40 protein-coding genes, 2 tRNA genes and 25 pseudogenes are annotated in these 51,449 nt (G+C 72.7%); 44 read left to right on the top strand and 23 right to left on the bottom strand.

Features of this window, described 5'->3' with window-relative positions; all coding sequences use genetic code 11:
• The 6 genes and pseudogenes from UG55_RS41120 to UG55_RS41100 form a co-directional block, all read left to right on the top strand.
• Positions 1-114 (top strand): annotated as a pseudogene (locus tag UG55_RS41120) (ACT domain-containing protein); the annotation flags it as partial.
• 1 nt (position 115) lies between these two features.
• On the top strand, positions 116-232 hold a 117-nt coding region (locus UG55_RS41115), incomplete at its 5' end, for a hypothetical protein (RefSeq protein WP_242424904.1).
• Positions 233-378: 146 nt separating this feature from the next.
• Entirely contained in the window at positions 379-1,254 is an 876-nt protein-coding gene (locus UG55_RS21500; protein ID WP_066072267.1) for a septum formation family protein, read from the top strand.
• Between the two features lie 243 nt (positions 1,255-1,497).
• A pseudogene (locus tag UG55_RS41110) lies at positions 1,498-1,735 on the top strand (2-isopropylmalate synthase); the annotation flags it as partial.
• Position 1,736: 1 nt separating this feature from the next.
• Positions 1,737-2,117: pseudogene (locus tag UG55_RS41105) on the top strand (2-isopropylmalate synthase); the annotation flags it as partial.
• Position 2,118: 1 nt separating this feature from the next.
• Positions 2,119-3,198: 2-isopropylmalate synthase (locus UG55_RS41100; RefSeq protein ID WP_242424901.1), on the top strand; the 1,080-nt coding region annotated here is incomplete at its 5' end.
• A gap of 117 nt (positions 3,199-3,315) precedes the next feature.
• On the opposite strand, the gene UG55_RS21490 is transcribed toward UG55_RS41100, so the two are convergent.
• From UG55_RS21490 to UG55_RS41085, 4 genes and pseudogenes are all read right to left on the bottom strand, one after another.
• On the bottom strand, positions 3,316-3,615 hold the full coding sequence (locus tag UG55_RS21490) for a DUF1059 domain-containing protein (protein WP_083987064.1): 300 nt from the start codon (positions 3,613-3,615) through the stop codon (positions 3,316-3,318).
• A pseudogene (locus UG55_RS41095) lies at positions 3,612-4,284 on the bottom strand (EAL domain-containing protein); the annotation flags it as partial. The gene UG55_RS21490 and the pseudogene UG55_RS41095, both read right to left, overlap by 4 nt.
• Before the next feature lies 1 nt (position 4,285).
• A pseudogene (locus UG55_RS41090) lies at positions 4,286-4,396 on the bottom strand (EAL domain-containing protein); the annotation flags it as partial.
• 1 nt (position 4,397) lies between these two features.
• A partial coding sequence (locus tag UG55_RS41085) for an EAL domain-containing protein (protein WP_242424900.1) occupies positions 4,398-4,946 on the bottom strand: 549 nt, incomplete at its 3' end.
• Between the two features lie 454 nt (positions 4,947-5,400).
• On the opposite strand from UG55_RS41085, the gene UG55_RS21480 reads away from it, so the two are divergent.
• The 13 genes and pseudogenes from UG55_RS21480 to UG55_RS21420 all read left to right on the top strand — a co-directional run bounded on the left by UG55_RS21480 (position 5,401) and on the right by UG55_RS21420 (position 19,153).
• Complete coding sequence (locus UG55_RS21480; protein WP_066072258.1) at positions 5,401-6,429, top strand: 3-isopropylmalate dehydrogenase; 1,029 nt, start codon at positions 5,401-5,403, stop codon at positions 6,427-6,429.
• A gap of 275 nt (positions 6,430-6,704) precedes the next feature.
• On the top strand, positions 6,705-7,628 hold the full coding sequence (gene ilvE / locus UG55_RS21475) for a branched-chain-amino-acid transaminase (protein ID WP_066072255.1): 924 nt from the start codon (positions 6,705-6,707) through the stop codon (positions 7,626-7,628).
• Positions 7,629-7,921: 293 nt separating this feature from the next.
• Positions 7,922-8,308: a cyclic nucleotide-binding/CBS domain-containing protein gene (locus tag UG55_RS21470; RefSeq protein ID WP_066072252.1), complete on the top strand. Its 387-nt coding sequence runs from the start codon at positions 7,922-7,924 to the stop codon at positions 8,306-8,308.
• Between the two features lie 107 nt (positions 8,309-8,415).
• On the top strand, positions 8,416-9,093 hold the full coding sequence (locus tag UG55_RS21465; protein WP_066072279.1) for a Crp/Fnr family transcriptional regulator: 678 nt from the start codon (positions 8,416-8,418) through the stop codon (positions 9,091-9,093).
• Positions 9,094-9,444: 351 nt separating this feature from the next.
• A pseudogene (locus UG55_RS41080) lies at positions 9,445-9,634 on the top strand (citramalate synthase); the annotation flags it as partial.
• 1 nt (position 9,635) lies between these two features.
• Positions 9,636-10,727 (top strand): annotated as a pseudogene (locus tag UG55_RS21460) (citramalate synthase); the annotation flags it as partial.
• A 1-nt stretch (position 10,728) separates the two neighbouring features.
• A pseudogene (locus UG55_RS41075) lies at positions 10,729-10,776 on the top strand (hypothetical protein); the annotation flags it as partial.
• Position 10,777: 1 nt separating this feature from the next.
• Positions 10,778-11,073 (top strand): alpha-isopropylmalate synthase regulatory domain-containing protein (locus UG55_RS41070; RefSeq protein ID WP_304440435.1); only part of this gene is annotated, 296 nt, incomplete at its 5' end.
• A 2,927-nt stretch (positions 11,074-14,000) separates the two neighbouring features.
• Positions 14,001-14,645 (top strand): hypothetical protein, encoded by a 645-nt coding sequence (locus UG55_RS21450; RefSeq protein WP_066072244.1) that lies wholly within the window; start codon positions 14,001-14,003, stop codon positions 14,643-14,645.
• Positions 14,646-15,281: 636 nt separating this feature from the next.
• Complete coding sequence (locus UG55_RS21440; protein WP_066072241.1) at positions 15,282-16,058, top strand: fumarylacetoacetate hydrolase family protein; 777 nt, start codon at positions 15,282-15,284, stop codon at positions 16,056-16,058.
• A 256-nt stretch (positions 16,059-16,314) separates the two neighbouring features.
• Positions 16,315-16,386 (top strand) — tRNA-Gln (locus tag UG55_RS21435).
• 45 nt (positions 16,387-16,431) lie between these two features.
• Positions 16,432-16,504: transfer RNA gene (locus tag UG55_RS21430), tRNA-Glu, on the top strand.
• A 918-nt stretch (positions 16,505-17,422) separates the two neighbouring features.
• The gene (locus tag UG55_RS21420; protein WP_066072233.1) at positions 17,423-19,153 is read left to right on the top strand and encodes a HAMP domain-containing sensor histidine kinase; all 1,731 of its coding nucleotides are present in this window, start codon (positions 17,423-17,425) and stop codon (positions 19,151-19,153) included.
• Positions 19,154-19,164: 11 nt separating this feature from the next.
• Here UG55_RS21420 and UG55_RS21415 read toward each other — a convergent pair.
• The 3 genes and pseudogenes from UG55_RS21415 to UG55_RS21410 form a co-directional block, all read right to left on the bottom strand.
• Positions 19,165-20,765: pseudogene (locus tag UG55_RS21415) on the bottom strand (PASTA domain-containing protein); the annotation flags it as partial.
• 1 nt (position 20,766) lies between these two features.
• Positions 20,767-21,288: serine/threonine-protein kinase (locus UG55_RS41060; RefSeq protein WP_242424899.1), on the bottom strand; the 522-nt coding region annotated here is incomplete at its 3' end.
• Between the two features lie 454 nt (positions 21,289-21,742).
• Entirely contained in the window at positions 21,743-22,516 is a 774-nt protein-coding gene (locus UG55_RS21410; RefSeq protein WP_066072227.1) for an IclR family transcriptional regulator, read from the bottom strand.
• A 139-nt stretch (positions 22,517-22,655) separates the two neighbouring features.
• On the opposite strand from UG55_RS21410, the gene leuC reads away from it, so the two are divergent.
• From leuC to UG55_RS21395, 3 genes are all read left to right on the top strand, one after another.
• Positions 22,656-24,053 (top strand): 3-isopropylmalate dehydratase large subunit, encoded by a 1,398-nt coding sequence (leuC, locus tag UG55_RS21405; RefSeq protein WP_066072224.1) that lies wholly within the window; start codon positions 22,656-22,658, stop codon positions 24,051-24,053.
• A gap of 143 nt (positions 24,054-24,196) precedes the next feature.
• Entirely contained in the window at positions 24,197-24,784 is a 588-nt protein-coding gene (gene leuD, locus UG55_RS21400) for a 3-isopropylmalate dehydratase small subunit (RefSeq protein ID WP_066072221.1), read from the top strand.
• Positions 24,785-25,393: 609 nt separating this feature from the next.
• A complete protein-coding gene (locus UG55_RS21395) occupies positions 25,394-25,678 on the top strand; it encodes an HU family DNA-binding protein (RefSeq protein WP_066072217.1) in 285 nt (94 codons plus the stop codon).
• Positions 25,679-25,855: 177 nt separating this feature from the next.
• Here the strand turns inward: UG55_RS21395 and UG55_RS41055 are convergent.
• The 5 pseudogenes from UG55_RS41055 to UG55_RS41035 all read right to left on the bottom strand — a co-directional run.
• Positions 25,856-25,987, bottom strand: a pseudogene (locus tag UG55_RS41055) (hypothetical protein); the annotation flags it as partial.
• Position 25,988: 1 nt separating this feature from the next.
• Positions 25,989-26,460, bottom strand: a pseudogene (locus UG55_RS41050) (RNA degradosome polyphosphate kinase); the annotation flags it as partial.
• A gap of 1 nt (position 26,461) precedes the next feature.
• Positions 26,462-26,743, bottom strand: a pseudogene (locus UG55_RS41045) (RNA degradosome polyphosphate kinase); the annotation flags it as partial.
• A gap of 1 nt (position 26,744) precedes the next feature.
• Positions 26,745-27,395 (bottom strand): annotated as a pseudogene (locus UG55_RS41040) (RNA degradosome polyphosphate kinase); the annotation flags it as partial.
• A 1-nt stretch (position 27,396) separates the two neighbouring features.
• Positions 27,397-28,069 (bottom strand): annotated as a pseudogene (locus UG55_RS41035) (RNA degradosome polyphosphate kinase); the annotation flags it as partial.
• Positions 28,070-28,249: 180 nt separating this feature from the next.
• On the opposite strand from UG55_RS41035, the pseudogene UG55_RS41030 reads away from it, so the two are divergent.
• From UG55_RS41030 to UG55_RS21380, 3 genes and pseudogenes are all read left to right on the top strand, one after another.
• Positions 28,250-28,429 (top strand): annotated as a pseudogene (locus UG55_RS41030) (transglutaminase family protein); the annotation flags it as partial.
• Between the two features lies 1 nt (position 28,430).
• A partial coding sequence (locus UG55_RS21385; protein WP_242424898.1) for a transglutaminase family protein occupies positions 28,431-29,239 on the top strand: 809 nt, incomplete at its 5' end.
• 399 nt (positions 29,240-29,638) lie between these two features.
• Complete coding sequence (locus UG55_RS21380) at positions 29,639-32,107, top strand: bifunctional diguanylate cyclase/phosphodiesterase (protein WP_066072271.1); 2,469 nt, start codon at positions 29,639-29,641, stop codon at positions 32,105-32,107.
• On the opposite strand, the gene UG55_RS21375 is transcribed toward UG55_RS21380, so the two are convergent.
• Both UG55_RS21375 and cofC read right to left on the bottom strand, forming a co-directional pair.
• Positions 32,083-32,871: a cyclase family protein gene (locus tag UG55_RS21375; RefSeq protein WP_066072208.1), complete on the bottom strand. Its 789-nt coding sequence runs from the start codon at positions 32,869-32,871 to the stop codon at positions 32,083-32,085. The genes UG55_RS21380 and UG55_RS21375 overlap by 25 nt on opposite strands.
• Positions 32,868-33,626 carry a 2-phospho-L-lactate guanylyltransferase gene (gene cofC, locus UG55_RS21370; protein ID WP_066072204.1) on the bottom strand — a complete coding sequence of 253 codons (759 nt, stop codon included), beginning with the start codon at positions 33,624-33,626 and terminating at the stop codon, positions 32,868-32,870. The genes UG55_RS21375 and cofC overlap by 4 nt, the downstream gene beginning before the upstream one ends.
• Positions 33,627-33,762: 136 nt before the next feature.
• Here cofC and UG55_RS21365 point away from each other — a divergent pair, with 136 nt between their 5' ends.
• A complete protein-coding gene (locus UG55_RS21365) occupies positions 33,763-34,644 on the top strand; it encodes a 1-acyl-sn-glycerol-3-phosphate acyltransferase (RefSeq protein WP_066072201.1) in 882 nt (293 codons plus the stop codon).
• Positions 34,641-35,648, top strand: coding sequence for an NAD(P)H-dependent glycerol-3-phosphate dehydrogenase (locus tag UG55_RS21360; RefSeq protein ID WP_066072198.1), 1,008 nt, complete (start codon positions 34,641-34,643; stop codon positions 35,646-35,648). The genes UG55_RS21365 and UG55_RS21360 overlap by 4 nt, the downstream gene beginning before the upstream one ends.
• 68 nt (positions 35,649-35,716) lie before the next feature.
• On the opposite strand, the gene murA is transcribed toward UG55_RS21360, so the two are convergent.
• The 4 genes and pseudogenes from murA to UG55_RS41015 form a co-directional block, all read right to left on the bottom strand.
• On the bottom strand, positions 35,717-37,075 hold the full coding sequence (gene murA / locus UG55_RS21355; RefSeq protein ID WP_066072195.1) for a UDP-N-acetylglucosamine 1-carboxyvinyltransferase: 1,359 nt from the start codon (positions 37,073-37,075) through the stop codon (positions 35,717-35,719).
• Positions 37,076-37,472: 397 nt separating this feature from the next.
• Positions 37,473-37,754 (bottom strand): annotated as a pseudogene (locus UG55_RS41025) (bifunctional hydroxymethylpyrimidine kinase/phosphomethylpyrimidine kinase); the annotation flags it as partial.
• Position 37,755: 1 nt separating this feature from the next.
• A pseudogene (locus tag UG55_RS41020) lies at positions 37,756-38,131 on the bottom strand (bifunctional hydroxymethylpyrimidine kinase/phosphomethylpyrimidine kinase); the annotation flags it as partial.
• Position 38,132: 1 nt separating this feature from the next.
• On the bottom strand, positions 38,133-38,273 hold a 141-nt coding region (locus tag UG55_RS41015; protein ID WP_242424902.1), incomplete at its 3' end, for a bifunctional hydroxymethylpyrimidine kinase/phosphomethylpyrimidine kinase.
• 210 nt (positions 38,274-38,483) lie between these two features.
• Here UG55_RS41015 and UG55_RS21345 point away from each other — a divergent pair.
• Together UG55_RS21345 and UG55_RS21340 are read left to right on the top strand one after the other, a co-directional pair.
• Positions 38,484-38,717 carry an Lrp/AsnC family transcriptional regulator gene (locus tag UG55_RS21345; protein ID WP_018640576.1) on the top strand — a complete coding sequence of 78 codons (234 nt, stop codon included), beginning with the start codon at positions 38,484-38,486 and terminating at the stop codon, positions 38,715-38,717.
• Positions 38,718-38,779: 62 nt separating this feature from the next.
• Positions 38,780-39,268: a DUF3515 family protein gene (locus tag UG55_RS21340; RefSeq protein WP_083987061.1), complete on the top strand. Its 489-nt coding sequence runs from the start codon at positions 38,780-38,782 to the stop codon at positions 39,266-39,268.
• Between the two features lie 44 nt (positions 39,269-39,312).
• Here UG55_RS21340 and UG55_RS41010 read toward each other — a convergent pair.
• The 4 genes and pseudogenes from UG55_RS41010 to UG55_RS41000 form a co-directional block, all read right to left on the bottom strand.
• Positions 39,313-39,468 (bottom strand): annotated as a pseudogene (locus UG55_RS41010) (D-alanine--D-alanine ligase A); the annotation flags it as partial.
• A gap of 1 nt (position 39,469) precedes the next feature.
• Positions 39,470-40,416: D-alanine--D-alanine ligase family protein (locus tag UG55_RS21335; protein WP_242424897.1), on the bottom strand; the 947-nt coding region annotated here is incomplete at its 3' end.
• Positions 40,417-40,523: 107 nt separating this feature from the next.
• A pseudogene (locus UG55_RS41005) lies at positions 40,524-40,624 on the bottom strand (bL28 family ribosomal protein); the annotation flags it as partial.
• Between the two features lies 1 nt (position 40,625).
• On the bottom strand, positions 40,626-40,712 hold an 87-nt coding region (locus UG55_RS41000; RefSeq protein ID WP_304440436.1), incomplete at its 3' end, for a L28 family ribosomal protein.
• A 353-nt stretch (positions 40,713-41,065) separates the two neighbouring features.
• On the opposite strand from UG55_RS41000, the pseudogene UG55_RS40995 reads away from it, so the two are divergent.
• The 14 genes and pseudogenes from UG55_RS40995 to UG55_RS21280 all read left to right on the top strand — a co-directional run.
• Positions 41,066-41,936: pseudogene (locus tag UG55_RS40995) on the top strand (OB-fold nucleic acid binding domain-containing protein); the annotation flags it as partial.
• A 1-nt stretch (position 41,937) separates the two neighbouring features.
• Positions 41,938-43,426 (top strand): ATP-dependent DNA helicase RecG (locus tag UG55_RS40990; protein WP_128423086.1); only part of this gene is annotated, 1,489 nt, incomplete at its 5' end.
• Positions 43,427-43,433: 7 nt separating this feature from the next.
• Positions 43,434-43,521 (top strand): annotated as a pseudogene (locus UG55_RS46035) (RsmD family RNA methyltransferase); the annotation flags it as partial.
• A gap of 1 nt (position 43,522) precedes the next feature.
• A partial coding sequence (locus tag UG55_RS21320; RefSeq protein ID WP_242424896.1) for an RsmD family RNA methyltransferase occupies positions 43,523-43,991 on the top strand: 469 nt, incomplete at its 5' end.
• A complete protein-coding gene (coaD, locus tag UG55_RS21315) occupies positions 43,988-44,476 on the top strand; it encodes a pantetheine-phosphate adenylyltransferase (RefSeq protein WP_066071286.1) in 489 nt (162 codons plus the stop codon). The genes UG55_RS21320 and coaD, both read left to right, overlap by 4 nt.
• Before the next feature lie 156 nt (positions 44,477-44,632).
• Positions 44,633-45,385, top strand: a complete 753-nt coding sequence (locus tag UG55_RS21310; protein WP_066071283.1) for a hypothetical protein — start codon at positions 44,633-44,635, stop codon at positions 45,383-45,385.
• A gap of 223 nt (positions 45,386-45,608) precedes the next feature.
• Positions 45,609-46,193, top strand: coding sequence for a DUF177 domain-containing protein (locus tag UG55_RS21305; protein WP_066071325.1), 585 nt, complete (start codon positions 45,609-45,611; stop codon positions 46,191-46,193).
• On the top strand, positions 46,193-46,363 hold the full coding sequence (gene rpmF / locus UG55_RS21300; RefSeq protein ID WP_066071280.1) for a 50S ribosomal protein L32: 171 nt from the start codon (positions 46,193-46,195) through the stop codon (positions 46,361-46,363). Before UG55_RS21305 ends, rpmF begins: the two co-directional genes overlap by 1 nt.
• Positions 46,364-46,370: 7 nt before the next feature.
• Positions 46,371-46,417 (top strand): annotated as a pseudogene (locus UG55_RS45610) (hypothetical protein); the annotation flags it as partial.
• A gap of 1 nt (position 46,418) precedes the next feature.
• Positions 46,419-47,204 (top strand): annotated as a pseudogene (locus UG55_RS21295) (phosphate acyltransferase); the annotation flags it as partial.
• Between the two features lie 152 nt (positions 47,205-47,356).
• Positions 47,357-47,720, top strand: a pseudogene (locus tag UG55_RS40975) (ribonuclease III family protein); the annotation flags it as partial.
• Position 47,721: 1 nt separating this feature from the next.
• Positions 47,722-48,100: pseudogene (locus tag UG55_RS40970) on the top strand (putative dsRNA-binding protein); the annotation flags it as partial.
• A gap of 119 nt (positions 48,101-48,219) precedes the next feature.
• Complete coding sequence (gene mutM, locus UG55_RS21285) at positions 48,220-49,146, top strand: bifunctional DNA-formamidopyrimidine glycosylase/DNA-(apurinic or apyrimidinic site) lyase (protein WP_066071268.1); 927 nt, start codon at positions 48,220-48,222, stop codon at positions 49,144-49,146.
• A 213-nt stretch (positions 49,147-49,359) separates the two neighbouring features.
• Positions 49,360-50,133, top strand: a complete 774-nt coding sequence (locus UG55_RS21280; protein ID WP_066071322.1) for a DUF2786 domain-containing protein — start codon at positions 49,360-49,362, stop codon at positions 50,131-50,133.
• 220 nt (positions 50,134-50,353) lie between these two features.
• On the opposite strand, the gene UG55_RS21275 is transcribed toward UG55_RS21280, so the two are convergent.
• Entirely contained in the window at positions 50,354-50,731 is a 378-nt protein-coding gene (locus tag UG55_RS21275; protein ID WP_066071319.1) for a hypothetical protein, read from the bottom strand.
• A gap of 33 nt (positions 50,732-50,764) precedes the next feature.
• On the opposite strand from UG55_RS21275, the gene UG55_RS21270 reads away from it, so the two are divergent.
• Positions 50,765-51,076: an acylphosphatase gene (locus UG55_RS21270; protein ID WP_066071265.1), complete on the top strand. Its 312-nt coding sequence runs from the start codon at positions 50,765-50,767 to the stop codon at positions 51,074-51,076.
• The last annotated feature ends 373 nt before the right edge of the window (positions 51,077-51,449 follow it).

The following is a 51,449-nucleotide window of genomic DNA, read 5'->3' as shown; positions in this document are numbered from 1 at the left end:
CCTGGCGTTCTTCCGCTACGAGGACCGTCCGGGCATTGTCGGGGCGGTGGGCGCGCTCCTCGGCGAGGCCCACATCAACATCGCCAACGCCCAGGTCAGCCGGCTGAGCGCCGGNGGCGACGCGCTCATGTCGCTCTCCCTGGACGACGCGGTGGCCCCCGACATCCTGACCGAGATCGCGAAGATCATCGGCGCGTCGTACGCGCGGGCGGTGAGCATCTCCGTCGGCTGATCCGCCGGACCCGGGCGAGGCCGTCCGCCGCGCCGAACCACCCCTTCTGGGGCGGGTCGGCGCGGGCCGGCGCGAGTCGGTCTGATGCGGGTGATCCTTGGGCGTATGCGGCGCCCGGCACGTCTGCCGGAGTTACCGTGACAGACATGGCGCCACGGCACCCGGATCCGTTCGAGGACGTGCGGCTCGACGAGCGTTTCGTGAGGTCAGCGCGGTTTCTGGAGCCCTCGGCCCGGGAGCGCACCGGCCAGCTCCCGGCGGCCCGCGGCGTGCGCTGCACCGTGGTGCCCGCGCCACGCGGCCTGCACGGGCTGGTCTACCGGCTCTTCGTAGCCCCGCCGCGCCCGGCGCCCCGTGCCCGGCGGCTGACCCGGGTGGTCGCGGTGTTGACGCTCGGCATCGGAATGATCAGCCTGACGTTCGTCGCCCTGCGGCACACCGCGCGCGGTGTGCCGGTGGCCGCGCAGCCACTCCCCGCGTCCGCGGTCAGCGCGCCGGGCGGCCCGGCCGGTTCGGTTACCTCGGCGAGTGCGGCGGGTGCGGCGCAGTCCGGCGGCTTCGCCCAGGCCACGGCGGGGCAGGCGGCCGGGTCGCCGTCGCTGGCGGTCGACCCCGCCGCGCGGGCTCCGCAGGGCGTCGACCTGTCACCGGGGCTGTTCGACGCGCTGCGTCCGGGGGACTGCCTGGCCTGGCCCGCCCAGCCCCCGACCCGGCTGGCTCCGGAGCCGGTGAACTGCGCGGAACGCCACCTCGACGAGGTCACCCAGATCGTCGATCTGGCCGCCAGGTTCGGCCTGTGGCCGGGGGCGGAGGTGCTCAGCACGGTCGCGGCCGAGGCCTGCGCCGACTCCCCGTGGGCCTATGCCCGGGTCCTCGACGTGGCTGGGCACGGCGTCGCCTCCGTCCGGCCGGATCGGGCCAGCTGGGAACGGGGTGTGCACGGCGTCGCCTGCACGGTGCGACCGACCGACCTGGTCCCGCGCGCGGGGCGGTTCGTGGTCCCGCCGGCCGTCCGGAGCTGACCGCCGACCCCCGCCCGACCCCCGCCTGACCCCGCCGCCCGACCTCGGCGGCCGCCAGACCGGATCGGGTAGGCTGTTGCTGCGATGCGTGCGCTTCTCCTTCTTAGGTGCCGCGGCGGGGCCTGATCCGGACTCACTGAGATCCGGAATGTGGCTGGCTTCCCCGCCGCGGAGTTCTCGTGCGTCAGCACCGGTACCCGCCCTGTGCGGGAGCGGCACGCTTATCCGAGGAAGCAGGAGCAAGTGATCACACCGCAGCAACCGTCTGGCATGCCCATCGAGAAGTACCGCCCCTTTCCGGCGGTCGCGCTGCCGGACCGTACCTGGCCGAACGCCACGATCACCCAGGCCCCGCGCTGGTGCAGCGTGGACCTGCGGGACGGCAACCAGGCGCTGATCGACCCGATGACCCCGTCCCGCAAGCTGCAGCTGTTCGAGCTGTTGGTCGCCATGGGGTACAAGGAGATCGAGGTCGGCTTCCNCGCGGCCAGCCAGACGGACTTCGACTTCGTCCGCCAGCTGATCGAGGGCGACCGGATCCCCGACGACGTGACGATCCAGGTGCTGGTCCAGGCGCGTGAGGAACTGATCGAGCGCACCGCCGCGTCACTGGTCGGGTCCGACCGTGCCCTGATCCACCTGTACAACTCGACCTCCACGCTGCAGCGGCGGGTCGTGTTCGGGCTCGACCGGGCCGGGATCACCGACATCGCGGTGCAGGGTGCGCGCTGGTGTGCGCAGTACGCCGAGAAGCTGCTGGACGGCACCGATGTCCGCTGGCAGTACAGCCCCGAGTCGTTCACCGGTACCGAGCTCGACTACGCGGTGGAGATCTGCGAGGCGGTGATGGACGTCTGGGAGCCNACGCCGCAGAATCCGGTCGTTCTGAACCTGCCCGCCACCGTCGAGATGTCGACGCCGAACGTCTACGCCGACCAGATCGAGTGGGTGAGCCGGAACCTGACCCGGCGCGACGCCGTCGTGCTGTCGCTGCACCCGCACAACGACCGGGGCTGTGCGGTCGCCGCGGCCGAGCTGGGCGTCATGGCCGGCGCCGACCGGGTGGAGGGCTGCCTGTTCGGCAACGGCGAGCGCACCGGAAACGTCTGCCTGGTGACCCTGGGAATGAACCTGTTCTCCCAGGGCATCGACCCGCAGATCGACTTCTCCGACATCGACGGCGTCCGCCGCACGGTCGAGTACTGCAACCAGCTGCCGGTCCACCCGCGGCACCCCTATGGCGGTGACCTCGTCTACACGGCCTTCTCCGGCTCCCACCAGGACGCCATCAAGAAGGGCTTCGAGGCGATGGAGCGCACCGGCCAGACGCTGTGGGAGGTGCCCTACCTGCCGATCGACCCGAAGGACGTCGGCCGCAGCTACGAGGCCGTCATCAGGGTCAACAGCCAGTCGGGGAAGGGGGGCGTGGCCTACCTGATGAAGTCGGAGTACGCCCTGGACCTGCCGCGACGGCTGCAGATCGAGTTCTCCGGCGTGGTGCAGCGGCACACCGACGAATCCGGCGGCGAGGTGACCGCCGAGCAGCTCTGGGAGATCTTCACCCGCGAGTACCGGCCGGAGGGCGGGGACCCGGCCGCACCGCTGGAGCTGCTCGGCTCGCGGACGACGGCGGCGAGCGGGGAGCGGGACGAGGTGACGGTCTCGGTTCGGCTGCGCGGCGAGGAGACGGTCATCACGGGCAGCGGCAACGGCCCGATCGACGCCTTCGTGGCGGCGCTGTCCGCACGCGGGATCCCGGTACGCGTGCTGGACTACAACGAGCATGCGCTGGGCTCGGGGGCGGACGCGCGGGCCGCGGCCTACCTCGAGGTCGCCGTCGGTGACCTGGTGCTCTGGGGGGTCGGCATCGATCCGAACATCGTCACCGCGTCGATGCGCGCGGTGGTCAGCGCGGTCAACCGGGCGGCGCTCCGCACCGGCTGACCCGCCCGCGCGGGGCGGGGCCCGCGGATCACCGTCCGCGGGCCCGGCGCGATCGCTCGGCTCGGGCCGGGCGCGATCGCTCGGCTCGGGCCCGGCGTGGTCGGGTCGGCGCGCGGCTCAGGCCTGGCGCGCGGCGGGCGTCACGTCGCGGATCCCGCGCCGGACCTGCTCGACCAGCTCGGCGGGAACCTCGGTGATCCCGTGTTCGACCAGGGCGTGTCTGGCGGCGGCGGCGAGCATCTCCTCCTCGCTGACCGCGACCAGCCGGGTCTCGCAGTCGTGGATGATCGCCCCGCAGTAGAACTCCTTCATGACCGGGGGGCGGGCCACGGCTATCTCATGGACCCGCGCCGCGGCCGCACTGTCGGGCCGCTGCCCGATGAGGGCCTGCGCGGTCCAGTACCGGTTCCGTCTCATACCGCCGAGAGCTCCGCGAGTCGCAGCATCAGCCGCTCCATCCGTACCAGACCGAGGGGTCGCCCCATTTCGGTCACGATTATCACCGGGTCGAACCGGCTTCCCTTGGGGCGGGTCATGGCTCGCCGGGCCACCTCGGTGACGGGCTCGTCCGGCAGCGCGAACAGCGAGGTGGGGATCCGGCGGGCGGCCTGCCCACCGGCCCCGTCGGCGAGCCGCAGCGCGACCGGCCGGCACCGGTTGCTGACGATGATGGTCATCCCGCCACCGGCGTCGTGGTCAGCGGTGGGTTCCGCTCCGCCGAGCTGAGGGCTGTCGGGGTCCCCGCCGCTCCGCGGCGCGCCGGACAGCGATGGCCCGCAGGGCGGGCAGGCGAGGTCGTGGGCGCAGCTGCGGTAGTCGCTGGTGGCGATGCTGGCGGGTTCCATGAGGCTCACGATGTGCGCGGACCGGATGGCGCGCGCGGAGATTAGCCGGATGCGCCGGGCCACCGCCGGGTCCAGGGACTGCCAGCGTGCCGACGGGCGTCCGAGCAGGTAGCCCTGCCCCAGCGGAACACCCAGTGTGACGAGCATGGTGAGTTCCTCGACGCGCTCGACACCCTCGGCGATGACCCATCCGTTGAGGCGGCTCGCGAACCCGCCGACCAGCTCGGTGAGTGCGATCTTCNCCTGGTCGTCATCGATGTTGGCGACCAGGGACCGGTCCAGTTTCACGAAATCAGGCCGGATGTGGGTGAGCTGACGCAGTCCCGCATAGCCCGAACCGACATCGTCCATCGNGACGAACGCGCCCCTGTTCCGGAGCTCCTGCGACATCGCCGTCAGGGTGGGGGAGTAGTCGAACGCGACTGCCTCGTTGAGTTCGAGAACAAGCCGGGAAAGATCGGCCCCGCGCCAGACGGCCGCCACCTCGGGGCTGGAAAGGAGATGCGGGAAGACGTTGACGGCGAGAAAGCAGCGGTCCGGCAGGTGGTCCCGGGCGGCGATCGCCAGGCGAAGCACCCGCGCCTCGATCTCGGCCGCCCGCCCGCGCCGGTCGGCCTCGGCGAAGACGAGGTCGGGGGCATTGCGCGGATCATCACCGAAGCGGGCCAGGGCCTCGTAGCCGGCCGTGACGCCGCGCCGGAGGTCGACAATCGGCTGGAAGACAAGGCTTGGCAGGTCGGGGTCGGCGAGGATGCCGTCGATGTCCGGGCCGGTGGCCGGCTGTGGTCTCGGCGTGGGTGGGCCGGCCGTCGTGGCCGGATCGGTGTCCCCTCGGCCGGCGGACCCGCGGGCCCCGGACGGGTCGGTGCCCATGGGACCACTGATCAGGCGCTGAGCAACCATGCGCCGTGCACCCCCTCATATCACCGCACGCCGCCTCAGCGATGTTGTGTTTTTCTACCACTTTGACGGTGGGGTGGGCATGCCGTCGCCGCGGAGTTGTGGTGGTGTGCGAGGGCGTGGTCCGAGCTTTGTCCACGGCGAATTTTCCGCGGCCGACGTGATTGTGTTCCGGTTGATGTCCTGTCGCTTTATGCGGTTCTTCTGGCCGGCCGCGGCGCCGAGCGCCGTGGATACCGGGCACTCATTTAAACGAAACGCACGCTTCGCGGCCGCTGCCACGCCAGTGGTCCGTGCGGTGGTCCGCGCCGGTGATCCGGGTATGTGACCCGGTGGCCCGCGGCCTGGGTCGACGGACGGACGCACCCGAAGACGTGTCCACTCGTGTCTTACAGAGGGTGACCATCGGGTCGGTCGCGCCGGGGCGGCGCACGGACGCCGGCTAAAGTCGGGCCTCATGAGGCTTGCGGTCATAGGTGGGGACGGGATCGGTCCGGAAGTGGTGGCCGAGGGGCTGCGCGTGCTGCGCGCGGTGTACCCCAAGGTCGAGACGACCGAGTACCAGCTGGGCGCCCGGCTCTGGCACTCCACCGGGGAGACGCTGCCGGACAGCGTCCTGGCGGAGCTGCGTGGCCAGGACGCCATCCTGCTCGGGGCGGTCGGGGATCCCGGGGTGCCCAGCGGCGTCCTCGAGCGCGGGTTGCTGCTGCGCCTGCGGTTCGAGCTCGACCACCACGTGAACCTGCGGCCGGTGCGGCTCTACCCGGGCGTGACCACACCGCTCGCCGGTACCCCCGACATCGACATGGTGGTGGTCCGGGAGGGGACGGAGGGGCCGTACGCGGGCGCCGGCGGCACGCTCCGCCGTGGCACGCCGCACGAGGTGGCGACCGAGGAGAGCCTGAACACGCGTTTCGGGGTCGAGCGGGTCGTCCGGGACGCCTTCGCTCGGGCCAGCCGTCGCCCCCGGGCGCATCTGACTCTGGTGCACAAGACCAACGTCCTCACCAAGGCCGGCGACCTCTGGGCCCGCACGGTGGCCGAGGTCGGCGCCGAGTTCCCCGGGATCACGGTCGACTACCAGCACGTCGACGCGGCGTCGATGTTCTTCGTGACCGATCCGGGGCGGTTCGACGTGGTGGTCACCGACAACATGTTCGGTGACATCCTGACCGACATCGGGGCGGCCATCACCGGCGGCATCGGGCTGGCCGCGAGCGGGAACCTCGACCCGTCGGGCGCGAACCCGAGCATGTTCGAGCCGGTGCACGGCAGCGCTCCGGACATCGCGGGCAAGGGGCTCGCGGACCCGACCGCGACGGTGGCCTCGGTCGCGATGCTGCTTGAGCACCTGGGGCACACCGCGGAGGCGGCCCGGGTGGAGGCGGCGGTCGCCGCGTCGCTGGCGGCGCGGGCCGCGGCCGGCGGTGAGCGGCGTTCCACCCGTGAGATCGGCGACGACCTGGCGGCGCGGGCCGCCGGCTGAGGGCGGGCGGCCGCCGGCCGGGCGAGGGCGGCGGTCGGCTCGGCGCCGGTCGCCGGTCCGCCCGGCGAGGTCACGGGCCGACCGCGGCCGTCCGATGGTCGTTTTCCGTTCGGTCGTCCGGGGGCTATTCTCGGATGCAGCCGTAGATCCGGTACGACGGCAGCCGACAGGGCCCGACCACGGCGACGATCGGCAGTTTCGTCATCTCTGACTGTTCGTCACAGTGTTCGTCCGCGCCCGTGTGCGCCCCGGCGTAAACCCGTACTGGAGTTGTCATGCCCATCACGCCCACCTCGAAGATCTGGATGAGCGGCGAGTTCGTCGACTGGGACGACGCCCGCATCCACGTGCTCAACCCGACGCTCCACTACGGCTGGGGTGTGTTCGAGGGAATCCGCGCCTACGCCACCTCGTCCGGCAGCGCGGTGTTCCGGCTCACCGATCACATCGCGCGTCTTTACCGGAGCGCGAAGATCTACCTGATGGAGCCGACCTTCTCGCAGGAAGAGATCATCCAGGCGACGAAGGACACCATCATCGCCAACGGTGTCGAGTCCTGCTACATCCGTCCGCTGGTGTACCTGGGCTACGGAGAGATGGGCCTGAACCCGCTGCCGTCGTCGGTCGAGGTGATGATCGCGGTCTGGCCCTGGGGTTCCTACCTGGGCGAGGACGCCGAGCGCAACGGTGCCCGCGCGACCATCTCGACCTGGCGCCGCAACGACGCGAACATCATTCCGCCGGCGGCGAAGGCGTCCGGGCAGTACCTCAACTCGTCACTGGCCAAGGTGGCCGCCATCAAGGCGGGCTACGACGAGGCGATCATGACCAGCCCGAACGGCCACATCGCGGACGGTTCGGGGGAGAACGTCTTCATCGTCTCCGGGCGGCGGGTCATCACTCCGCCGCTGAGTGACGGTCCGCTGGGCGGCATCACCCGGGCGTCGGTGATGCAGATCGCGGCTGATCAGGGGTACGAGGTGCTGGAGCAGCACATCGTGCGGACCGACCTCTACCTCGCGGACGAAGCGTTCTTCACCGGCACCGCGGCCGAGATCGTCCCGATCGCCGAGGTGGACGACCGCCGGGTGGGCGCCGGGCGCCCCGGCCCGGTGACCAAGGAGATCCTCGAGATCTTCCACCAGGCGACCCGCGGTGAGCTCGACCGTTACAAGGACTGGAACGAGTTCGTCGGCTGAGTGCCGCCCGAAAGGTCGGTGCACGGCCGGTGCCCATGGCGCCTGCCCGGGTGGGTCGTACCCGGGCAGGCGCCATGCGGCGTTCCAGGGGGCGTCCGCCATGGGGTTCGGCTGCGCCGCGTGGGCGTTATCCGCCGTTTCTGACGGGTCTGCTCTCTCCGGGGCCGCTGCCGGCGGGCGTCGTTCGTAGCTCAGGTGGCGTGTGCTCTGGCCAATTCGACCTTGGCCGCCTACCGTCTCCTGTAGTCGATTCACGATTGCACAAGCGTCAGGAGCCGGTTCAGGAGGACGTCATGCGGGTTTCGGACGGAATGAGCGCTCTGGTCCTCGTGATCGGGCCGAACCACACGCTGCGCCAGGCGGCCACGCTGATGGCGGCCCGCCATGTCGGCGCCGCGGTCGTGCTCGACAGCGAGGCCCAGGGCTTCGGAATCCTGACCGAGCGGGACGTCCTGCGCTCGGTCGCCGCCGGTCAGAACCCGGAGACCGAGCTCGTCGGGGATCACCTCACCCGGGACGTCGTGGTGGCCGGCCCCGACTGGTCGTTGGACGAGGCCGCCGCGACCATGCTGCGCGGCGGGTTCCGGCATCTGGTGGTGACCACGGGCACCGAGGTCGAGGGGGTGCTCTCGATGCGCGATGTGGTCCGCTGCTGGAGCACCCAGCGGGTCGCGGTCTGACGGGTGCATGTCACCGCAAGTGGTCGCCCTGTAACGGTGCGGCCATGATGATGCCGACTCGGGGATCTGTGACGCATCACCCGGCCCAGCAACGCTACGTTCACGGCATGCACGACACTGAGGCGGTCTCCCTGCTGCGGGCGACCACGCTGCTGAAGGAACTCGACGAGGAGGACCTGCTCCGGCTGGCCAGCCGGTCCGTGACCAGGCGGTTCCGCCGTGGTCAGGTGGTCTTCACCGAAGGCGAGCCCGCCGACACACTGCTGGTGGTCGCCTCCGGTCGGCTGAAGGTCCTCACCAAGGCGGACGACGGGCGTGACCACGTCCTGAACATCGCCGGCCCGAAGGAGACCCTGGGCGAGCTCAACATCGTCGAGGCCGGGACGAGGTCGGCGAGCGTCGAGGCCCTGGAGCCGAGCACGGCGCTGGTGCTGGAACGCAACGCCGTGTGGGAACTGGTGCGGGAGCGCCCGGCTGTCGCCGAGCAGCTCATCCGCGCGCTGGTCGCACATGTTCGCCGGCTCACCGGGGCGAACGCCGACCTGGTGTTCCTCGATCTGCCGCGCCGGGTCGCCAAACTGCTGCTGATGCGGATGCGCGAGGCCGGGCGGCCCGTCATCGAGCTGGGGCTGACCCAGACCGAGATCGCGTCCCTGCTGGGCGGGTCGCGCCAGTCCGTCAACCAGGCCCTGCGCGAGTTCGAGCGGCGGGCGTGGATCCTGTCCGAGGGGCAGACGATCACGATCCTGCAGGTCGACCGGCTGCGGCGTTTCGCCGGGGACTGAGCCCGGGCCGCGGACGCGCGGCTGCTGACCGCCGCTGGCTGCTGGCCGCCGGCAGCCTCCGTCGCGGGGGTGCGTAGCGTGGGTGGTGGGTACGGGTCGCGCCGGTGCGGCCGGGGCCGCGGGTCGGTCCTGGCCGGCCCGGGGGTCACCGAGTCGATGTGATCATGGTCGGGGCGTGCGGGAGCCCAGGTCAGCGAACTAATGGCGCTCGCCACACTTGCTATGTGTCCGGCATGTTGCGGCATAGGGTGGGTGGCTGGCGGCGAACCCGTCCCCGTCGCGCGTTCCGGTCACTGACCAGGGAGACCGGGCGCGTGGCGGCCAGACACGGTTCCAGCGAGAGGTCCAGCTGTGCCCCACGACACCCCCACCACGACGCCTCCGTTCGACCGCGAGTCGCTGCACATCTACGACACGACCCTGCGGGACGGCACCCAGCAGGAGGGGCTGTCGCTGTCGGTGGCCGACAAGCTGGTGGTCGCTCGGCACCTCGACGAGCTGGGCGTCGGCTTCATCGAGGGCGGCTGGCCCGGTTCGAACCNCAAGGACGCCGAGTTCTTCCACCGCGCGCGGACCGAGCTGGACCTGCGCGGCGCGATTCTCACCGCCTTCGGCTCCACCCGGCGGGCCAGCAAGGCCGTCGCCGACGATCCCCAGGTGGCCGCGCTGCGCGACGCGGGCACGGCGGTCGTCTGCCTGGTGGCGAAGTCGGACCGCAGGCATGTCGAGCGCGCCCTGCGGACGACGCCCGCGGAGAACCTGGCGATGATCCGCGACACCGTGCGGCACCTGACCGCCGAGGGCAAGCGGGTGTTCGTCGACGCCGAGCACTTCTTCGACGGCCATCGGGCCGACGCCGCCTACGCCCTGGAGATGGTGCGCACCGCGGCCGAGGCCGGGGCCGAGGTGGTCGTGCTCTGTGACACCAACGGGGGGATGCTCCCGACCAGGATCGGCGCGGTCGTCGCCGAGACCCTCGAGCGCACCGGCGCCCGGCTGGGGATCCACTGCCACGACGACGCCGCCTGTGCGGTCGCGAACAGCCTGGTGGCGATCGAGGCCGGCGCGACGCACGTCCAGGGCACCGCCAACGGTTACGGCGAACGCTGCGGCAACGCGAACCTGTTCAGCGTGATCGCCGGCCTGGAGACGAAGCTGGGCCGCCAGGTGCTGCCCAGCGGGCGGCTGCGCGAGCTGGTCCGGGTCTCGCACGCCATCGACGAGGTCACCAACTCGGCGCCGAACAGCAGCCGGCCCTACGTCGGTGCGAGCGCGTTCGCGCACAAGGCGGGTCTGCACGCCAGCGCGGTCAAGGTCGACCCGGACATGTACCAGCACATCGACCCGGCCGCCGTCGGCAACGACATGCGGATGCTGGTCTCCGAGCTCGCCGGGCGGGCGACCCTGGAGCTCAAGGGCCGGGAGATGGGCCTGGACCTCTCCGGGGAGCGGGAGGCGCTCGGCCGGGTGCTGGAGATGGTCAAGGACCGGGAGGCCGCCGGCTACTCCTACGAGGCCGCCGAGGCGTCCTTCGAACTTCTGCTGATCGACGAGGTGTCGGGCCGGGAGCGTTACTTCACCCTGGAGTCCTGGCGCGTCATCGTGGAGCAGCGTGCCGGCGGCGAGGTGGTCAGNGAGGCCACGGTGAAGCTCACCTCCCACGGTGAGCGGCACGTCTCGACCNCCGAGGGCAACGGCCCGGTGAACGCGCTGGACACCGCCCTGCGCCAGGCGCTGGAGAAGGCGTACCCGGGCCTGGCGGATCTCGACCTGGTCGACTACAAGGTCCGGATCCTCGACGGCCGGCAGGGCACCGGCGCGGTCACCCGGGTCCTGGTCGAGACCAGCGACGGCCGCGGTCGGTGGGACACCATCGGGGTGGACGAGAACATCATCGCGGCCTCCTGGGTGGCGTTGCAGGACGCGGTCACCTACGGCCTGCGCCGGCAGGGCGAGCGCCCCGACCCGGACGCCGTCTAGACCCGGGCGCCGTCTGGACCCGGGCGCCGTCTGGACTCGGGCGCCGTCTGGACCCGGGCCCGAACCGCGGGCATGCCCGAACAGGTGTGGTCCATCATCGGATGATCTACACCGTCAACGCCGCATATGCGGCTTCCGCCCGTCATGCCAAAGATTTCTCCGTTCGTGCCAACGCGACCCGGTCATCCTTCGGTGCCCGTTACGCTGACCGCGACGCCTGCCGGCCGCTCGCCGAATCCGTCCCCGGTCAGGGGTTCCGGAGGTCCGGGCCGGCGGCGAGGCGCGAGCTCGGTCCCGCGGACCGAGGAGAGGGGACGGCCGTGTCGCGGTGTCCGGCGATCGAACGCCAGACCAGGAGCGGCCGCCTGCCTGGGGGGCGGCGATGAGCCGCGTCTGCGCGCGTGGTCCCGGCGGGCACCGGGCCGGGTCGCACCGGTCGTCGCGGGCGGCGCGGGGTGGCCCCTGGGTCGACCGCCCGACCCGGCGCCGCCGGTCGGCGCCGGTGCGCCGGCGGCGGCGTGCCGCGGGCGGCGGTGCGGGGCGGAGCCCTTGGTCGGCAGCCAGGTTCGTGCTGGCGGTAGCCGTGTTGGCGCTCGGGGTGACGGCGGTGGCGGCTCCCGCTCCCGCCGCGGTGTCCTGGCAGCTCACCGGCCCGGTCAACGGCCGGATCGACCAGACGGAAGTGCTGCCCGACGGCGGCACGGTGTTCGGCGGCGCCACCGTGGAGGACCTGGCCGGTGTGGTCGGGGCCTCCGGCCAGGTGGGGCTGCCGGTCCGGCACGGGCTGGTGGTCGCCGCGGCCGCGGGATCCCAGCCGGGCGCGAAGCCGTCCACGGCCGCTGACCCGCCCGGAACGGGCGGCGGCGATCCGGCGAACGACGTCACGGTCCGCAACGAGCCGTTGGCCACACCGCCCGGGTCCAGCATCGAGGCGTCGACGATCCCCTCCCGCGCGCTGGCGGCGTACACCGACGCGGCTGACCGGGTGAACGCCGAGCACGCCGGATGCTTCCTGCACTGGTCGCTGCTCGCGGGCATCGGCGCGATCGAGTCGGGGCACNGGAAGGGCGCGGTGATCGGGGCCGNCGGCCGGGTGGCGCCCACCGTCGTCGGCCCGCGGCTGGACGGTTCGGCGGGCATGTTCCGCATCCGCGACACCGACGACGGCTGGCTCGACTCGGACCACGAACTGGACCGCGCGGTCGGCCCGCTGCAGTTCACCCCGGCGATGTGGCGGTGGGCCGGCCGGGACGCCGACGGCGACGGACGGGCCGACCCGAACGACTTCGACGATGCGGCGCTCGCCGCGGCCGACCTGCTGTGTGCCAGCGGCGACCTGCGGATCCCGAGCAATGTGCTCGCCGCCGTGCGCGCGTACAACCCGTCGGACGCCTACCTGCGCTCCGTCCTCGGCTGGGCGGTCTGGTACTCGGTGGGGCCGACGGTCGCCAGCGGACTGGGCCACGACCAGGCCCCCGATCAGCAGGACACGGACGCCGACGCGGTCGACCCGGCTTCCGAGGACCTGTCGACCGACCAGCCCTTCCAGGTCACGGCCCTGACGCCGCAGACCGGCGCGGCGGACAGCGGTTGCGTCACGCCGGTGGTCGACGAGACGTCCATCACCGCCACCGGGGTGGGCGGCGACGCGCTCACCGAGTCGGGCCACGAGTCGCTGGAGGTGCGCGGCCGGGTCAGCGGCGCCGCGGGCCGGACGGTGACCGTCGAACTCACCCTGCTCGACGCCGCGGGCCTGACGGTCGCGACGGGGACGAGCGCGCGGACCGTGTCCGAGGACGGCACCGGCTCGCTCGGGCGGGTCGACGGACTGGCGATCGGCCGGGCCGCGGGCCGTGGCCCCTTCGACGTGGTCGTGCGCGTGCTGCCCGGCGGCCAGGACTGCGCGGCGGCCGAGGGCCGGGCGCGGGCCGACGACGTCGATCCGGCCGGCTTCGCCGGCGCTCCGCCCACGCTCGCCAGCCTCCGGCGGCATCTGGAGATCTACCGGGACACCGGGCGGGTCACCAGGACGGCCGCGACGGACCTGTTGGCGAGCCTGCCGGCCGGCGATGGCGGCCTGCAGGCGCAGGTAGAACTCGTCCGTTTCCTCGACCGGCTCGCCGTCGCGATCCGGCTCGGCGAGATCGCCGCCGACGCGCGGACCGGGCTCGGCGAGGTTGCCAGGGCGCTGGGTACGCAGGCGGCCTCGGGTCCGACGGCCTCGTGGGGCTCCAGCACCGGGGCCTCCAGCGCCGGGGCCGGCGGCCCGGGGACCGAGGGCGGGGACGACCGGCTGCCGTTCGAGGTCGTTCCGCTGGCCTAGGCGGTGGCCAGCCCGGGGCCGCGGTGACAGACCTGTCTGATCGGACGGGGCACCCCGGGTGGCGACCCGGGTCGCGGGGCCCGACGAGCGACCGCCCGGGTACGGTGCCGGGGCACCACTGCCCCACCCCCTCCGACATCCACCGCCTCGCCGGCGGGCACCTCGGCCCGCGGCGACCCGGTGGAGGCGCGGCTGCCGGGCCGCTGCACCCGGCGGAACCCGCCGCAACGCCGTCACCAGGGCCTTCAGCGCGTCTACCGGCCCCGGAACACCCCTCACCCACCCCTGCCCCCGCCCGTCCGCGAGTGTTCGCCGACGGCGCATGGGGGGCTCGTTGTATCTCCGCTGTCAGCGGGGCTGCGCCCCTCCACCGCCGGGGTCGTCAACAGCCNTCCCGAGGAGACACGCAGAGGTCTTCAGTCGCCGCGTCGCCACTCCCGCGCCGGCACCCGAAACGCTGACCGTCACTGTCAGATCGCCGAAAGCGCCCGCCCGTGTTTGCCGCGGCCCCTCGGCTAGTTGAGCCCCGCGGCTGGTTGGCGTGTTCTCGAAGTAGCTCGCCGTTGTCGCGCGTCGTAGTCTCGCGGCTACGGGGGGAGGCGCGATGGTACTGCGGGCGATCCGGGGCCGGGTGCGAGATGAGTGCGCGCTACGCCGTGAGCTGGAGCGATGGGCGAGCGGCGGCGCGGACGGGCCTGGTCGGCTCGGCCTGCTCGCGGGAACGTCGCAGGACGGTGTGTTCGTCGGCCTGTTCGACCTGGGAGGCGACCTCGCTGGCGACGACGACCCGGCCGCCGCCAGTGGCGCGCGGGGGCGCCAGACCCGCTGGGACCGGGTGGTGGGCCTGCTGCACGGCCCCGCCGTCATCGATCATCCCCATGTGCAGATAGTCGGGGAGACCATCGCCGGGGAGGGCGGAGGGACGGGCCGGGCCGAGGCGCTCGCGCTGGGCCGGGCGCGCTTCGCGCGCATCACCTGGGGGCGTACCGCGGACCGGGACGCGCTGTGGGCGCTGCGCCGTCGCCTTGCGCGTTGGCTGCCCGAGGGCCGCCCGGACCTGCTGGGCCTGTTGTCGGCCGCCACGGCGAGCGGCTGGCTGGTCGAGGCGGCCTACCACGAGTCCGAGGAGCTGACGCTGGCGGCCGACCGCGGCGAGCAGGAACCGGAGGTGGCCGAGATCCTCCACGAGGCCAGCGGCCTGGTCACCGTCGCCGCGGCGGACGTCCTGCGCGACCTGTGGCTCGCCTGACGACAACTGGCCAAGCCTGGGCCGAAGCCCGAAGCCCGAAGCCCGAAGCCCGAAGCCGCCGGGGGCCGGGTGACGGGGGCGGCGGGTCGGCCCCCCGCCCCCGCCCCCGGCCACGCCGACCGCGTGATCAGTCCTCTTCCGGGATCTCCTCCCACCACTGGCACCACCAGTCGCCGCCGACGAGGATCCGCAGCTTCGGGTGCCAGCAGTAGGTGATGTCCTTGTCGGTGTCGAGGTAGTACAGACAGTTGTCGCAGCGCTCGTCGCCGTTGGGCTTGCCGCGCAGGATCGCGTCCTCCGCNAGGTGCCCGAGCTGAACGCTGAGCTCCTCGTCGATGGGCTTGGGCTCGGGTGCGCCGACGTCGTAGACGGGCGTCGTGTCGGTCTCGGTCATCGTGCTCCTTCCAGGTCGAGGCCGGGTAGCGGTGGGTCACGCCTGTCTCGACCGGGGCGCGAACCCGTACCGGGCAATCCTGCCTGATTCTCGGTGCCCCTTCGCGGTCCACGCGAACCGGATCAGCCACCGGTGAACGGCCGCGGGCTGCCCGGGGCGGGTCCCGCGGTGACTGCGCCGCGTCGGCACCCGGTGCCCCTCCCCGCCTGACCGACGCGCCGCGGGATCGGTACGGTCGGCCAGTGCGCATCGCGAGGTTCACTGATGGGTCGGAGCCGGCATTCGGGGTGGTGGAGGGATCTCCGGAGGAGGGGACCGCGGTTGTAGCGGGGATCACGCCGCATCCGTTCGCCCCGTTCACGTTCAACGGGGTGCGGCGGCCGCTGGCGGACGTCCGGCTGCTCGCACCGGTCCTGCCCAGCAAGATTCTGTGTATCGGGAAGAACTACGCGGACCACGCGCGGGAGATGGGCGGTGAGCCGCCGGCTGGTCCGGTGCTGTTCCTCAAGCCGTCGACGAGCGTGGCCGGCCCCGGCGACCCCGTCGTCCTGCCGGCTGACAGCCAGCGGGTGGACTACGAGGGCGAGCTCGCCGTCGTGATCGGGCGGCTGTGCCGGGACGTCCCGGTGGAGCGGGCGCTGTCGGTCGTGCTCGGCTTCACCTGTGCCAACGACGTGACCGCTCGGGACGAGCAGGCGGCCGACGGCCAGTGGACCAGGGCCAAGGGGCATGACACGTTCTGCCCACTCGGGCCCTGGATCGAGACCGATCTCGACCCGTCCGACCTGGCCCTGCGGACCACCCTGGACGGGGAGGTCCGGCAGGACTCCCGGACCAGGCTGCTGTTGCACGACGTGCCGGCCCTGGTCGCCTTCATGTCGCGGGCGATGACGCTGCTGCCGGGGGACGTGCTGCTGACCGGCACGCCGGCCGGCGTGGGGCCGATGCGGGCAGGGCAGACGGTCGCCGTCACGGTGGACGGGATCGGCACGCTGACGAACCCGGTGACCGGCAGATAGCCCGCCTGGGCGTGGGGTTGATGGATACGGCCCGGTACGGCCGTCATCCGGGGGGCCGTATCTGTCCGGCCGGTTACCCGCGCCCGCTTCCCTCTGTTCCCGTCCGGGTGGGCCGGGGCCGGTTCGGCCCGCCCCGGTCCGCCCGGCCTGCCCGCACCTTGAAGTGGCCCGGTGACCCCGCGGCGCAGCGCGGGTACCCCGCTCGCGGCACCGGGCCGAGGATGGGGTACAGTAGGCAACGCCCGCGAGGGCCCCTTGGGGTATGGGGTAATTGGCAGCCCAACGGATTCTGGCTCCGTTAGTCTAGGTTCGAGTCCTGGTACCCCAGCTGCACCAAATGCAAGAACATGCTGTATATTGCAGGAACGGTTCTGGCCCCGTCGTCTAGCGGCCCAGGACGCCGCCCTCTCAAGGCGGTAGCGCCGGTTCGAATCCGGTCGGGGCTACATCTGAATTATGGTTGTGATAGTAACGCCAGCCTTTCGGGGCTGGCGTTTTCTGTTTGTGCGGGGCGGGCCGTGCTCGGGTCGTATCCGCGGCCGGGCTCGGCGACTGGCCGGTTCGCCGGCCGGCGAACCGTGATGTGTGTCTCGGACCCGGACGCGTCGAGGGCCCCGAGCGACTGCTCGGGGCCCTCGACGCTCGCCCGACGGACGGCTGGCGTCCGATGAGCGCGATGTGTCGTCCGGGGCCGGCCTCGGCGTGGCCCGGGCGTGGCGTTGCTCTTGCGCGGCGTTGCTCTTGCGCGGATCGGTCTTGCGTGGCATCGGCGTGGCTCGCGCGGGCCTGGCGGTCGTCGGCGTCCACCGCCGCGGCCCTCCGAGGATCTCCGCGACGGGATGGCGGGCGACCTGCCGGATGGTGGGGGTGGCAGGACTAGTCCCGGCCCGGTTCTCAGTCGACGACGCGCAGCCGGGGCATCGACGCNGGGTGACGGGCCATGGCGCAGGGGCGGCAGCTGCACGTGCTCGGACCACCCCAGCCGTGGACGATCTCCTCAGGACCGACGGGCCGCTCGACCGCCTCCGAACCGACGAGGCGGAGAGCGGGCCGGGCCGCCAACGCGCCCGGCGCCCCGGGGTCCGCGTGGATTTCCGCAGGTTGGGGCGCTGTCTGAGCAATGAGGGCGGGTGCGGTCGCGGCTCTCAGGGCAACTGGGGGCACGTGTCCTCCTCCACAGGTGACCGTTCCGGGGCCACCTTGCGGACCACAGCCTCCCGGGAATGTCGGTATCCGCGCCATGCTCCTTTGAGCCCGTTACGAAGTGGTACGGATGGCCTAGTCAAAGCTGGGCATAGTCGTCATACGACACCACCCTTGACAGCCATGGCGCTCAGGGGCCGGAACGGTGGAAACTTGCTCGGATGTCCTCCGCCGGTCCCTCCATGCCCGCACGGGCGCGCCGCCGTCACGGCAGCGCCCATGTCGGGCGTGCCGCCCGGCGGCTTGAGAAGGCCCGGTCGTCGCGGAGCCACCCGGTCGAGTCCGGGCCGGCGGTCCCGGCTGCCGAAGCGCCGACCGGGGGGCCCGTCGCCTGGTTCCCGCGGGGCCGTGGGCTGCCGACGGAGGACTGGGCGGCCCGGCACGCCCTGATGTGCTGGGTGCTGGCCCTGCACCTACCGGTGATCGTCCTCTACGGCGTGCTGCGCGACCACGGCCTGCCGCACGGCCTGCTGGCCGCCAGCCCGCCGGCACTGCTGTTCGGCGCGGCGCTGGCGCCCGGCATCCGCCGGGTGCGGGCGCTGGCGGCGAGTCTGGGCCTGCTGTGCTGCTCGGTGGTCTTCGTGCACCTCTCCGACGGCCTGACCCCGACGTACTTCCACTTCTTCGTCGTGGTGGCCCTCATCGCGCTCTACGAGGACTGGACCGTCTACCTGCTGGCCATCGCGTTCGTGTTCCTCGCCAGCCTCGCGATGGGTGACATCGTCACCACCGAGGCGGCGGTGCTGACCGAGGACAGCCCACTGGTGCTGGCGGGCCTGCACGCGGGCTTCATCTGCGCCCTGGCGGGCGCCCAGATGGTCTTCTGGCACTACAGCGAGCAGTCCCGCCGCCGGGCGGAGGACTACCGCCAGCAGCTCTACGAGGGCCAGCAGAGCCTCATGGCGAGGCTGGAGGAGACCGACCGCATCCGCAGCGACCTGGTCGCGACGGTCTCGCACGAGTTCCGCACCCCACTGACGGGAATCCGCGGCACCCTCCTCACGATCAGGCGCCGCCGGGACCGGCTCTCCGACGCCCAGCTCGACGGCATGCTCGACTCGGCCGTCACCTACTCCGACCGGCTGTCCAGGCTGCTGGAGAACATGCTCACGGCGGCGACCGCCACCGGAACCGACGACAACACCGTCGCGGACCTTCCGGAGGTCGTCCGCGACGTCATCGGCGCGCTCACCTACGCCGGCAACAGCGTCACCGTGGACCTGCCGCAGCAGCTCCCGGTCCGGATGGCGCGCCAGGCTCTGCACCAGGTCGTCGCGAACCTGGTGGACAACGCCCTGGTGCACTCCTGGCCCGGCGCCCCGGTTCGGCTCATCGCCGGCCGGGTCGGCGACGAGGTGGTGCTGCGGGTGCGCAACCCCGGCCCCGACCTCGACCCGGCGACCATCCGGCAGCTGTTCGAGCCGTTCACCCAGCGGGACGGTACGGCCACCCGGCAGACCGACGGTGCCGGCATGGGGCTCTACGTGGTGCGCCGTCTGGTCGAGGTGCACGGCGGCCGGCTGCGGATGTCGTCCGAGAACGGCGAGATCATCGTCGAGGTGGACATGTGGGCTGCCTCGCAGGCCGCGGCCACGACCGCGGGTACGACCGAACCGGCGCCCATGCCGGTTCCCATGCCGCTGCCGCGCAGCCTGCGGGGCCGCGCGGAGTCCCTTGACCCACCGGCCCTGCCGGCCGGCTCCGGCGCGTTGCTGCGGCCGCGGGGCGGGCCCTCCGGGAACGGGGAGGGCTCGCGGGTGCCGACCCCGGCGCCGGCGAACTTCCCCAAACCGTCCGCGCTGCGCCTGCCGCCCATGCCGTCCGTCCCGGAGGCGACCGCGGAATGGGGCGCGACCTCCCCGTCATCCCTGCCGGCGGACTGGCTGCCCTGACCGGCCCCGGATCAGCCCTGGCGGGCGGCGGTGGTCGCCGGCGGAGCGGTGGTCGGCGCCGGGGCCGGCGATGCGGCGCAGCTCGGCTCCAGCCACACGTTCTCGCCCTTGCGCATCATCGTCCCGGCCGAGGGGTTCGTCCCGGCGGCGGTGGTGCCCTTGCCCCACTGGCAGCCGCCCGAGCCGTCCAGGACACCGAAGCCCGCGCTGACCAGCGCGCTGCGCGCCGCCGCGAGTGACTGGCCCGCCACGGAGGGCACCTCGGCGCAGTTTGTGGCCTGCACGGTGAGCGTCACCTTCGTGGAGACCGGCACGACGCTTCCCGGGTTGGGGCTCTGGTCGAGCACGATCCCGCCGCTCTTGCCCTTCTGGCAGGTCTCGCTGCTCGCCACGTTGGTGAAGCCCTTGCCGCTGAGCGTGCTCTTCGCGGCCGACTGGCTCTGGCCCTGCACGTCCGGGACGGTCTCGTCCTTCGCCGTCGGTGAGGGGGAGGCACTCGCGGACGTGGTGGCGGTCGCGGTGGCGGTGGCCTGCCCGGACGGCGCCGGACTGGCGCCGGGAGAACCGCTGGGGATGGGGCTGCCGGCCGCGTTCGTGCGCGGCGCGCCGTTGACGCCACCGTTCGAGCCCGCCGCCGCCGGGTCCATGTCCGGCGGCATCGGGATGCCCCCCGGCAGGGTCGCCGTCATCGACGGGTCGGTGATGACCTGCGCGGTCCCGTCCGAGGTCAGGGAGCTGTCGCCGTCGCCGGCGGCGGCCAGGGCCCAGCCGCCGGCCCCGGCGACCAGGGCCACGACCAGTCCGGCGCCGGCCGCGATGCGGCTGCGTCGCCGTCGGTCCGCTGCCGGGCGCCCCCCGGGCGCACCCGGGCCGGCGGCGCTGGCGGGTACGGGGTCCTTGCTCGCCGAGATCACCGTGTTGCGGTCGGAGGCGGAGCCCGCCGAGCGCGCGGGAACCCGGACGGCGGGCTGCGCCCCGGTGGCCGCGTCGGAGCTGTCCCACCCAGCTCGGGTCGGGGGGATGCCACCGACCTGGGTGTGCGCGGCGTCGTCCCAGTCGGGCCGGACCGGGGCCATACCGCCGGTCCGGGTCGGGGACATCGCGGCGGTCCGGGCCGGGGGAATGCCGGCGACCTGGGTGTGGGCCGCGTCGTCCCAGTCCGGGTGCGCGCCGGTGGTGTTCCGGCCCTTGGCGAGCACGCTGGTGGCGCCGACCGGGGCGATTCCGCCGACCTGGGTCAGGGCGGCGTCGAAGTCGGCGTCCCGGCTGCCGGCCGGATCGCCGCGGCGGTCGGAATCGTCGTCGAAGTCGCGGTCGCGGTCGTCCTCCTCCAGCGCGTCGAGGAGATCCTCGGCGGCGTCGGCGGCGGTCGCCGGGCGGTCCCGCGGCGCCTTCGCCAGCATCGAGGCCAGCACGTCCCACACCGCGGGCGGCACGCCCTGGATGGGCTGCGGCTCGTCCTCGCGGTGGGCCCGCACCATGTCGGCCGGGTGGGCCTCGTCGAACGGCGGGCTGCCCGCGATGAGCTCGTAGAGCACGATCCCGGCGGCGTAGATGTCGACCGAGGGCGTGGGCGGGATGCCGTCCGCGAGCTCGGGCGCCATGTAGAGCGNGGTGCCGATCGGGCCGGTGAGGGAGGCCCGGCCCGGGGTGTGGACCATCCGGGCCACCCCGAAGTCGGTGAGCCGAACGTGCGGGCGCCGCGGGTCCGAGGTGTCGATGAGGACGTTCTCGGGCTTGACGTCCCGGTGGATGATGCCGGCGGCGTGCACGGTGTCCAGCGCCCACAGCAGGCCGATCACGAGGCGGACGGCCTCGGTGACCGGGCGGGGTCCGCCCTGGTCGAGATGGGCCCGCAGGTCGATGCCCTCGACGAGGTCCATCACGATCGCCAGCGTGCCCGGTTCCCTGATCAGGTCTCGGACCCGTACCAGCTCGGGGCTGTCGAGCTGGACGAGCAGATCGCATTCACGCAGGAACCGGTCGACGACCTCGGGATCGTGCGCGAGTTCCGGCCGCAGCACCTTGATGGCGACGGGTTCCCCATCGGGGATATGGGCCCCGCGCCAGACCTGGCCGGCCGTTCCCTGCCCGAGCAGCTCGTGCAGGACGTACCGCGAACCCAGTTTGCGCACTGCGCCTTTCCCCCTCTGAGCGCGGAGGGAACTCCCACCGCGCGAGCCTGTGCCGCCGCCGCGGCGGGGGCTGCGGAAGCCCGGGAAATCCCCGCGGACGGGTGACGGCGGCCCGGCCGGCCCTGCCCCCCGGCAGGTGGTCGGACACACCGCGTGCCGTGCGACCGCTCCGGTGCCCGCCGCGCCGGCGCGAGGTTTCGGCCGGGCCGCGCCACATCATGTCCGTGCGTGGACAACTACTCGAATACGCCGGCCCGATCATGTTGACAGGACCGGTGTTGACAGAACCAAAGGCTACGACGCCATCTCATCCCGGGCGGCGTCGGGGTGCCGACGGCGGTCAGCGGTGCGGGCCCATTGTGTTTCAGCTCATCGGAAAGTGGTGCTCAACGGGGCGGCCGGTGAGATCTCCCGCCGGTATGGCGGGATCGGCAATGCCAGCTCCGATGATCCGTCATCCGTCGTGATCCGCGGCGTTGCCTTCTGCGGCTTCGCGCTGGTCGGGCGGGGCCTGCGCGGGCGACGGCGGGTCGGCGGGGGCCGACAGCCGGCGGGCCGCGGCGACGATGGCGGGCCCGTGCCGCCTCCCCGGGGACCGGGTCAGCCGCTCGACGGGCCCCGACAACGACACCGCCGCGACCAGCCCGGCCGGGCCGAACACCGGCGCCGAGACCGAGGCCAGCCCGGGCTCACGCTCGCCCACACTCTCCGCCCAGCCGCGCCGGCGCACCTTCTCCAGGACGTCCGGAGCGAAGGCCGCGGCGGTGAGCAGGCCCGGGTCGGCCGTGGCGGCGAACGCGAGCAGCACCTGGGCGCCGGAGCCGGCGGTCATCGGCAGGGTCGCGCCGACCGGGACGGTGTCGCGCAGGCCGGTGGCGCGCTCGGCGGCGGCGACGCACAGCCGGACGGGGCCACGCCGGACATAGAGCTGGGTGCTCTCGCCGGTGTCGTCCCGCAGCGCGGTGAGAACCCGGCCGGCGGCGTCGAGCAGCTCCCAGGGCAGCGCGGTGGGGCTGCCGGCCGCGAGGCGGGGCCCGGGGACGAACCTGCCGGCCGCGTCGCGGGCCAGCAGGCGGTGTGTCTCCAGCGCGCTGGCGAGCCGGTGGGCCGTGGCTCTGGTCAACCCGGTGCGGGTGACCAGGTCAGCGAGGCCGGCTGGGCCGTGCTCGACCGCGGTCAGCACCAGGGCGGCCTTGTCGAGGACGCCGACACCGCTACTATGTTCCATAGTCTGATACTGCCATCCCAAAGTATGGAACGCATCCAGGCTCTGCAACACCTCGCGAGCCCGTACGCCTCGTGAGCTCTGGAACGCACCGGTTGTCGACAGCGTGGGCCCGTCCCATGCGAGAGAGGGAGTGGGGCCGATGGGGCGCACACTCGCGGAGAAGGTCTGGGACGCACACGTCGTGCGCCGTGCTGACGGAGAGCCGGACCTGCTCTACATCGATCTGCACCTCGTCCACGAGGTCACCTCGCCGCAGGCCTTCGAGGCGCTGCGGCTGGCCGGGCGGCGGGTCCGCCGCCCCGACCTGACGCTGGCCACCGAGGACCACAACGTACCGACGACCGACACGCTGCTGCCGATCGCCGACCCGGTGTCGCGGGCGCAGGTCGAGGCGCTGCGCAAGAACTGTGCCGAGTTCGGCGTCCGGCTGTTCCCGATGAACGACCCCGGGCAGGGGATCGTCCACGTCGTCGGCCCGCAGCTCGGTCTGTCCGAGCCCGGCATGACCATCGTCTGCGGTGACAGTCACACCTCGACGCACGGGGCCTTCGGCGCGCTGGCGTTCGGCATCGGCACCAGCCAGGTCGAGCACGTGCTGGCCACCCAGACCCTGCCGCAGCGGCGGCCCAAGACGATGGCCGTCACCGTCGAGGGCGAGCTGCCGCCCGGCGTCACCGCCAAGGACCTGATCCTCGCGGTGATCGCCCGGATCGGCACCGGCGGCGGCGCCGGCTACGTCATCGAGTACCGCGGCGAGGCCGTCCGCGCGCTGTCGATGGAAGGCCGGATGACGGTCTGCAACATGTCCATCGAGGCCGGCGCGCGCGCCGGCATGATCGCCCCGGACGAGACCACGTTCGAGTACCTGAAGGGACGTCCGAACGCCCCGACCGGGGCCGACTGGGACGCCGCCGTCGCGTACTGGCGGACGCTGGCCACCGACGCCGACGCGACCTTCGACCACGAGGTGGTCATCGACGGGCCCAGCCTGAGCCCGTACGTCACGTGGGGGACCAACCCCGGCCAGGCCGCACCGCTGAACTCGGCCGTCCCCGACCCGGCTGACCAGGCCGACCCGGCGGTGCGCGGCTCGGTCGAGCGGGCGCTGGCCTACATGGGTCTCACCCCGGGCGCGCCGCTGAGCGACGTCGCCGTCGACACGGTCTTCATCGGCTCGTGCACCAACGGCCGGCTCTCCGACCTGCGGGCCGCCGCCGACGTGCTGCGTGGCCGCCAGGTGGCCGACGGCCTGCGGGTGCTGGTCGTGCCGGGCTCGATGGAGGTCAAGGCGCAGGCCGAGGCCGAGGGGCTCGACGAGGTGTTCCGCGCCGCGGGTGCCGACTGGCGCAGCGCGGGCTGCTCGATGTGCCTGGGCATGAACCCGGACACCCTGCGGCCCGGGGAGCGCAGCGCGTCGACGTCCAACCGCAACTTCGAGGGCCGTCAGGGTCCCGGCGGGCGCACCCACCTGGTGTCCCCGCAGGTCGCGGCCGCGACTGCCGTGACCGGCCGGCTGACCGCGCCCGCCGACCTGTAGGCGGGGGCCGCGCTCCCGGCGGCGTCCGGGCGCGGCCCGACATCCGAACGACGCGACCGAACGCGACCGTTCGAACGCGACCGTTCGAACCTCGAACGACGAACGACATCCGCAAACGACATCCGAAGGGGGACGTACCCGACATGGAGGCGTTCACCATCCACACCGGTCGGGCGGTGCCGCTGCGGCGCAGCGACGTCGACACCGACCAGATCATCCCGAGCGACTGGCTCAAGCGCATCGAGCGGACGGGCTTCGGCGCCGGCCTGTTCTCCGAATGGCGGGGAGACCCGGAGTTCGTGCTGAACAGCCCGGCCTACGCGGGGGCGTCGATTCTGCTCGCCGGGCCCGACTTCGGCACCGGCTCGTCGCGGGAGCACGCCGTGTGGGCGTTGCAGGACTACGGCTTCCGCGCCGTGATCTCGCCGCGCTTCGCCGACATCTTCCGCGGGAACGCGCTCGGCAACGGACTGCTGCCGGTGACGCTGCCGGCGGACGAGGTCGAGGCGCTCATGGCCGCGGTCGAGGCCGACCCGGCGACGGAGATCACCGTCGACCTGGCAGCCCGGGAGGTCCGCGGCGCGGGCCGCTCGGTGGGGTTCGAGCTCGACGACTTCACCCGCTGGCGGCTCATGGAGGGCCTCGACGACGTAGGGCTGACGCTGCGCCACGAGGAGCGGATCACTGCCTTCGAGGCCGAGCGGCCGGCCTGGCTGCCCACGACGGCCTGAGCCGGCCGGCGGCCGGCAGAGCCGCCGCGAACCCCGTCCGGGACACCGGATCCGGGACACCGGGGCCGCAACCGCGCCCGCGGACGGCCGGGAAACCGGCCCCGGTGCCGGCGCGACCCGGCTCGGCGCAGGGACTTTCCAGGCCCTGGGGCGGCTCGGCGGGGCCCCCGCACGGATGTTGCATTGATCACATCGATGGTCGTCGTGCCGCGGCGGGGACGGGGGAGCTGTCAGCGGTCCCGCCGCACGCCGATCCGGTGTTCGGCGGGACGCTGAGGGTGATCTCACATCCGCGTGGGGTAGCGCTCCGGTGCTTGCCGGTGAGCAGTGCCCGCCGGACCGCGTCTCGGGGCTATCAATTCGTGACTTTCGGCTTGAATCGCCCCAGGTCAAATGTCACCCAAGGTGACCAAGCTGAAGGATGCGGCGGGCTCNCTGAACAGTGCGCAAGCGGTATCCACCTGGCGCGAACCCGCTGACGTGCGGGTTTGTGTGACGCGACACGCTCATGGGAATTGCCCTCGACAGTGGAGATGCCTACGGTGCAGCGCAGTGTGATGCCCGATCTGCTCCCCACCCCGTCAGGCGCGGGGGCGTCCGGAGGTTGTTGTGAACAAGTCCCAGTTGGTTGACCGCATCGCTCAGCAGATCGAAGGCGGGCGGGCGAACGCCACCAAGGCCGTCGACGCGGTGTTCGACGCGATCCAGGAGGCCGTCGCCGGCGGCGAGAAGGTAACGATCACCGGTTTCGGTGTCTTCGAGCGGGTGGAGCGCGCCGCGCGCACCGGCCGCAACCCTGCGACCGGTGAGCCTGTGCACGTCGCCGCGTCCGTGGTCCCGAAGTTCCGTCCGGGCTCGGAGTTCAAGGCCAGCGTCTCGTCGAGCAGCGACTGAACGTGTACGGCTGATCCCCCCGGATTCCCCGGCCCGACCGACCTGGGGAGGACGTCCGCGGGTATGCGGACCGCGGGTGTGCGGACTCCCGGATGCGGAATGGCCGTATCCGGGGAGTTCGGGGGTATCAACGCAGGACGGGCGCCGAACCGCACCGGGGCACGGCCGCCGGGCCGGTCAGCCCCGCCCCCGCTGGAAGGCCCGGGCCATCAGGTCCTGCTGGTAGTCCGACAGGCGCTGGTCGTCCGGGCCCACGGTGTGCCGCTCCCAGCGGCCGTCGGGGGCGAGGATCCAGGCGGAGACCTGGTCNGAGAACGCATGATCGAGCATCCCCCGCACGGTCGCCTGCCGCTCCGCGTGCGGAACACGCACCAGCGCCTCGATCCGGCGGTCGAGGTTGCGGTGCATCATGTCGGCGCTGCCGATCCAGTACTCGCCGGCGGACACGAACTCCAGAACCCGGCTGTGCTCCAGGAAGCGCCCCAGGATCGACCGGACGTGCACGCTCTCGGAGAGGCCGGGCACCCCCGGCCGCAGCGAGCAGATGCCGCGCACGAGGCAGTGGACGGGCACCCCGGCGATCGACGCCCGGTAGAGCGCGTCGATGATCTCCTCGTCGACCAGGCTGTTCACCTTGACCCGGACGCCGCACTCCCGGCCCTCCCGGGCGGCGGCGGCCTCGTTCTCGATGCGCTGGATGATGCCGTCCCGCATGTGCTGCGGGGCGACCAGCAGTGACCGGTACTCCGTCTGCCGGCTGTACCCGGTCAGCACGTTGAACANGTCGGTGAGGTCGGCTCCCACCTCGGGGTCCGCGGTGAGCAGCCCCAGGTCCTCGTACAGCCGCGCGGTCTTCGGGTTGTAGTTGCCGGTGCCCACATGGCAGTACCGGCGGAGGCCACCGCGTTCCTGCCGCACGACCAGGCAGATCTTGCAGTGCGTCTTGAGCCCGATGAGGCCGTAGACGACGTGGCAGCCGGCCCGCTCCAGCTCCCGGGCCCAGCGGATGTTGGCGCTCTCGTCGAACCTGGCCTTGATCTCCACCAGGACGACGACCTGCTTGCCNGCCTCGGCCGCGGCGACCAGCGCATCGACGATCGGGGAGTCGCCGGAGGTCCGGTACAGCGTCTGCTTGATCGCCAGGACGTTCGGGTCGGCGGCGGCCTGCTCGATGAAACGCTGCACCGAGGTCGTGAACGAGTCGTACGGGTGGTGGACGAGCACGTCCACCTCGCGCAGCACGCTGAAGAAGTCCTGCGGGTCGCCCTCGTCGTTCAGCAGCCGGGGATGGGTGACGGGCACCCGGGGTGGATCCTTGAGCTCGGGGCGGTCGAGGTCGTAGAGCGCCCACAGCACCGACATGTCCAGCGGGCCGCGTACCCGGTGGACCTCGCGGTCGGTGATCTCCAGCTCGCGCATCAGCAGGTTGAGCAGGTCGTCGTCGATGTCGGCGTCGACCTCCAGGCGGACCGCCGGGCCGAACCGGCGTCGCGCCAGCTCGCGTTCCAGCGCCTGCAGCAGGTCCTCGGCCTCGTCCTCCTCGACCTCGAGGTCGGCGTTGCGGGTGACCCGGAACAGATGCGAGTCGACGACCTCCATGCCGGGGAAGAGCTGCCCGAGGTGCGCCGCGATGACCTCCTCCAGCGGCACGAAGCAGGCCGTGGAGTCGTCCCGCGCGGGCAGGTGCTTCTCCGCCCCGTTGCGGTCACCGACCGGCNCGGCGACGTCCACCCGGATCAGTCTCGGGACGTTCTGCGGGACCTTCACCCGGGCGAAGCGCTCCGACTCGCCGCCGGGCTCGCGCACGATGACGGCGAGGTTCAGTGACAGGCCGCTGATGCAGGGGAACGGGTGCGCCGGGTCGACCGCCAGCGGCGTCAGCACCGGGAAGATCTGCTCGTGGAAGTACCCGCGCAGCCGTTCCCGCTGCGTGCTCTCGAGCTGGTGCCAGAGCTTGATCGTGATCCCGGCGTGGGCGAGCGACGGTGCGACCTCGTCGGTGAAGCAGCGGGAGTGGCGGGCGCTGAGCTCGGCGGTCGTGCGGCTGATCAGGTCGAGCTGCTCGCGGGCGGTCAGGCCGTCCGCGGAGCGGACCGCGAGCCGGGTGGCGTCGCGCCGCATCAGCCCGGCGACCCGCACCATGTAGAACTCGTCCAGATTACTGGCGAAGATCGCCAGGAACTTCGCCCGTTCCAGTAGCGGCGTCGTGACGTCCTCGGCGAGGGTGAGGACGCGGGAGTTGAAGTCGAGCCACGACTTCTCGCGGTTGATGAACCGATCAGCGGGAAGATCCGACGGGGCGGGCGCTCTGGGGGCTTCCAGGGGTTCCAACAGCGCGCTCCGCGCCTTCCGCTGCGGCTGCTCCGGGCGGGTCGCAACCAGCTCGCTCATGCTTGCCCATGCTGCCAGCTCTGGGTGAACTCGGCAGCCGGGAACTATGACGAAGTGAGGTCATCGTGCGAAATGGTTGTTGTGTGCGGCCAGTCGTGATGTTCCGTGTTGACGCTGTTCGGTAACGCTGGGGGTGTGGTGTCGTTTCCGGTAACCGGCGGGAAACACGGCCGGGTGACGATCGATGACGTGGAGTCGTCCGCGGCCGTCGAGCCCGAGGGGGTCGATCTCGCGGGGGCGGAACGCGTCACCTACCAGGTGCGGCAGCGCTTCCGCTACGTCTACGACGGGGTGGCGCGGGATCTGGACCACCGGCTCGTCGCGGTGCCGCCCACCCGGCACGGTGGTCAGCTGCGGCGCNCCGTCGACCTCCAGGTCTCCGCGCCCGATGCCCGCACGACCTGGGAGCGCGGGCCGGACGGCCTGCAGGTCGCCAACATCAGGATCGACATCGTTCCGCCCACGCTGGACTTCGACATCGCGGTCGTCGTCGAGCGCATCGCCCACCTCGGCTGGCCGGAACTGCCCGCTTCCGCCCTCAGCAGCCGGCGGCTCCTCGCCCCGACCAGACTGACGACGCCGACCGCCGGGATGGTCGACGCCGCGCGCTCGCTCGCGGGTGGCGACCCCCTGACCACGGCCCGGCGGATCTGCGGCTGGGTGCACCAGCGAATCGAGTACGTGTCGGGCAGCACCGATGTCGGGACGACGGCGGCCCAGGCGCTCGCCGGCGGGCACGGGGTCTGCCAGGACCAGGCCCACGTGATGATCGCGATGTGTCGCGCGATCGGGATTCCGGCCCGCTATGTCTCCGGGCACATGCTGGGCGAGGGGGCCTCCCACGCCTGGGTCGAGGTGGTCGTGCCGGCCGGGCTGGCCGCGGCGCGGGCGGGCGGGGCTGTGCCGCCGGGTAGGGCTGTGCCGCCGGGTAGGGCGGCCTCGCCGGGTGGGGCGGGCGCGGTGGCGATGGCGTTCGATCCCTGCCACGACCGGGCCGCCGACCTGCGGTACGTGACGGTCGGCGTCGGTCGGGACTACCAGGACGTCGCGCCGACCTCCGGGCGCTACGTCGGCGCGGGTCGCGGCGTGCTGGTCGCCTCGCAGCGGGTGGACGTCCTCGACGTGGTCCGCGGTGACGGCGCCGCGCCGGGCGGTCCCACAACTGGGTGACACGGCGGCCGGGTGGCACCGGTCCGGATGACGCCACGGGCGCCCGCACCGCCGCCAGGCCGCCCGATCTGGGGGTCCAGGCCGCCGTGAGGTGGCGGGTTTGACTCCCGACGCGCCGGCCGCACCACAGGTGGACACTCTTTGTGTTTGACCGATCACAGTATACGGTGACCTCAGGGCCTCTCCGACAAGCCGGTCTCAGCGTCCAAGCCGGTCTCGGCGTCGAATGGTCTGACTCCCGGCCACCCGCGACGGCGTCGTCATCCGCGAACAGTCGCCACGGCCGCCGGCTGCCGCCGGTGGGATCCGACAGCGGCCGGCACGTGGGAAGTCCGGCCCGAGGCCGGCGGACGGGTCCCCGGCTACCGGGGCCACCCGCGCGCAGGGAGGAGGGTGGGCGTGCCGCTGTTGCTCGACGGCGCCGCGATAGCGGCCGGCCTGACCGCCGCGACCGGCTGTGTCTGGGCCGGGCGCCGGTTGGGACGGGCCCACGGCAGGTGGCTGATCTGGGTCGCTGCGGCCCTCGTGGCCTGGACCGCCGGCCAGTCCGCCTGGCTCGTGGACGGGCGGGCCGGCCACCGGCCGCGGCACCCCACTCCGGCCGACGCCGGTTACCTGGCCATGCCGGTGCTCGCGCTGGCGGCGCTTTCCGCCGCTCCCACGGCCAGAGCGCGCCGCCCGCCGAACCGGTTGGACCTGCCGCCGTACCCGCCGTCCGCGGGGCCGCCGCCGGGCGGCGGGACCGGCGGACCCGCCCCGGGAAGGGCCGAGGCAGCCGGGCCCGGCGTGCTGGCGGCCAGGGCGGGGACCGCCCCGGGCCACCCCGGCCTCAGCCCCGACCCCGGCCCCGGCCTGGTCGACCGTTTCCTGCTCGCCGCCTCGGTGTTCCTCGTCGGCTGGGCGCTGGGGGTCCGCCCCGTGCTCACCGCCGCGGAGGACGACGAGTGGGACCGCGTCATCGCGGTCGTCTACCCGGCCGGAGCGGCACTGCTCGTGCTGGCCTCGCTGCACGCCACCGCCTTCCGCCGGCTGACCGACCGGGTCCGCATCCTCGCGGCCGCCGTCGGCCTCGTCCTGATCGCCGCGTCGACGTCGGCGTCGCGCGGCGTCACCGGCCCAGGTTCGTCCACGCCGCTGCTCGCGGTGGCGCCGATCGCCGGTTGCGCCTTCGTCCTGGTAGCCGCGCGGCGTGCCGCCGTGGCGGCCCCGGCCGGGTTCCGGGGTGTCGCGGTGGCGGCCGAGGCGGGTGCGCGGCGCCCGACGTTCCTCGTCGTGCCGACGCTGATGGCCGGGTGCGCGGCCGCCGTCGTGCTCGCCGGGGTGGCGGTCGGCCATCGGCTCGACGGTGTCGAGATCGGGCTGGCGGCCGCGTTGGTGGCCGGGCTGGTCGCGGACCGCCTGGTGGCGGCCCGGGCCGCTCGCCAGCTCGCGTGCCGGGTGCGCGACGCCGAGCGGGAGCTGCACCACCGGGCGTTCCATGACCCGCTCACCGAGCTGGCCAACCGGGCCCTGTTCCAGTACCGGCTGCGGGCGGCCCTGGCCGACCGCCGGCGGGCCGGTGACCGCGGGGCCGAGACCGACCTCGCGATCCTGTACTGCGATCTGGACGACTTCAGCGCGCTCAACGACAGCCTGGGGCCGGCGGCCGGTGATCACCTGTTGCGCACCGTGGCGCAGCGGCTGCGGCACTGCGTCCGCACCACCGATCTGGTCGCCCGCATCGGGTCCGACGAGTTCGCCGTGCTGCTGGCCGGCGGTGAGTCGCCCGCGGCGGTGGGGGAGCGGGTCCTGGTCGCCCTGCGCCACCCGGTGTCGGTCGGCGGCCGGCAGCGGTCGATCCGCGCCAGCGTCGGGCTGGCCGTCGCCCGCCCCAGCCACGAGACCGGCGAGTCGCTGATGCGGCACGCCGAGACCGCCGTGCACGTGGCGAAGTGCTCGGGCCGCAACCGTCTGGTGACCTACCGGCCCGGCATGACCTCACCCGAGGCGGGGGTGCAGCTCGCCGACGCACTGGCCACAGCCCTGCGCCGCGGTGTGCGCTCGGCCGGCTTCGACGTCCACTACCAGCCGATCGTGCGGCTGCGGGACGGGCACCCGGTCGCGCTGGAGGCACTGGCCCGGTGGACGGACCCGGGACGGGGCCCGGTGCCGCCGGGAACGTTCGTCGCGGCCGCGGAGAGCGGTGGCATGGTCGGGCTGCTGGACGATCTGGTCCTCACCCGGGCCTGCACCGAGGTCGCGCTGGCCTACCCGAGCACGTCCCGGCTGCGGCTGCACGTCAACGTCTCCGCCAGCCGGATCGTCGACACCGGGGTGCGCGACAGCGTCGCCCGGGTGCTCGCCGCCAGCCGCCTCGACCCGCACCGGCTGGTGGTCGAGGTGACCGAGACCAGCCGGATCGCCGACCTCGCCACGGCCGCGGAGGTGCTCACGGAGGTGAAGGCGCTCGGAGTGGCGATCGCGCTGGACGACGTCGGTGCCGGCTATACGAACCTGGCGGCGCTGCACCGCCTGCCGGTGGACGTCGTCAAGCTGGACCGCACGCTCGTCGAGGCACCCATGGACGGCAGCCCGGTCTCCAACCTGCGGCGTTCCATGATCGACGTGGCGCACTCGCTGGGCGCGGTGGTGATCGCCGAGGGCATCGAGCGCGAGTCCCAGCTCGTGGAGCTGGACCGGCTCGGCTGCGAGCTGGGCCAGGGCTTCCTCTTCGCCCGGCCGGGGCCGCTGTCGGGTCTCGCCACGATGGAGGAGACCGCGGAGGAGACCGCGCAGGGCCCGCGCCTCGGCGGCCTCGACGGCGGCCTCGGTGGGGCGGGTGGGGCGGGTGGGCCTGGCGGGGCTCAGCGGTGGCGACGGCCGTCCTGATGGCGGATCGTCCGCACCCGGCGGCCGCCGGCCCGCGGATGCGGCGGGACGAGACCGAAGACGGTTGCGGCGGAACCGGAACCGGCACGGTTGACCGCACCGCCGGCCAGCACCCAGGCGCCGGCCGGGGGCAGTGCCTCGAGATTCGCCAGGTTCTCCAGCGATATGCGGTGCTCATGGAAGAGCTCGCGCGAGACCGCGAACGTCGCGTCCAGACCGGCGTCCGGGCCGAAGGTGTCGGATCCCAGGGCGCCCCGCCGCCCGAGCCGGCCGGTGTCGATCAGCCAGCGCACGGCGGCCAGACCGAAGCCCGGCTGACGGATGCGGCCGTGGCCGTCCAGGTTCGCGTAGGCCGCGGTGCCCCACCGCCGGTCCCAGCCCGTCCACGCGATGACCGCGGCACCCGGGGGGATCCGCCCGTGCCGGCGCTCGAACGCGGCCAGATCGGCCCTGCTCACCCGGTAGTCGGGGTCCGCCGCCGCGGCCGCGCGGACGTCGATCCGCACCGCCGGGAGGAACAGATCCGCCGGGCTCAGATCGTCGGCGAGCGCGCCGCCCGGCTCGAAGTGCCCGGGCGCGCCCCAGTGCGTGCCGGTGTGCTCACCGCGGCACACCAGCTGGAGGTAGTACCCGTCGCGCTCGTGCGTCGCCGCGGTCGTCAGTGTGAACGCCGGGTCGCCGGGGAAGATCGGCGTCGTCGCGGGATCGTGCACGTGCGCCAGGCTCACGACCGTCGGCTCGCCGGGGGGCCGGCGGCCGTTCATGCCGCGCTGCGCGGCGACGGGCTGGCCGCGAGCACCCGGGCGGTGGCCGGCCCCAGCCCGAGCGCGCGGGCCGTCGCGAGGTCGGCGACGGTGTCGACGTCCCGGCGCAGACCGGGAACCTGGTCGGCCAGCAGCGCGGTGAGGTCGGTGGCGCCCGAGGCGCGGTGCGCGGTGAAGCTGCCGGTGCCGAACCGCGGGCCCAGCTCCGTCCCGGGCGCGGCGCACAGCAGTACCGTGCCGGTGCCCACCGCGTCCGCGAGCACGCTGCGGCCCGCCCGCGGCGCCGCGGCCAGCGCCCGTCGCAGTTCCTGTGGCCGCAGCGCCGGCAGGTCCGCGGAGATGGCCGCGGCCCCCCAGCCCGGGTGCAGCCGCCGGGCGAGCGCCGCCGCGTGCGCGATGGCCGGGTTGAGCCCGCGGTTCGGCTCGTCCGCGGCGACCAGAAGCCGGCCGGCCCGCTGCTCACCGGTGGTGCGTCCGGCGCCGCCGCCACCGCCGCCGCTGCCGCTGCCGGCGCCGGCGGCCGGGCGGGCCACCGTGAGCGCGGCGAGGGCGTCCCGGGCCACCCGGTCGTCGGTCACGACGATGACCGCGCCCACGACGTCGCTGCCGGCGTCGAGGGCGGCCGAGGCGGTGTCGAGCGCCATCGCGAGCGCCAGCGCGCCGCGGTCCGGATGGTCGAGCCGGGACTTCGCGGCGGTGAGCGGCTTCAGCGGGACCAGCACGACCCAGGGCGGGGTGGTCTCGGCGGACTGCACAGGGCCGACGATAGGACATCCGCGTGCCCGTGGGCGCCGCCGTGGACGTCCCGGCGGAGGTTCCAGACGGGGTCGTGTCCCGCCACGGCGGGACGAACTCGACAGTCTTCCCGGCACTGAGCAAGACTTCGCGTTCATGAGAAGCCCGTGGCGGGGAGGGCCCGCGGTCGCGTTCGCCGCGGCCGTGATCCGGCCGCTGTCGCGTCTGCTGACCCGTCGACGCTGGTCCGGGCAGGAGAACATCCCCCGCTCGGGGGGCGTCATCCTGGTCGCGAACCACCTGTCGACAGTGGATCCACCCCTGCTCGCGCACTATGTGTACGCCGCGGGGCGAACCCCGCGGTTCATGGCGAGGAGCGATCTGTGGGAGGTTCCGATCCTGCGTCACGTGCTGGCCGGTGCCGGCCAGATTCCGGTGCACCGCCGGGATCCCAGCGCGCAGCACGCGCTGCGTGACGCGATCGCCGCGTTGCGGGCCGGGCGGGCCCTGGTCATCTACCCGGAGGGCGGCATCACCACCGACCCGGACTACTGGCCGGTCCGGGCCCGGACCGGGGTGGCGAGGCTGGCGCTGGCCACCGGCGCGCCGGTCATCCCGGTGGCCCAGTGGGGCGCGCAGCGGATCTGGGGGCGGGACCGTCGGCTGCGCCTGACCGGGCGCCCCGAGATCCGGGTCCAGGCCGGCCGGCCTGTCGACCTGGACGAGTTCGCCGAGCGGTCCAGGGCGCTGGCCCACGCTTTGGCCGGTGCCGGTGCCGGTGCCGGTGCCGGTGCTGGGGCTGGGGCTGGTGTCGGTGCCGGTGATGCGATCGATGGGGGTGGGGCAGGGGAGGGGCGCGAGGCCGCCGCCCTGGGCGCGCTGCTGCGTGAGGTGACCGACGCGGTGATGGCCGGCCTGGTCGCGGAGGTGGAGCGGGTGCGGGAGGAGTCGGTGCCGCGGCGGCCTCCCGCCCACGGGTCGGCCGGCCCGGCGGTGCCCGCCCAGCCGGACCCTCCGTCGTCAGCGGGCGCCCGATGAGACGCGCGGCGGTCCTCACCGCGGGCTCCTGGGGAACGGTCTTCGCCAAGGTGCTGGCCGATGCCGGCGCCCGCGTTACTCTCGTCGCCCGGGACACCGAGATCGCGGACTCGATCAACGACCGTCACGTCAACCCCCGGTACCTGGCCGACATCCGGCTGCCCGACCTGGTGCGCGCCACGGTCCACCCGGAGGCGGCGCTGCCCGACGCCGACCTGGTGGTGCTCGCCGTGCCGTCGCACGCGCTGCGGGGGCGGCTGGCGGCCTGGGCGCCCCTGGTGGCGCCGGACGCCGTCTACGTCAGCCTGATGAAGGGGATGGAGGTCGGCACCAACTGCCGGATGAGCGAGGTGATCGCCCAGGTTGCCGGCGTCGGGCCGGAACGCGTGGCGGTCGTCAGCGGCCCGAACCTGGCCCGGGAGATCGCGGTGGAGGATCCCGCGGCCACGGTGGTCGCCAGCACCTCGCCGGCGACCGCCCACCGGGTGCAGGCCGCGTGCTGGACGCCCTACCTGCGTCCTTACACCAATGTCGACGTGGTCGGCTGCGAGCTCGGCGGGGCGGTGAAGAACGTGATCGCGCTGGCCGCCGGGATGCTGGAGGGGATGGGTTTCGGAACCAACAGCCAGGCCTCGCTGATCACCCGCGGGCTGGCCGAGACCATGCGGCTGGGGGTCGCGCTCGGCGCCGATCCCATGACCTTCGCCGGCCTCGCCGGCCTTGGTGATCTTGTTGCCACCTGCGGGTCGTCACTGTCGCGGAACCGGACCTTCGGCGAGCGGCTCGGCCGGGGAATGACCCTGGCGCAGGTGCTCGCGCAGCAGCGGCAGGTCGCGGAGGGGGTGCGGTCGTGCCGCCCGCTGCTCGCCCTGGCGGGCAGCCTCGGGGTGGCCATGCCGATCACCCGCCAGGTCGAGCGCGTGCTGTACGAGGGCCTGCCGCCGCTGGAGGCCGTCAAGGATCTGATGAGCCGCGAGCCCGGGCCCGAGTACCGCCCGCGCTGAGCCGCGCGGGCCCGCCCTGCCCCTGCCCCCTGGGCGCTGTGGGCGGCCCCGCGGCGTGGGCGGTGGGTTCAGCCGTTCGCGGTGGCCGCGGGCGCGACGTCCGCCGGCCGCGTCTCGATGAGCGCGCCGACCGAGCGGAGCTTGCCGACCGGATCCTCGTAGCCGCGTTCCAGGAAGCGGGTCCCCCGGATCAGGCTGGTGCCCTCGGCCACGAGCGCGGCCATCACATAGGCGAAGCCGGCCCGCAGGTCGGGGATCTCCAGGTCGATGCCGCGCAGCGGCGTGGGCCCGCTGACGACGGCCGAGTGCTCGAAGTCCCGGGAAGCGAACCGGCAGGCCTTCCCGCCGAGGCAGATCGTCGACAGGGCGATGTCGGCGCCCATCTCGTTGAGCTGGCGGGTGTAGCCGAAGCGGTCCTCGTAGATCGTCTCGTGGATCACCGAAACGCCTCTGGCCTGTGTGAGCAGCACGGTGAGCGGCTGCTGCCAGTCGGTCATGTACCCCGGGTGGACGTCGGTCTGCACGTGGGTGGCGGTGAGCTCGCGTGCCCGGCGGAAGGTCAGGCCGTGCGGGCTGACCTCGAACTCCCCGCCGAGCCGGCGCAGGTGGTTCAGGAAGGTGGCCACATGCTCCTGACGGGCCCCGACGACGTCGACCCGGCCGTTCGTGGCGACCGCGGCGGCGGCGAAGGAGGCGACCTCGATGCGGTCCGGGATCGCCGTGTGGGAGGCCCCGCGCAGGGCTTCCACACCCTGCACGACGATCGTGCGGTCGACCTCGACGTCGACCAGCGCGCCCATCTGCTGCAGGAACAGGATGAGATCGATGATCTCGGGCTCCACCGCGGCGTTGGAGATCACCGTGGTCCCCTTCGCGCGCACCGCGGCGAGCAGCAGGTTCTCGGTGGCGCCGACACTCGGGAACGGGAGTGTCACATGTGCCCCGTGCAGGCCGAGCGTCTTCACCTCGACCGAGCGCAGCTGTTCGGTGATCTCCGCGCCCATGGCGCGCAGCCCGCGCAGATGGAAGTCGACCGGCCGCTTGCCGATCCGGCACCCGCCGGGCAGCGGGACCACGGCCTCGCCCACCCGGTGCAACAGCGGGCCCATCATCAGGATCGGAATGCGGTTGACGCCGGAATACGCCTCCGCGAGCGAGGCGTCGACGATCTGTGGCGTCGTCACCCGCACCGTGTGCGCGTCGAGCCACTCGACCTGGGTGCCAAGCTCGGCGAGCATCCCGAGGACGACGTCGACCTCGACGATCCGCGGGACCCGGCTGAGCGTGCATGGTTCGGCCGTGAGCAGGGTCGCGACCAGGAGCTTCGTGACCGAGTTCTTCGCTCCGGAGACCTCGACCGAACCGGTGAGCGGAGCGCCACCGACGATCGTGTACCAGTGCTCGTCCGAACCCGCGGGAGTGATCATAGCGGAACCGGGTTCGCTCACGGACTGCCTCCACGGCGGTGGGTCGGGTGCGCCAGGACTTTGAGGTGCGCCACATCTCGTGGTGCGTCGGGGCACGCTGTGCATGATGTCCATGCCGGGCCGGGGAGATTCAATCAGACGGCCCGAACGGCGCCGCGGGGCCCACAGGCGTGTGCCGGGCTGGACCGTTCGTCGAACGTGTGTTCGACTGTCAGGGTGTGGGAACGTGGCGCTGCTCCACCTTCGCGCGGCCCGGTTCGGGCGCGGGTCGCTGCTCGGCAGAGCCTTCTGTGTCGGCGGAGCCTTCTGTGTCGGTGGAGCCTTCGGTGCCGGTGGAGTTCCGCTCGCTGTTCGAACCCCGCCCGCTCTTCGGGTCCATCCCACTGGCGGAGCCACCCCGGGCCAGGTACGCGTGGTCCACCGGCCCGATCCCGGCGCCCAGGGGGAATCCCGCGGCGAGCGCGCCGGTCACGTAGGTCTTGGCCGCCCTGACGGCGTCCGGGACACCGGCCCCGCGTGCCAGGTGCGCCGCGATCGCCGAGGCGAGGGTGCAGCCCGTCCCGTGCGTGTGGCGGCTCGGCAGCCGAGGAGAGCGTAGCTCGTAGTCGGTCGAACCGTCTGTGAGCAGGTCGACAGCGTCGCCCGGCAGGTGGCCGCCCTTGACCAGCACCCACTGCGGNCCGAGTGCGAGGAGTGCCTCGGCGGCCCGGTGCATGCCCGTCTCGTCGGCGACGTCCACGCCGGTGAGCAGGCGCACCTCGTCCAGGTTGGGGGTGACGATGGTGGCGCGGGGCAGAAGCATGGAACGCAGCAGGTCCACCGCGTCCACGGCCAGCAGCGGGTTCCCGTGTTTGGAGACCCCGACCGGGTCGACGACGACCGGCGCGGCCAGCGTCGGCAGCTCCCGCGCGACGGTCTCGACGAGGGCGGCGGACGAGAGCATCCCGGTCTTGACCGCGTCCACGCCGATGTCGTCCGCGACGGCTCGGATCTGCGCCCGGACGGCATCCGGAGGGAGGTCCCAGACGCCGTGCACGCCGACGGAGTTCTGTGCGGNGACCGACACAACAGCGCTCATGCCGTGAACGCCGAGTGCCAGCATCGTCTTCAGGTCCGCCTGGATGCCGGCGCCGCCGCCGGAGTCGGATCCGGCGATGGTCAGCACCCGAGGCGGGGCGGGCGGTACTGCTGGGGTCATGCGTGGGGATCCTCACAGTGAGGGCCGGAGTGGGAGCGGGTGGCCGGAAACGGCCGACTTCACCACCGGTGGAGCGCGGTTCCTCCGTGCCAGTCGGGCGATCAGAGCAAATTCCTCGCCTCAGACCCTCTCATCCGGCCCGTTTGCCTGTTACCTTCTGTCAGCCCGTGTCTGCTCGGCGGGCTGTCGACGTCCGACGAGGGAGCGTCTGTGGTACACGCGTATATCCTTATCCAGACTGAGGTCGGCAAGTCGGCATCGGTGGCCAAGGAGATCGAGCAGATCCCGGGAGTCACCCAGGCCGAGGACGTGACAGGCCCTTACGACGTCATCGTGCGCGCACAGGCGTCGAGTGTCGATGATCTCGGGAAGCTCGTGATGTCACGGGTCCAGGCGGTGGACGGCATCACCAGAACGCTCACCTGTCCCGTGGTCCATTTCTGAGGCGGGCCTTTACGGTCCGTCACCACACCGGCCTCCGGGGCGCGTGGGGTGAAGGGAAATGGATGACCGGGAAGGTGCGGCTCCCGCCGCTCCGCCTGCGCCTGGCCGGCCTTGCCGGCATCACGGCGGGCCTGGTCTCCTCCTGCGGAGGGTCGGGCCCGGTGACAATCACCGGCGTACCCACCCCCACCGGAGGAGACCAGACCGCCTGCGCCGCGTTCGTGGCCGCGCTGCCTGACTCGCTGGGCGAGGGCCTGGACCGCCGCGACGTGAGCCCGCCGGTGGCCACCGCTGCCGCCTTCGGGTCGGCGCCGGCCGTCGTCACCTGTGGGGCGTCGGGCGTCGGGGCCGCCTACCAGCGGACTTCGGTGCTCTCCGAGATCGACGACGTCGGCTGGTTCACCGAGGACCTCGGTGACCTGATGCGGTACTCGACACCGACCCGGTCGCCGCAGGTGGTCCTGACTCTTCCGGCTGACCGGCAGGCGTTCGAGGTGCTGGTGGCGCTGGGTCCCGCCGTACGCGCGCACACCAGGCCCACCGTGGGCTGACCGGGCGGGTGCGAGATCACTCCTTCGGTGCTCAGCTTCGGTGCTCAGCGCAGGCCGGCGCCGTCGCGCAGGGCCAGCTGGACCAGCCGGTCCGCGAGGGAGCCGTAGTCGAGGCCGGTGGCTGCCCACATCCGCGGGAACATCGACGTCGGGGTGAACCCCGGCATGGTGTTGACCTCGTTGAGGACGATGTCGCCTGTNGGCGTGACGAACATGTCCACCCGGGCGAGCCCGGCGCAGTCGAGGGCCTCGAACGCCGCGGTTGCCGCGGCGCGAACCCGTTCGGTGAGCTCCGCGGGCAGCTCCGCGGGGATGCTGAAGCGCGCGCCGTCGGAGACGTACTTCGTCTCGAAGTCGTAGAAGCCCGCCGACGAGGTGACCGTGATCTCGGCCGGCACGCTCGCCTCCGGCCCCGAGCCGTCGAGGCTGTCCAGCACGCCGCACTCGATCTCGCGGCCGACGATCGCCGACTCGACGAGCACCTTGGGGTCGCTGGATCGGGCGGTCTTGAGTGCGGTGTCGAGATCGGCCCAGGCGTCCACCCGGCTGATGCCGATGCTGGAGCCACCCCGAGCGGGCTTGACGAAGACCGGCAGCCCCAGCCGTTCACGCTCACGCTCGGAGAGCGTCCCGCCCGGCGGCACCACCGCGTACGGCCCGACCGGCAGCCCGCTCGCGGCCAGGATGCGCTTCATGTGCTGCTTGTCCATGGCCGACGCGCTGGCGAACACCCCGGAGCCGACATAGGGCAGACCGCACATCTCCAGCAGGCCCTGAATGGTGCCGTCCTCGCCGAAGGGGCCGTGCAGAAGCGGGAAGACCACATCGATCGGCCCGAGGTCGCGAAGGGCCCCCGAGGGCTCGCGGAGGAGCAGCCGGGCCGACGTCGGATCCGCCGGGAGCGTGACCTCGAGACCGGCCGCCGCGTCGACCGCGGGCAGCTCGGCGCCGGACCCCGCCAGCACGGCGCTGTCCTCGGGCACGACGACCCAGCGGCCGTCGGTGTCGATGCCCACCGGAATCACGTCGTAACGGGACCGGTCCAGGGCCCGCAGGACTCCACCGGCCGACACGCACGAGATGGCGTGCTCGGTACTACGCCCGCCGAACAGGAGGACGAGCCGAACCCTGCGACTGGAGGCTCCCATGCCGGGACAGTAGCCGATGAGGACCAGGCCGGACCGAAGGGCCCCGCGCGAGCCGGCGTGCGCCGGTCAGGCAGGCGGCAAGTGGTGCGGAGCCGCCCGCGATCGGGTCAGCCGCGGGTGACCTTGCCCGCCTTCAGGCACGAGGTGCAGACGTTGAGGCGCTTGGGGGTCCGGCCGACAATCGCCCGAACGGTCTGGATGTTGGGGTNCCAGCGACGGCGGGTGCGCCGGTGGGAGTGGGAGACCGACATGCCGAAGCCCGGCCCCTTGCCGCAGACGTCACACACCGAAGACACGAGAACACTCCGTCAATCACGATTGGTCAAACACAATGCCGATGTCGGCACGATGCCGCTGGCAGCCGATGCCAATGGCAGTCGATGCCAATGGCAGTCGATGCCAATGGCAGTCGATGCCACTGGCAGTCGATGCCACTGGCAGCCGATGCCAATGGCAGTCGATGCCGCTCACAGCTGATGCCGCTCACAGCCGACCGCTCTAGCCTGTAGTCGACTGCGAGGTTACCCTAGCCGCGCCCGTCCGGTCCGGTCCGGCCCGTGCGGGTGGGGCCGGCGGTCCGCCAGGCGGTTCGTACCCCGGTGACCGGTCGGCGGCCGAGAGTGTCGGCGGCGCGGTGCAATATCGAGGTGTGCTCGACCTCGACACGCCGCTGAAGAGCGCGCTGGGTGCGCCCAACGCCGCCCTGCTGGCCGACGACCTGGAGCTTGCGACGGTCGGCGACCTGCTCAACCACCTGCCACGGCGCTATCACGAGCGCGGTGAGCTCACCGACCTGGACGAGCTTGTGGTCGGCGAGATCGCCACGGTCCAGGCGCGGGTGACGAGGGTGGTGAAACACAAGGCGCGGCCCGACTGGAACGGCGGCGGGCGTCGCCGCGGCGGTGGCCGGACGGAGATCACCGTCACCGACGGCCGCGGTGAGCTGTCCCTGGTCTTCTTCAACCAGCAGTGGCGGGCCAAGGCGCTCGCGCCGGGGGTGACCGCGCTGTTCGCCGGCAAGGTCGCCGAGTTCCGCGGGCGCCGCCAGCTCATCCATCCCGAGGTCCACCTGCTCGACGGGCCTGATCAGGACGAGCCCGCCGTGTCCGCCGTGTCCGCCGAGCCGGGCGGGGCTGGCCTGGTCCCGGGGGGCGAAGGGGCCGGGTGCGCGGTGGGAGCTGCGGGCACCGTCGGCGGTGCGAACGCCGCGGCCCCGACCCCGGCCGCGGCGTCGCCGGCGCTGGAGTTCGCCGGCGCGCTCGTCCCGATCTACCCCGCCACCGCGAAACTGACCAGCTGGACGATCGCCCGCTGCCTGCGGCTGGTGCTCGACTCACTCGGCGACCTCGACGAGCCGCTGCCGGCCTCCGTGCGGGCCCGGCACCACCTCGTGGGGCTGCGGCGAGCCTACGAACTCATCCACCGGCCGTCCTCGCGGGCCGACGTGGCCATCGCCCGGACCAGGCTCAAATGGGACGAGGCACTCGTCGTCCAGGTGGCGCTGGCCCGTCGGCGGCGCCNGGCGGAGCTCGTCGCCACCGAGCCACGACCGGGCCGCACCGGCGGGCTGCTCAGCGCGTTCGACGCGGCGCTGCCTTTCGACCTCACCGACGGGCAGCTCGCGGTGGGTGCGACCATCGCGGCCGAGATGGCCAAGCCCTTTCCCATGCACCGGCTCCTGCAGGGGGAGGTCGGCTCCGGCAAGACGGTGGTCGCGGTGCGGGCCATGCTCACCGCGGTGGACTCGGGGGGCCAGGCGGCCCTGCTGGCCCCCACCGAGACCCTCGCTGCCCAGCACCACCGGAGCCTGCTGGGCCTGCTCGGCGACCGCGCCCGGGCCGGGGAGCTCGGGGTGGACGGCCCGGCCACCCGGGTCGCGCTGCTGACCGGTTCGACACCCGCCCGGGCGCGGCGGGAGATCCTCGCCGGGATCGCCGACGGCAGCGTGGGGCTGGTCGTGGGCACCCACGCGCTGCTGGGCGCCGACGTGGCCTTCCACGACCTCGCACTGGTCGTGGTCGACGAGCAGCACAGGTTCGGGGTGGAGCAGCGGGACGAGCTGCGCTCCCGGGGCCGGCGCCCGCCGCATCTGCTGGTCATGACGGCGACGCCGATCCCGCGGACCGTCGCGATGACGGTCTTCGGTGACCTTGAGGTCTCCGTGCTCAACCAGCTCCCGGCCGGCCGCTCGCCGATCTCCACCTTTGTCGTCCCCGCGGTGAACACGGCGTTCATGGCGCGGATGTGGGGCCGGCTGCGGGAGGAGGTCGCCGCCGGGCACCAGGCCTACGTGGTGTGTCCCCGGGTCGGCGAGGGCACCGGCCCGGAGGATGCGACCGCTCCGTCCGCGGGGGTGGGAGCGGGGGATGCGGGGGACGCCTCGCGGGAGGGCGAGCGGGTCGGCGCGACCGTCACCGAGACGCTGCCGCGGCTGGTGGCGGGCGAGCTTGCCGGCCTGCGGGTCGAGGGCCTGCACGGCCGGATGCCCGCGGCGGTCCGGGAGGACGTGATGACCCGCTTCGCCGCGGGCGAGGTGGACGTCCTCGTCGCCACCACGGTGATCGAGGTCGGGGTGGACGTCCCGAACGCCACCGTGATGATCGTGCTGGACTCGGACTGGTTCGGTGTCTCCCAGCTGCACCAGCTTCGCGGCCGGGTGGGGCGCGGCCGCGCGCCGGGGGTCTGTCTGCTGCAGACCTGTGTCGATGCGACCGCCCCGGCCGCCGAGCGGCTGCGCGCCGTCGCCTCCACCACGGACGGTGCCCAGCTGGCCCTGCTCGACCTGGCCCAGCGCAGGGAGGGGGACGTCCTGGGTGCGGCCCAGTCCGGCGGTCGCCGTTCCCTGCGGCTGCTGGAACTGCTGCGGGACGAGGACCTGATCCTCGGCGCGCGCGCGGAGGCCACGGACATCGTCGCCGAGGATCCCGAGCTCAACACGCTGCCGGCGCTGCGCCGGCGGCTCGCGGATGCCCTCGACGAGGCCAGCGCCGCCTTCCTGGAGAAGGGCTGACCCGGCTGTGACACGCATCGTGGGCGGCAGTGCCGGTGGGCGACGACTGGTGGTGCCTCCGGGGGGGACCACCCGGCCGACCTCGGACCGGACGANGGAAGGCCTGTTCAACACCCTCGGAACGCTGGTCGATCTCGACGGTGCCCGGATGGCGGACCTGTACGCCGGGTCGGGCGCGGTGGGGCTGGAGGCCCTGTCCCGCGGGGCGGCGCACGTCCTGCTGGTCGACCGGGACGCGGCTGCCGTCCGGGTCCTGCATCGCAATGTCGAGGCGCTCGGGCTGCCGGGCGCGCAGGTGGTGCGCTCCCCGGTCGTCCGGGTGGTGGAGTCGCCGCCGGCCGATCCCTATGACGTGGTCTTCCTGGATCCGCCCTATGCCCTGCCCGATGCCGAGCTGGGCAGCGTGCTCGACCGGCTGGCCAGCGGCGGATGGGTGACGGTGGGTGGTGTCTGCGTCGTCGAGCGGGCCGCTCGGGGTGGGCCTGTGACCTGGCCTGATGGATTTGTGGCGCTCCGTGAGCGCAGGTACGGAGAGGGGGTCCTCTGGTACGGTAGTCGATCATGAGGAGGGCAGTCTGTCCCGGATCGTTCGACCCCATCACCAATGGTCACCTCGACATCATCGTGAGAGCCAGCCGGCTCTTTGACGAGGTCGTCGTCGCCGTTCTGATCAACAAGTCGAAGGCCAACCTGTTCACGGTTGACGAGCGGATAGACCTCATCCGGGAGGCGGTGCGCAGTCACCCCGCCGCCCCGGCGAACGTCGTCGTCGACTCGTCGCATGGCCTGCTGGTCGACTTCTGCCGCGTGCGGGGGATTCAGTCCATCGTCAAGGGGCTGCGCGCGGTGAGCGACTTCGACTACGAGCTTCAGATGGCGCAGATGAACCATTCCCTCGCCGGGGTGGAGACGTTGTTCATGAGCACCAACCCGCAGTACGCGTTCCTCTCGTCGAGTCTGGTCAAGGAGGTGGCCCGCTACGGCGGTGAGGTCTCCGGGCTGGTGCCTGACGTGGTGCTCAAGGGCCTGCGGGACCGTTCCGGCTCGTAGCGGCGCGCGGTGCGGGGGCCCCGGGTTCGGATGCGTGGCGTCACCGCCGCGCCGGCGCAACCGGAATTCGGACATCTGGGATGACGCGGTCCGTCCGCGTGCGATAACGGAGTGTCGTTATCGGGTGCCCCGTCTGCCGGTCGTAACCTACCGGGCATGGATGATCTCGTTGAGCGCCTCGATCTGATCATTTCCTTGGTCGAGGGTGCGCGGGCGATGCCGCTGACGGCGTCCTGCGTGCTCAACCGGGCCGAGATGCTCGAGGCGCTGGAGGATCTGCGGGCGCGGCTGCCCGAGCGGCTCGCGGATGCCGACCGGATTCTGGCGGACAGCGAGGCGATCATCGATGACGCACATCGTCGGGCGGCCTCGATCGTCGCCGACGGCCGGCGGGAGAGCGTCCGGCTGGCCTCCGGCAGCGCCGTGGTGGTCCAGGCGGAGTCGGACGCGGCGGCGATCACGGCTGCCGCGCGGCAGGCGGCCGAGGACATGCGCCGGCAGATCGACTCCTACGTCGACGGGAAGCTGGCCGGCTTCGAGGAGCTCCTCGACCGCACGCTGACCTCGGTGACCAGGGGGCGGGAACGGCTCGCCTCGCGATCGGCGGCGAGCGGCGCCGGCGGGGCCAGCGCGGTCGGTCCCGCCGGTCCGGTCGGTCCGGTCGGTTCGGCGGGGGCCTTCCAGTCCGGTCCCGCGCCCGTGACCGTCGGCGAGGCCGAGCTGTACATGAGCGGTGACGTGGGCGATCACGTGGGCGCCGGACCCCTGGGCGGTGCCCGGATGTCGCCGGGTGGGATCGACGACACCCTCGCGTCCCCCGGTGAGCGCTGGGCCGGCGTCCCGGCCGCGCGCGGTGGCCTGACGGGTCATGTCCGACTGACTTCCGGGGTCGGAGCACCGATCGGATAAGCTGGTTGTCCGTGCCCCACGACGTGGGCACGCACTTCCGACCGGATCCGGGCTGACCATGCCGGGTCCGGGCCGGCCGGCGGAGGCGCCGGCGGGTCCCACCGGCTTCCACCGGTGGTCGGGAGGATCAGGGCGGTTGATCTCCGGGTCGGTACGACCGGTGTCCCGGCTCCCTGGTCAGCCCCGCAACGACCGCGACGTGAGAACATCTGCTGTGACCGCCATGACCACACAACGAGCCCGTCGGCGCGCCCCCAAGGGTCCCTATGTGCTCGACACCCGGGAGCTCGGCCGGAGGCCGGGTTCACTTCGTCGTGTCGAGACCACGATCGTCCAGCCCTCGGACTTCGGTACCGAGATGCTGCGTGTGCCCGCCGGCGCCGCTGTCGTCCTCGATCTACGGCTCGAGTCGGTCATGGAGGGCGTCCTGGTGAGCGGTGTCGTGACCGTGCCGCTTGCCGGGGAGTGCGGCCGCTGTCTGGAAGAGGTCACCGACACGGCGTCCGTCGAGATCAGAGAGCTGTTCTACTACCCCGACCGGGTTGTCGGGGGCGACGACGAGGATGACACCGGCATCCTCGTCGATGATCATGCTGACATCGAGCCGGTCGTGCGGGACGCGGTGGTGCTGAGCCTTCCGCTGTCACCCGTCTGCCGGCCGGACTGCGCAGGTCTCTGCGTCGACTGCGGCGCTCGTCTCGACGAGGTCGGCCCAGACCATTCCCACACCCGGCAGGACCCGAGATGGGCGGCGCTGTCCGGCCTCGTCGAGGATCCCGCCACCACCGAGAACAAGGAGAAGGACTAGTGGCCGTCCCGAAGCGGCGCACCTCGCGCAGCAACACCCGGTCTCGTCGCGCGCAGTGGAAGGCCAAGGTGCCGACGCTGTCGAAGTGCTCCCGTGGGCACGTCATCCGCCCGCACACCATGTGCCCGACCTGCGGCCGCTACAACGACCGCCAGGTGCTCGACGTCTGACCACGGTGTGGTGCGCATCGCTGTCGATCTGATCGGGGAGGGCGTCGCGCCGCCNGACGGCCTCCTCGACGAACTGGCCGCGGCACTCGGCAGTGATCCGCGGGTGGCCCTGACCGTGGTGGCGCCCACGGCGGTGGTCGAGCCCGGAATCACCGCACGAGGCCTGCTCGCCGGTGGCCGCGTCCAGTTGGTGAACGCGTCGCGCGGAATCGAGGCGGGGGCCGAGGCCCTGCGTGAGGTGCGGGCGCGGCGGGACAGTGGCGTGCGAGTCGCGGCCCGGCTGGTCCGGGACGGACGGGCCGACGCGATGGTGTCGGTCGCGCCGTCGGAGGCCGTCCTCGCCGCGGCGCGGTTCACCTTCGGCCTGCTGCCCGGCGCGACCCGGGCCGCGGCGATGGTCCGGCTCGGTACCGCGGAATCGCCGATGATTTTGTGTGACGCCGGCGGTTCGGTCGACGTGACCGCGGACGAGTTCGCTCAGTTCGCCCTGGCGGGCGCCGCCTTCGCGCGGGTCCGCCACGGAGTCGACCGCCCGCGGGTTGCACTGCTGTCGGCGCGGCCGGCACTGCTCGACCCGCTACGCCGCTCGGCCGCGGACCTGCTGGCCTCACTCGGGCTGAACTTCGTCGGCCCGGTGACCGCCGACCTGCTGACCACCGGGGCGGGCGCCGATGTCGTCGTCACCGACGGGTTCACCGGCGATGTCGTGCTCTCCGCACTGCGGCCGTATGTCGGACAGTCGCGGAGTGGGACGACACCGGCTGAGCGCCGGGTGGACAGTCCGGAAGATCAGGGGGGAATGACCGTGCTGGGAGTGGACGGGGTGGCCGTCCAGGTGGGANGGCCGTCCGCGGCCCTCCAGGGACGGCCGGGCGCGTTGCCGGCGGCCGTCGGCGCGGCGGCCGGCGCGGTGCGCGCGGGTCTCGCCGGATCGGTTCGTGAGGCCATGGCGACGCTGGTCGGGCGTCGCCGGGAGCTGGCGGGGCTGTCCTGATGAGCCGGGGGCAGTCGGTTCCGCCGCCGCGGGATGGGCTGGTCGACGCTCTCCAGGTCAACGTCGATCCCGATCTGCTCGACCGCGCGCTGACCCACCGGTCGTACGCGTATGAGAACGGCGGTCTGCCCACCAACGAACGGCTGGAGTTCCTCGGCGACGCCGTGCTCGGACTGATCGTGACCGCGGCGCTGTTCCGCCGTCACCCGGATCTTCCTGAGGGTCAGCTCGCCAAGCAGCGTGCCTCGGTGGTCAACATGCGCGCGCTCGCCGAGGTAGCCCGGCGTATCGGCCCGGCCGGCATCGGTCCTTACCTGTTGCTCGGGCGGGGCGAGGAGGCGACGGGCGGGCGCGACAAGCCCANCATCCTCGCCGACACGCTGGAGGCGGTGATCGGAGCGGTCTACCTCTCCAACAGTCTCGACGTGGCCTCCGGTTTCGTCCATCGGCTGTTCGATCCGCTCCTGGACGAGGCTGCCGGCCGCGGCGCGGGGCTGGACTGGAAGACCTCGTTGCAGGAGCAGACGGCGCTGCTCGGGCTCGGCCCGCCCGACTACGCGGTCACCGAAGCCGGTCCGGATCACGCCAAGCGGTTCACGGCGTTCGCGCGGGTCGCGGGTGAGGTGCTGGGCGAGGGCGAGGGCGGCAGCAAGAAGGAAGCCGAGCAGCGGGCCGCCGCGACGGCCTTCGCCATGCTGGAGAAGCGCGCCGCCGAGGCGGCCGGGGGCGACCCGTCGACCGGCNGGCCGGAGCAGGCCGCGGCGGGCGGCGCGGTGGCCGGTCTCGCCGTCGGCGACTCCGCCGCGGGGGCGGGCGGCGCCCGATGAAGCGAGCTGCCTCGTGACCGGCGTGCTGACCCACCTTGCCTGAACTGCCCGAGGTCGAGGTCGTCCGGCGGGGGCTGGAACGCGGTGTCGTCGGTCGCACGATCTCCAGTGTCGAGGTGCGTCATCCGCGGGCGGTCCGCCGCCACGACGCCGGTGCCGATGACTTCGCCGCGGCGCTGGCCGGGCGGGCGGTGCTGACCTCGCGCCGGCGGGGGAAGTACCTGTGGCTCGGCCTCTCCCGGCCCGAACCGGGCACCGGGAGCGCACGAACCGGCGAGACCGGCGAGACCGGCGAAAAGTGCGCGGCGGGTGGTGCCGGGGAGGCGCTGCTCGGCCATCTCGGCATGAGCGGGCAGCTCCTGGTGGTCCCTCGGGACAGCCCCGACCAGACGCATCTGCGGGTCCGGTTCCGGTTCACCGATGAAGGGCGCGAGCTGCGCTTCGTCGACCAGCGGACGTTCGGTGGCCTGGCTGTGGTCCCCGGGGCGGATCTGCCACTGCCGATCGCGCACATCGCGCCCGATCCGCTCGCCGCCGAGTTCGACGACGAACGCTTCGTCGGCGCCCTTCGCCGGCGCCGCACCGGTCTCAAACGCGCACTGCTCGACCAGAGGTTGATCAGCGGCGTGGGCAACATCTACGCGGATGAGGCACTCTGGGCCGCCCGGCTGCACTACGCGCGTCCCACCGAGACGGTTTCGCGCCCCGAGGCGCTCCGGCTGCTGGCGGCCGTCCGCACGGTGATGACCGCCGCGCTGGCAGCCGGAGGAACCTCCTTCGACCGGCTGTATGTCTCCACCGAGGGGGTCAGCGGACTGTTCGAACGGTCCTTGCAGGTATACGGACGCGGGGGGTTGGAGTGCTCCCGCTGTGCCGCGGCCATCCGCCGGGACGCGTTCATGAACCGCTCCAGCTTCACCTGCCCGGTGTGCCAGCCGCAGCCACGCCGGGCACGGTGGTAGTATTCGAACGTACGTTCGATCCGCGGGCTTGTGTGATCTGCGGGTCGTGTCATCCACGATCCTGTTGATCGAGGATCGTGTGGTCTATCCGCTTCAGCCTCGTCCATGGCCGTGACCGGGAGCTGACGACAGGTCGTGCCCGGTTCGGCGAGGCCTCAGGACGGTGTCCTCATCTGGTATCCAGTCCGGAGGAGGACCGTGGACGGAGGCGCCATGAATCCCGACGCTCTGCTCGGCCGCGTGCGCAAGCTGCTGGCGATGGCGGAGGCCGAGGGCCTGCCGGAAGCGGCCCGGGAGAACTACAACGCCAAGGCCGCGGAGCTGATCGCCCAGTACGGGATCGACCGGGCTCTGATCGAGGACGCCGCTCCGGCGGGTGCCGTCGCCGGAGATGTCGTGATGGGAATCGACGCGCCCTACGCACGGGACAAGATCTCGTTGCTGGCCAGTGTGGCGGACCCGCTGGGGTGCCGCCTGGTGCACCGGACGATGCCGGCCCCGGCCGGTGCCGGCACGGCGACGGTGCACACCGCGCACCTGTTCGGGATGGCTGGGGACATCGAGCGCGTCCAGATGCTGTACACGTCGCTGCTCGTCCAGCAGGCGCACGGGCTGGCCGCGGCCAGCCCACCGGTCTGGGAGGATCCGCGGGCCTTCCGAAGGTCCTGGATGGCGGGCTTCTCGGTCGCCGTGCGGGACAGGCTCGCGCTCGCGGAGGAGACCGCCCGGCGAAGGGCCGAGAGCGCGGGCCGGGCCGCCGGGGTCGGTGCGGCAGGCGAGCGGCGGTCCGTGGCGGTGGTGCTGGCCGGCCGCGAGGGTCTCGTCGAGGCGCATCTCGCCAGGGTCTACCCGCGGCTGCGCGCGACCCGGGCGCGGCAGCTCTCCGGCTCCGGTGGCCGAGACGGCTACCAGGCTGGTCAGCGGGCGGATCTGGGGGAGGGTCGGCGGATGCCGGGCCGGCAGCGAGCGCGGCGAGAGATCGGCTGACCCCGCTGCGGGTTCGCTGGCATCGGCCGCCCGCGCGACGCTGTCAGGAACGCATGAGACCGGTCGGAACGCATCCAGCGAGGACCCCGACCAGGCACACCGGGCGGGAACGGGCCTGCGGCCGCGGAAGCGAGAAGCGGCCGCTCACGTGCCTGGAGCGACCGCCGGTTGGAACGGATGGTCGGCGTGACTGCGGCGGTCACGCCGACTCGGACCCCACCTACAACTTGCCGCCGGGAAGGTTGGGTACTGCTGTCTGGGTCGGGCGCTCGCCGCGGGGCGGCGCGTAACCCGGGCCGATGACTTCCTCGGACGGTACCGGGGCCGGTGTCACGGTGCGGACGCCCTCGGTGCTGGCGTGCGGAACCGGGATGACCCCGCCGTCCTGCTCGAAGTTCTGCCCACAGCCGGAAAGGAGGAGTGCGGTTCCCATCGAACACACCGCGGCCACGCACGCCAGCGACCGGCGCCGACCTGATCGCCCAGGCGTGCGCACATGGTCACCAGTGGTGGTGCAGTTCGACGGCGTCCCCTGCCCCGGCACCGTGCGAACGGTGGCCTCGGTGCCCCTGTTGAGCTGCGCGCTCTCGATGTACATGGTGTCCACAATGGCTAGTACCCTACCGCTCCGATGAACGAGATTCGCGCGACGAAGGACGCCTGCGACCGGGACGTGGTCCGCCTCACCGCCCGGGTCGAAGGTCTGGTTCAGGGTGTCGGGTTCCGTGACTATGTCCGTACCAAGGGCCGTCGTCTCGGTCTCGTCGGGTCTGCCACGAATTTGCCGGACGGTGCGGTTGCGGTGATCGCCGAGGGTCCCAGGGGCGACTGCGAGGCGCTGCTCGAGCTACTCGTCACCGGGCACACCCCAGGGCGTACGGATCGCGTCGATCATGTGTGGAGTGAGCCGAGGGGTGGATTGGCTGGGTTCCTTCGGCGCTGACGCGCAGACGTGTCGATTGAACTGGCGGGCAATCCGCGGCGTCGTGAGCACGAACAGAGTCGAACTTCACAGAGAAGGCCGCGTTGACGTAAGTGTGCTTTTGCTCAACGAGACCATGCGATCACAGCACCGGAAGTCGATCACCGGTGTCCCCGGTCGCCGCGGGGGGAGCCGGTTTCCCTGTGTCGTCGGCATGATCGTGGCTGGTGGGAGGCCCGATCGTGGCGAGGTGACAGCCGCGGAACAAGTACACGTGTCGAACACGCCACATGCAGAGGGTGGACGAACCCGCCGCATCTGGTCCCGGGTGACGTGTCCCGCCGGCCGTGCCGCGGTTTGGATATTCTGATGTTCGGCGGACCGGGCCTGAGCC

The sequence above is a fragment of the Frankia sp. EI5c genome (genome assembly GCF_001636565.1).
GTDB lineage: Bacteria > Actinomycetota > Actinomycetes > Frankiales > Frankiaceae > Parafrankia.
This window is presented reverse-complemented; position numbering and strand designations above follow the sequence as displayed.

What these genes read in the sequence shown, in the direction of transcription:
- murA (WP_066072195.1), bottom strand. Translation starts at nt 37,075, where the DNA reads ATGATCACTCCCGCGGGTTCGGACGAGCACTGGTACACGATCGTCGGT.
- UG55_RS21310 (WP_066071283.1), top strand. Translation starts at nt 44,633, where the DNA reads ATGGATGATCTCGTTGAGCGCCTCGATCTGATCATTTCCTTGGTCGAG.
- UG55_RS21450 (WP_066072244.1), top strand. Translation starts at nt 14,001, where the DNA reads ATGGTACTGCGGGCGATCCGGGGCCGGGTGCGAGATGAGTGCGCGCTA.
- UG55_RS21490 (WP_083987064.1), bottom strand. Translation starts at nt 3,615, where the DNA reads ATGAGACGGAACCGGTACTGGACCGCGCAGGCCCTCATCGGGCAGCGG.
- UG55_RS21500 (WP_066072267.1), top strand. Translation starts at nt 379, where the DNA reads ATGGCGCCACGGCACCCGGATCCGTTCGAGGACGTGCGGCTCGACGAG.
- UG55_RS21270 (WP_066071265.1), top strand. Translation starts at nt 50,765, where the DNA reads ATGAACGAGATTCGCGCGACGAAGGACGCCTGCGACCGGGACGTGGTC.
- UG55_RS21305 (WP_066071325.1), top strand. Translation starts at nt 45,609, where the DNA reads ATGACCACACAACGAGCCCGTCGGCGCGCCCCCAAGGGTCCCTATGTG.
- UG55_RS21340 (WP_083987061.1), top strand. Translation starts at nt 38,780, where the DNA reads ATGACCGGGAAGGTGCGGCTCCCGCCGCTCCGCCTGCGCCTGGCCGGC.
- UG55_RS21280 (WP_066071322.1), top strand. Translation starts at nt 49,360, where the DNA reads ATGAATCCCGACGCTCTGCTCGGCCGCGTGCGCAAGCTGCTGGCGATG.
- UG55_RS21465 (WP_066072279.1), top strand. Translation starts at nt 8,416, where the DNA reads ATGCACGACACTGAGGCGGTCTCCCTGCTGCGGGCGACCACGCTGCTG.
- UG55_RS21480 (WP_066072258.1), top strand. Translation starts at nt 5,401, where the DNA reads ATGAGGCTTGCGGTCATAGGTGGGGACGGGATCGGTCCGGAAGTGGTG.
- leuD (WP_066072221.1), top strand. Translation starts at nt 24,197, where the DNA reads ATGGAGGCGTTCACCATCCACACCGGTCGGGCGGTGCCGCTGCGGCGC.
- UG55_RS21470 (WP_066072252.1), top strand. Translation starts at nt 7,922, where the DNA reads ATGCGGGTTTCGGACGGAATGAGCGCTCTGGTCCTCGTGATCGGGCCG.
- ilvE (WP_066072255.1), top strand. Translation starts at nt 6,705, where the DNA reads ATGCCCATCACGCCCACCTCGAAGATCTGGATGAGCGGCGAGTTCGTC.
- UG55_RS21375 (WP_066072208.1), bottom strand. Translation starts at nt 32,871, where the DNA reads ATGAACGGCCGCCGGCCCCCCGGCGAGCCGACGGTCGTGAGCCTGGCG.
- UG55_RS21360 (WP_066072198.1), top strand. Translation starts at nt 34,641, where the DNA reads ATGAGACGCGCGGCGGTCCTCACCGCGGGCTCCTGGGGAACGGTCTTC.
- UG55_RS21365 (WP_066072201.1), top strand. Translation starts at nt 33,763, where the DNA reads ATGAGAAGCCCGTGGCGGGGAGGGCCCGCGGTCGCGTTCGCCGCGGCC.
- UG55_RS21275 (WP_066071319.1), bottom strand. Translation starts at nt 50,731, where the DNA reads ATGTACATCGAGAGCGCGCAGCTCAACAGGGGCACCGAGGCCACCGTT.
- coaD (WP_066071286.1), top strand. Translation starts at nt 43,988, where the DNA reads ATGAGGAGGGCAGTCTGTCCCGGATCGTTCGACCCCATCACCAATGGT.
- UG55_RS21410 (WP_066072227.1), bottom strand. Translation starts at nt 22,516, where the DNA reads ATGGAACATAGTAGCGGTGTCGGCGTCCTCGACAAGGCCGCCCTGGTG.
- UG55_RS21420 (WP_066072233.1), top strand. Translation starts at nt 17,423, where the DNA reads ATGTCCTCCGCCGGTCCCTCCATGCCCGCACGGGCGCGCCGCCGTCAC.
- leuC (WP_066072224.1), top strand. Translation starts at nt 22,656, where the DNA reads ATGGGGCGCACACTCGCGGAGAAGGTCTGGGACGCACACGTCGTGCGC.